General features: G+C 63.8%; 49 protein-coding genes, 1 tRNA gene and 1 riboswitch (2 of these 51 running past the window's edge). Of the genes, 22 read left to right on the forward strand and 28 right to left on the reverse strand.

Annotation, left to right across the window (positions count from 1 at the left end):
• The 5 genes from cobO to AC5WNI_RS03965 form a co-directional block, all read right to left on the reverse strand.
• Positions 1–504: the 5' portion of a cob(I)yrinic acid a,c-diamide adenosyltransferase gene (cobO, locus tag AC5WNI_RS03945; RefSeq protein ID WP_175088282.1), read on the reverse strand. The gene continues 96 nt to the left of window position 1, outside the view; only the first 504 of its 600 coding nucleotides appear in the window; its start codon is at positions 502–504; its stop codon lies beyond the left edge, outside the window.
• A 122-nt stretch (positions 505–626) separates the two neighbouring features.
• Positions 627–2513: a TonB-dependent receptor domain-containing protein gene (locus AC5WNI_RS03950; protein ID WP_495928740.1), complete on the reverse strand. Its 1887-nt coding sequence runs from the start codon at positions 2511–2513 to the stop codon at positions 627–629.
• A 132-nt stretch (positions 2514–2645) separates the two neighbouring features.
• A riboswitch (cobalamin riboswitch) is annotated at positions 2646–2898 on the reverse strand.
• Between the two features lie 285 nt (positions 2899–3183).
• Positions 3184–4425, reverse strand: coding sequence for a NupC/NupG family nucleoside CNT transporter (locus AC5WNI_RS03955; RefSeq protein ID WP_175088280.1), 1242 nt, complete (start codon positions 4423–4425; stop codon positions 3184–3186).
• A gap of 260 nt (positions 4426–4685) precedes the next feature.
• On the reverse strand, positions 4686–6632 hold the full coding sequence (locus AC5WNI_RS03960) for a cation:proton antiporter (RefSeq protein WP_495928742.1): 1947 nt from the start codon (positions 6630–6632) through the stop codon (positions 4686–4688).
• 281 nt (positions 6633–6913) lie between these two features.
• Positions 6914–10159, reverse strand: coding sequence for an FAD-binding and (Fe-S)-binding domain-containing protein (locus AC5WNI_RS03965; RefSeq protein ID WP_495928744.1), 3246 nt, complete (start codon positions 10157–10159; stop codon positions 6914–6916).
• A 357-nt stretch (positions 10160–10516) separates the two neighbouring features.
• On the opposite strand from AC5WNI_RS03965, the gene AC5WNI_RS03970 reads away from it, so the two are divergent.
• From AC5WNI_RS03970 to AC5WNI_RS03990, 5 genes are all read left to right on the forward strand, one after another.
• On the forward strand, positions 10517–11374 hold the full coding sequence (locus AC5WNI_RS03970) for a hypothetical protein (protein WP_175088277.1): 858 nt from the start codon (positions 10517–10519) through the stop codon (positions 11372–11374).
• Between the two features lie 197 nt (positions 11375–11571).
• Entirely contained in the window at positions 11572–11958 is a 387-nt protein-coding gene (gene crcB / locus AC5WNI_RS03975) for a fluoride efflux transporter CrcB (RefSeq protein ID WP_285460136.1), read from the forward strand.
• 132 nt (positions 11959–12090) lie between these two features.
• Entirely contained in the window at positions 12091–13368 is a 1278-nt protein-coding gene (gene serS, locus AC5WNI_RS03980) for a serine--tRNA ligase (protein WP_176676351.1), read from the forward strand.
• Between the two features lie 246 nt (positions 13369–13614).
• Entirely contained in the window at positions 13615–14820 is a 1206-nt protein-coding gene (gene cobA, locus AC5WNI_RS03985) for a uroporphyrinogen-III C-methyltransferase (RefSeq protein ID WP_495928747.1), read from the forward strand.
• Positions 14821–15113: 293 nt separating this feature from the next.
• Complete coding sequence (locus AC5WNI_RS03990; RefSeq protein ID WP_495928749.1) at positions 15114–16943, forward strand: acyl-CoA dehydrogenase C-terminal domain-containing protein; 1830 nt, start codon at positions 15114–15116, stop codon at positions 16941–16943.
• 138 nt (positions 16944–17081) lie between these two features.
• On the opposite strand, the gene AC5WNI_RS03995 is transcribed toward AC5WNI_RS03990, so the two are convergent.
• Positions 17082–17627 (reverse strand): Mpo1 family 2-hydroxy fatty acid dioxygenase, encoded by a 546-nt coding sequence (locus AC5WNI_RS03995; RefSeq protein WP_175088273.1) that lies wholly within the window; start codon positions 17625–17627, stop codon positions 17082–17084.
• Positions 17628–17848: 221 nt separating this feature from the next.
• Complete coding sequence (locus AC5WNI_RS04000) at positions 17849–18301, reverse strand: GreA/GreB family elongation factor (protein WP_175088272.1); 453 nt, start codon at positions 18299–18301, stop codon at positions 17849–17851.
• 171 nt (positions 18302–18472) lie between these two features.
• Here AC5WNI_RS04000 and AC5WNI_RS04005 point away from each other — a divergent pair, with 171 nt between their 5' ends.
• Together AC5WNI_RS04005 and AC5WNI_RS04010 are read left to right on the forward strand one after the other, a co-directional pair.
• Positions 18473–18859 carry a YnfA family protein gene (locus AC5WNI_RS04005; RefSeq protein WP_348994686.1) on the forward strand — a complete coding sequence of 129 codons (387 nt, stop codon included), beginning with the start codon at positions 18473–18475 and terminating at the stop codon, positions 18857–18859.
• Between the two features lie 134 nt (positions 18860–18993).
• On the forward strand, positions 18994–19365 hold the full coding sequence (locus tag AC5WNI_RS04010; RefSeq protein WP_368448396.1) for a hypothetical protein: 372 nt from the start codon (positions 18994–18996) through the stop codon (positions 19363–19365).
• Positions 19366–19635: 270 nt separating this feature from the next.
• Here the strand turns inward: AC5WNI_RS04010 and AC5WNI_RS04015 are convergent.
• From AC5WNI_RS04015 to bioB, 6 genes are all read right to left on the reverse strand, one after another.
• Positions 19636–19720 (reverse strand) — tRNA-Leu (locus tag AC5WNI_RS04015).
• A 99-nt stretch (positions 19721–19819) separates the two neighbouring features.
• On the reverse strand, positions 19820–20608 hold the full coding sequence (gene bioD, locus AC5WNI_RS04020) for a dethiobiotin synthase (RefSeq protein ID WP_175088270.1): 789 nt from the start codon (positions 20606–20608) through the stop codon (positions 19820–19822).
• A 58-nt stretch (positions 20609–20666) separates the two neighbouring features.
• Positions 20667–21533, reverse strand: a complete 867-nt coding sequence (locus AC5WNI_RS04025; protein ID WP_285460138.1) for a methyltransferase domain-containing protein — start codon at positions 21531–21533, stop codon at positions 20667–20669.
• Position 21534: 1 nt separating this feature from the next.
• The gene (locus tag AC5WNI_RS04030) at positions 21535–22338 is read right to left on the reverse strand and encodes an alpha/beta hydrolase family protein (protein ID WP_285460139.1); all 804 of its coding nucleotides are present in this window, start codon (positions 22336–22338) and stop codon (positions 21535–21537) included.
• Positions 22335–23696, reverse strand: a complete 1362-nt coding sequence (gene bioF, locus AC5WNI_RS04035) for an 8-amino-7-oxononanoate synthase (RefSeq protein WP_495928753.1) — start codon at positions 23694–23696, stop codon at positions 22335–22337. Before bioF ends, AC5WNI_RS04030 begins: the two co-directional genes overlap by 4 nt.
• Positions 23697–23702: 6 nt before the next feature.
• Positions 23703–24881: a biotin synthase BioB gene (gene bioB / locus AC5WNI_RS04040; protein ID WP_495928754.1), complete on the reverse strand. Its 1179-nt coding sequence runs from the start codon at positions 24879–24881 to the stop codon at positions 23703–23705.
• A gap of 309 nt (positions 24882–25190) precedes the next feature.
• On the opposite strand from bioB, the gene AC5WNI_RS04045 reads away from it, so the two are divergent.
• The 6 genes from AC5WNI_RS04045 (at position 25191) to AC5WNI_RS04070 (ending at position 30623) form a co-directional block, all read left to right on the forward strand.
• Complete coding sequence (locus AC5WNI_RS04045; protein ID WP_495928756.1) at positions 25191–25913, forward strand: ComF family protein; 723 nt, start codon at positions 25191–25193, stop codon at positions 25911–25913.
• Positions 25914–26119: 206 nt separating this feature from the next.
• Entirely contained in the window at positions 26120–27217 is a 1098-nt protein-coding gene (locus AC5WNI_RS04050; RefSeq protein WP_495928758.1) for a serine/threonine protein kinase, read from the forward strand.
• Between the two features lie 353 nt (positions 27218–27570).
• Positions 27571–28122 carry a GTP cyclohydrolase I FolE gene (gene folE, locus AC5WNI_RS04055; protein ID WP_043332418.1) on the forward strand — a complete coding sequence of 184 codons (552 nt, stop codon included), beginning with the start codon at positions 27571–27573 and terminating at the stop codon, positions 28120–28122.
• 86 nt (positions 28123–28208) lie between these two features.
• Positions 28209–28613: a dihydroneopterin triphosphate 2'-epimerase gene (folX, locus tag AC5WNI_RS04060; RefSeq protein ID WP_175088383.1), complete on the forward strand. Its 405-nt coding sequence runs from the start codon at positions 28209–28211 to the stop codon at positions 28611–28613.
• Positions 28614–28722: 109 nt separating this feature from the next.
• Complete coding sequence (locus AC5WNI_RS04065) at positions 28723–29067, forward strand: hypothetical protein (RefSeq protein WP_175088263.1); 345 nt, start codon at positions 28723–28725, stop codon at positions 29065–29067.
• A gap of 98 nt (positions 29068–29165) precedes the next feature.
• Complete coding sequence (locus AC5WNI_RS04070; protein ID WP_175088262.1) at positions 29166–30623, forward strand: NAD-dependent succinate-semialdehyde dehydrogenase; 1458 nt, start codon at positions 29166–29168, stop codon at positions 30621–30623.
• Between the two features lie 565 nt (positions 30624–31188).
• On the opposite strand, the gene glsB is transcribed toward AC5WNI_RS04070, so the two are convergent.
• Positions 31189–32130, reverse strand: coding sequence for a glutaminase B (glsB, locus tag AC5WNI_RS04075; RefSeq protein ID WP_175088261.1), 942 nt, complete (start codon positions 32128–32130; stop codon positions 31189–31191).
• 332 nt (positions 32131–32462) lie between these two features.
• Here glsB and AC5WNI_RS04080 point away from each other — a divergent pair, with 332 nt between their 5' ends.
• Positions 32463–32702, forward strand: a complete 240-nt coding sequence (locus AC5WNI_RS04080) for a DUF2061 domain-containing protein (RefSeq protein WP_175088260.1) — start codon at positions 32463–32465, stop codon at positions 32700–32702.
• 157 nt (positions 32703–32859) lie between these two features.
• Positions 32860–33873: an amidohydrolase family protein gene (locus AC5WNI_RS04085; RefSeq protein WP_495928761.1), complete on the forward strand. Its 1014-nt coding sequence runs from the start codon at positions 32860–32862 to the stop codon at positions 33871–33873.
• Positions 33874–34010: 137 nt separating this feature from the next.
• Here the strand turns inward: AC5WNI_RS04085 and purH are convergent, their stop codons facing one another.
• The 8 genes from purH to dsbD all read right to left on the reverse strand — a co-directional run bounded on the left by purH (position 34011) and on the right by dsbD (position 42930).
• Positions 34011–35588 (reverse strand): bifunctional phosphoribosylaminoimidazolecarboxamide formyltransferase/IMP cyclohydrolase, encoded by a 1578-nt coding sequence (gene purH, locus AC5WNI_RS04090; RefSeq protein WP_175088258.1) that lies wholly within the window; start codon positions 35586–35588, stop codon positions 34011–34013.
• Positions 35589–35650: 62 nt separating this feature from the next.
• Positions 35651–35947, reverse strand: coding sequence for a DNA-binding transcriptional regulator Fis (gene fis / locus AC5WNI_RS04095; RefSeq protein WP_043331993.1), 297 nt, complete (start codon positions 35945–35947; stop codon positions 35651–35653).
• On the reverse strand, positions 35944–36978 hold the full coding sequence (gene dusB / locus AC5WNI_RS04100; protein WP_175088257.1) for a tRNA dihydrouridine synthase DusB: 1035 nt from the start codon (positions 36976–36978) through the stop codon (positions 35944–35946). Before dusB ends, fis begins: the two co-directional genes overlap by 4 nt.
• 190 nt (positions 36979–37168) lie before the next feature.
• The gene (gene prmA / locus AC5WNI_RS04105; RefSeq protein ID WP_175088256.1) at positions 37169–38083 is read right to left on the reverse strand and encodes a 50S ribosomal protein L11 methyltransferase; all 915 of its coding nucleotides are present in this window, start codon (positions 38081–38083) and stop codon (positions 37169–37171) included.
• 124 nt (positions 38084–38207) lie between these two features.
• Positions 38208–39548 (reverse strand): acetyl-CoA carboxylase biotin carboxylase subunit, encoded by a 1341-nt coding sequence (gene accC / locus AC5WNI_RS04110; protein ID WP_495928764.1) that lies wholly within the window; start codon positions 39546–39548, stop codon positions 38208–38210.
• Between the two features lie 19 nt (positions 39549–39567).
• Positions 39568–40041, reverse strand: coding sequence for an acetyl-CoA carboxylase biotin carboxyl carrier protein (gene accB, locus AC5WNI_RS04115; RefSeq protein WP_175088254.1), 474 nt, complete (start codon positions 40039–40041; stop codon positions 39568–39570).
• Positions 40042–40214: 173 nt separating this feature from the next.
• Positions 40215–40655 carry a type II 3-dehydroquinate dehydratase gene (aroQ, locus tag AC5WNI_RS04120; RefSeq protein WP_043331983.1) on the reverse strand — a complete coding sequence of 147 codons (441 nt, stop codon included), beginning with the start codon at positions 40653–40655 and terminating at the stop codon, positions 40215–40217.
• 256 nt (positions 40656–40911) lie between these two features.
• Positions 40912–42930 carry a protein-disulfide reductase DsbD gene (gene dsbD, locus AC5WNI_RS04125; RefSeq protein ID WP_495928767.1) on the reverse strand — a complete coding sequence of 673 codons (2019 nt, stop codon included), beginning with the start codon at positions 42928–42930 and terminating at the stop codon, positions 40912–40914.
• 518 nt (positions 42931–43448) lie between these two features.
• Here dsbD and AC5WNI_RS04130 point away from each other — a divergent pair.
• Positions 43449–44552 carry a DUF2333 family protein gene (locus AC5WNI_RS04130; RefSeq protein ID WP_175088253.1) on the forward strand — a complete coding sequence of 368 codons (1104 nt, stop codon included), beginning with the start codon at positions 43449–43451 and terminating at the stop codon, positions 44550–44552.
• 134 nt (positions 44553–44686) lie between these two features.
• On the opposite strand, the gene ppa is transcribed toward AC5WNI_RS04130, so the two are convergent.
• Positions 44687–45217, reverse strand: coding sequence for an inorganic diphosphatase (gene ppa / locus AC5WNI_RS04135; protein WP_043331979.1), 531 nt, complete (start codon positions 45215–45217; stop codon positions 44687–44689).
• A 266-nt stretch (positions 45218–45483) separates the two neighbouring features.
• On the opposite strand from ppa, the gene AC5WNI_RS04140 reads away from it, so the two are divergent.
• Both AC5WNI_RS04140 and AC5WNI_RS04145 read left to right on the forward strand, forming a co-directional pair.
• Positions 45484–47211, forward strand: a complete 1728-nt coding sequence (locus AC5WNI_RS04140) for a bifunctional protein-serine/threonine kinase/phosphatase (protein ID WP_175088252.1) — start codon at positions 45484–45486, stop codon at positions 47209–47211.
• A 47-nt stretch (positions 47212–47258) separates the two neighbouring features.
• Entirely contained in the window at positions 47259–47915 is a 657-nt protein-coding gene (locus AC5WNI_RS04145; protein WP_285460148.1) for an NAD(P)H-binding protein, read from the forward strand.
• Positions 47916–48020: 105 nt separating this feature from the next.
• Here AC5WNI_RS04145 and AC5WNI_RS04150 read toward each other — a convergent pair whose 3' ends face one another.
• On the reverse strand, positions 48021–49283 hold the full coding sequence (locus tag AC5WNI_RS04150) for a 6-phosphofructokinase (protein ID WP_495928771.1): 1263 nt from the start codon (positions 49281–49283) through the stop codon (positions 48021–48023).
• 194 nt (positions 49284–49477) lie between these two features.
• On the opposite strand from AC5WNI_RS04150, the gene mpl reads away from it, so the two are divergent.
• The 3 genes from mpl to AC5WNI_RS04165 all read left to right on the forward strand — a co-directional run bounded on the left by mpl (position 49478) and on the right by AC5WNI_RS04165 (position 52285).
• Positions 49478–50920, forward strand: a complete 1443-nt coding sequence (gene mpl / locus AC5WNI_RS04155) for a UDP-N-acetylmuramate:L-alanyl-gamma-D-glutamyl-meso-diaminopimelate ligase (protein ID WP_495928773.1) — start codon at positions 49478–49480, stop codon at positions 50918–50920.
• Complete coding sequence (locus AC5WNI_RS04160) at positions 50917–51570, forward strand: flavin prenyltransferase UbiX (RefSeq protein WP_175088248.1); 654 nt, start codon at positions 50917–50919, stop codon at positions 51568–51570. Before mpl ends, AC5WNI_RS04160 begins: the two co-directional genes overlap by 4 nt.
• An 85-nt stretch (positions 51571–51655) precedes the next feature.
• Positions 51656–52285: a LysE family translocator gene (locus tag AC5WNI_RS04165; RefSeq protein WP_175088247.1), complete on the forward strand. Its 630-nt coding sequence runs from the start codon at positions 51656–51658 to the stop codon at positions 52283–52285.
• Between the two features lie 141 nt (positions 52286–52426).
• Here the strand turns inward: AC5WNI_RS04165 and AC5WNI_RS04170 are convergent, their stop codons facing one another.
• From AC5WNI_RS04170 to AC5WNI_RS04185, 4 genes are all read right to left on the reverse strand, one after another.
• Positions 52427–53305, reverse strand: a complete 879-nt coding sequence (locus AC5WNI_RS04170) for a DMT family transporter (protein ID WP_495928775.1) — start codon at positions 53303–53305, stop codon at positions 52427–52429.
• A gap of 122 nt (positions 53306–53427) precedes the next feature.
• Positions 53428–54900: a bifunctional DedA family/phosphatase PAP2 family protein gene (locus tag AC5WNI_RS04175; protein WP_495928777.1), complete on the reverse strand. Its 1473-nt coding sequence runs from the start codon at positions 54898–54900 to the stop codon at positions 53428–53430.
• Positions 54897–55856, reverse strand: a complete 960-nt coding sequence (locus AC5WNI_RS04180) for a diguanylate cyclase domain-containing protein (protein ID WP_285460150.1) — start codon at positions 55854–55856, stop codon at positions 54897–54899. The genes AC5WNI_RS04175 and AC5WNI_RS04180 overlap by 4 nt, the downstream gene beginning before the upstream one ends.
• Complete coding sequence (locus AC5WNI_RS04185; protein WP_368448406.1) at positions 55856–56872, reverse strand: hypothetical protein; 1017 nt, start codon at positions 56870–56872, stop codon at positions 55856–55858. Before AC5WNI_RS04185 ends, AC5WNI_RS04180 begins: the two co-directional genes overlap by 1 nt.
• 297 nt (positions 56873–57169) lie before the next feature.
• Between AC5WNI_RS04185 and AC5WNI_RS04190 the strand changes: the two genes are divergently transcribed.
• On the forward strand, positions 57170–57671 hold the start of the coding sequence (locus tag AC5WNI_RS04190; RefSeq protein WP_175088243.1) for a glutamate-5-semialdehyde dehydrogenase. It continues 782 nt past the right edge of the window; only the first 502 of its 1284 coding nucleotides appear in the window; its start codon is at positions 57170–57172; its stop codon lies beyond the right edge, outside the window.

The raw sequence follows: 57671 nt of genomic DNA on the forward strand, positions 1-57671 counted from the left end.
ACGATTGGCATTGCGCCCGGTGATGATCACGGTCTGTTCTGCTGGGCGATTCTCGAGTGCCGTCATCACCTCCTCCAGCGGCAGATAGCCGAACTTGACCATGTAGGTCAGCTCGTCGAGCACCACCAGATAGACGCTGTCATCGCGCATCAGGCGCTGCGCTTGCTGCCACACGGCCTGACAGGCAGCGGTATCGGCTTCACGATTCTGGGTATCCCAGGTGAAGCCGGTGGTCATGGCATGCACTTCGAGATTGGCATCCTCGGCGAGCCGTTCGCGCTCGCCGCATTCCCACAGCCCCTTGATGAACTGGATGACCCCGACCTTGTAGCCATAGCCCAGCGCGCGGGTGATGGTGCCCCAGGCGGCGGTCGTCTTGCCCTTGCCGTTGCCGGTGAACACCAGCAGCTGGCCGCGCTCCTCAGTGGCCTGCGCCACCTTGTCATCGACATGCGACTTGAGCTTTTCCATCGCGACCTTGTGGCGGGTATTGCGGTCCGTCATGCGTATGCTCCGTGAGTCAAAGGCACAGCATCGACCCGGGGGCGGTGCCCTGATCGGTGCTGTGCCATGTGTGGCTGGCTATCGTCCGAGGCTCTTCGAAAGAGGTGCCCCGGGAAAGCCGATCAGAAGAAGAAGGTGACGCCGCCTTCCACATAACGGCCCTGGGTGTTGTAGCCATTGACCAGCTGATATTCGCGATCGAAGACGTTATCCAGCTTGGCGCTCAGCTTGACGTTCGGCATCACCTGCCAGCTGGTGCGCAGATCGACCACGCCATAGCCGGCAGTGCGCGTGTCGGTGTAGGTGTCTGCGTCAGTATCGCTGCGGCTGGCGCTGCCACGCAGCGTGGCACCGAAGCTCCAGTCGTCGAGGGCGTAATCGGCGTCCAGACGCGCAAAGCGCTGGGCGCGGCGCTTCAATTGCTCACCGGTATCGCGGTCCTCCGGATCCTGCCAGGTCATGGCAAGGTTCACGCTGAGCGCATCACCTTGCCAGCCACTGCTCAGTTCGATGCCACGGATGCGTGAGCGATCGATATTGATCGGCGTGAAATTGGCACCTTCGTAGCTGATCAGATTGTCGATATCCGTCTGGAAAGCATTGACGCCTACGTGCCACCGCTGCTCCTGCAGACGCCAGAACAGCTCGGCCGTCGTGGAGGTCTCGGCATCGAGATCCGGGTTGCCGGAGCCGTAGGGGCTGTAGAGGTCGATCAGGTTCGGTGCCTTGAATGCGCTGGAATAGCTGGCACCGAGCTGTTGCGCGGCCGTCAGGTCATAGGCGTAGCTGGAGCCGCCCGTCATCTGATGGCCATAACGATTGTCGTCGTCGTAACGCAGGCTGGTCGTGACGTGGTGACGCTGTTGCTGAAGATGCCAGCTGCCGTAGACGCCGGTGGCATAGCGGCTATCGACGCTGTAGCCCTCGGCGGTGAAGTAGGGGCCATCGGCATCCAGGCTTTCCTCGCGATGGTCCACCCCCAGACTGAGCGTGCCGAGGTCGGTGTAGAAGTCGTGGCGCAGGCCGACCTCGTTGCGGGTGCTGGCGACACGCCCGGCATCGCTGCCGGCTTCGGTGTTCTCGTACTCGTCCCGCGTGCGTGCCACGCTGACCGTCATGTCCCAGTTCGGGTTCAGGTGCGTCAGCAGGCTGGCATCCAATACCATCTGGCTGCCTTCGCCGTGGCAGTCTTCCGAGGCACTGAAGCTGCTGTCGTAGCAGTCGTCATAGTCGTAATCGGTCTCGGTGTTGGCGACGCCGAGGCTGAGCGTGGCCTGCTGACCGAAGTCGTGGCCAAGACGCAGTTCGGCGCCCGTGGCCTCGTAGCCATCATCTTCACTGCCGGTATCGCGGGCCGAGAAGCCATCGCTCTCATCATGATGGAGATTGGCCGAGAGGCGCGTGTCGTCTTCCACTGAGCTGAACTGGGCGTTCTGGCGGAAGGTGCCGTCGCTGCCGGCACGCAGGGTGACTTCTGCATGCTGACCGACTTCGCTGCCGCCACGCGTGATCAGGTTGATCACACCGCCGATGGCATCGGCGCCGTAGACGCTGGCGCGCGGGCCACGCACGATCTCGACACGCTCGACGGCAGCGAGTGGCAGGAATTCGAAATGCGCCAGGCCATCGGCACTGTTGGCGACGCGCTGACCATTGACCAGAATCAAGGTGTGGTCGGACTCGGTACCGCGCATGAAGAGGCTGGTCTGGCTGCCCATCGGGCCGCTGCGAGCGACCTCGATGCCATTGCGTGACTGCAGCAGATCGACCAGCGAACTGGCCTGCAGGCGATCGATCTCGTCACGCGTGATGACTTCCGTGCTGGCCAGGACATCATTCTGCAGCTGTGGAATGCGATTGGCGGTGACCTGAACGGTATCCAGGTCCTCGGATGAATCGGTGGTCAGCGTATCAGCAGCGACGGCGGGCGGGGTCAGCAGCAGCAGGCTACCGACGAGAGTGAAGCTGGCCTGCGCGGATGCGCGACCACGAGTGTTGTTGTGTTTCATGAATGATCCTCAGGCGTCAGACGCAATGAGGAGGACAGGCGTGACAGGGTGCGCGAGCACACGCCCCCGCACGCGCCCTGATCAATCAGGCCCGTCGCGGGAGACTTGCCACTGGTGAGGCCCTCCGCATCAACCAGTGTGGAAGCGAGGGCCGGTCTCCGGACTGACGCCTGGTGGACTCCAATGGCAGGAGTCTCACCCCCTCATGCGCCTTCCCACCTCCTTCCCTTGGGGGAGGCCTGCATGACAGGTCCTCCCGGAAGCAGTGGCTGGCCGTGTCGATCTTGTTGATCGTGGTCGACCTGCATGAGCGTTGCGATCACCGTTGCGGGGGCAGTACGGGGTTTTCACCCGTTTCCCGAACACCCTGGCTTCAACGTGAACCATTGTCTGGGGCGGGGGTGAGGGAGTCAATCGGCAAACCGGCGTTGCGCTGGCTGCCACCCAGGGCCGCTCAGTCGCAGCCATGCAGGGTGAGAAGTCAGAGGGCGAGCAGAGAGTAAGCAGAGGCTAAGTCATAGGGTGCCAGATACGACAACGCCCGCACGGGGCGGGCGTTGTCGAGATGCCAGTCTGTCCAGATGGCGGTGTCTGCTCCATGGAAGCTCGCTTGCAAAAGCTTGCTCTACAGTCGCGTGTTCTCTGGCAACTGGCTCACAAGCGATCATCTCTAGAGAGACAGGAACAGACCGGCGAGACTCGCTGACATCAGGTTGGAGAGGGTGCCGGCGAGAATCGCCTTCATGCCCATCTGTGCGATATCACCGCGACGGTTCGGCGCCATCAGCCCCAGGCCGCCCATCAGGATGGCGACGGAGGACAGGTTGGCGAAGCCGCACAGCGCGAAGATGATGATGGCTTCAGAGTGCTCGGACAGCTTGATCTGGTGGCTGGCGAGATCGGCGAAGGCGACGAACTCGTTGAGCACCAGCTTCTGACCGATGAAGCTACCCGCCTGGATGGCTTCGTGCCACGGCACGCCGATGACCCAGGCCACCGGGGCAAAGGCATAGCCCAGCAGCAGCTGCAGCGTGATGTCTTCATAGCCGAACAGGCCGCTGACCCAGCCGACGATGATGTTGCCCAGCGCGATCAACGCGATGAAGGCCAGCAGCATGCCGCCGACATTGATCGCCAGCTGCACGCCGGAGGCCGCGCCGGAGGCGGCGGCATCGATGACGTTGGTCGGGCGATCGATGTCCTTGCCCAGTGCTTCTTCGACGCTCTGGGTCTTGGTTTCGGTCTCCGGGATCAGCATCTTGGCCATCAGCAAGCCACCCGGCGCCGCCATGAAGGAGGCTGCCAGCAGGTACTTGAGGTCGATGCCCAGTGAGGCATAGCCCACCAGTACGGAACCGGCTACCGAGGCCAGGCCACCGGTCATCACGGCGAACAGCTCCGAGCGGGTCATGCCGGCAATGAACGGGCGCACGACCAGCGGGGCTTCGGTCTGGCCGACGAAGATGTTGGCGGCCGCGGACAGGGACTCCGGACGGCTGGTGCCGAGCACCTTCGACAGACCGCCGCCGAGTACGCTGATCACGACGTTCATCACGCGCAGGTGATAGAGCACCGCGATCAGTGACGAGAAGAACACGATGATCGGCAGTACGCGCAGCGCGAACACGAAGCCGCCACCGCCGAAGACTTCGAACATCTTGTCGCTGACCAGGCCGCCGAACAGGAAGTCCATGCCGACGTTGGCACTGGACATTACGGCCTGTACACCTTCGCTGAGCCCAAGCAGCATGCTCTTGCCAGCAGGCACGTAGAGCACGAAGATCCCCAGCATCGCCTGGATGGCAAAGGCACCCAGCACGGTGCGCAGACTGATGGCGCGTCGGTTTTCAGAGAGAAGGAAGGCAATCCCCAGCAGGGCTAAGATGCCCACCAGGCCCATGACGATCTGCATCAAGCAGCTCCTGAATGCGTAGGTGTTACGTTGAGGACAAGGCAATAGCGCTGGCCACAGGACGTATGGCCAAAACTGGCGCGTACTCTACCAGTATTTTTGCCCTCTGTCGGAGTCTGCCACTAACGTTTGACGCATTTTTTGTGAATCGTGCGAGGCGTGCCTGCGTCAACACGCACGAGGCCCGCCATGAGCGAGCCTCGTGCTTTCCCCTTGGTACCGTCGTGATATTCCGACGTGATGCTGAGTCTATCCCCCTGTCAGGTGCTGGCGCCCGGCAGTCGACTGGCCGGCAGAGGGCCAGACCCCGAGTCCGGCGGCGTCCGTGAAGTCTGTGATGACTTGCCGGCCGTGTCCTTGTCGGCCTGGGGAGTCTCCGTATTGTCGGTCCTGGGCTGGGAAGACTTGTTCAGCTCCGGCGAGTCGGCATGGATCAGGCTGATCAGCGTCTCGCCAGCCTTTGGCTCCAGTGCCACGGCCGTGTTGGCGATCCGGATGCGGCCCTGACTGCTGATGCAGAACAGCGGCAGCAGGCGCTCTTCATGAATCCTGCGGTAATCCTCGAGGCTGAAGCTCTCGGTGATGCGGGCGCGTCGGAACTGTGCACCCTGAGACAGCAGGCTCGCCAGCTTGGCATAGGTGATCTTGCCATCGAACAGCAGCGGCAGATGCCCCAGCGCCTGGTCCTGCTGGCGCTTGGCATTCTTGCCATTGTCCTCGGCGAGTCGGAAGACACGCCCGTGGCCCAGGATGTGCTCGAAGTGCAGCGCGGCCAGGCTATTGAGTTCGCGATAGGGCGACAGCGGCATCAAGTGGCCGATACCGGTCAGCTCGAGATGCTGGGCGGCATGTTCAGACAGCGGGTTGCCGTAGTAGACCGGCAGACCCGCCATGCGCGCTTCCTGCACCGCGTCCCAGTTGGTATCGGTCAGGCGCACCGAGAAGCCGGCGTCGACCAGTTCACGGGCGACCTGGCGTGATACCGAGTTGGCGCCCAGGATCAGGAACCCCGAGGGCGGTGGCTCGCCGACGCCCAGCACCTTGACGATGGGGCGCGACAACAGACTCTGGACCACCACCGTGCCGATGATGACCAGGAAGGTCATCGGTACCAGCATCTCGGCGCCCTCGATGCCCTGGGATTCGAGCTTGAGGGCGAAGAGCGAAGCGACCGCTGCCGCGACGATGCCGCGCGGCGAGAGCCAGGCCAGCAGGGCCTTCTCGCGTAGCGTCAGCCCACTGCCCAGGGTACACAGCCAGACCGTCAGGGGGCGTGCGACCCACATCAACACCGCCAGGAAGATCCACGCCGGCCACGACAGCAGGGACAGCTGCTCGACGGTCAGGCGCCCCGCCAGCAGCAGGAACAGTCCCGAGATCAGCAGAACCGTCAGGGTTTCCTTGAACTCGATGATCTGCTGGGTCGGTACACCGCGCATGTTGGCCAGCCACACGCCCATCACGGTGACGGTCAGTAGGCCGGATTCATGGAACAGGGTGTTGGAGATGGCGAACAGCCCCAGCATCACCATCAGGGTGCCGAAGTTGTGCAGCTTCTGCGGCAGCCAGAAATGACGCAGCACCAGCCCCCAGCACCAGCCACCCAGTGCCCCCATGCCGAGCCCAAGGCCCACTGTCTGGGCGAACAGCAACAGGGTGTGCGAGGCCGCATTGCCGGTCATGCCGAGCGCGACGTACTCGTAGACCAGTACCGCCAGCAGCGCGCCGACCGGGTCGATCATGATGCCTTCCCAGCGCAGGATCTGGGTCAGGTTGCCGCGCGCGCGCAGCGTCTGCAGCAGCGGCATCACTACCGTCGGGCCTGTCACCACCAGCAGGGCGCCGAGCACGGCGGCCATCTCCCAGCGCATGTCGAGCAGATAGTGGGCGGCCACGGTGCCGATCACGCCGGTGATCACCACGCCGGTGGTGACCAGTCGTCTGACGATATGGCCATGGCCGCGCAGGTCCTTGAAGTCCAGCGTCAGGCTGCCCTCGAACAGGATGACCGCCACCGCCAGCGAGACCAGCGGGAACAGAAGGTCGCCGAGCAGCTCATCCGGCTTCAGCCAGCCCGTGACGGGGCCAGCGAGGATGCCGACGATCAACAGCGGCAGGATGGCGGGCAGACGCATGCGCCAGGCCAGCCACTGGCAGCCGAGGGCCATCAGACCGATCAGGGTCAGGGCCAGAGCAGGTTCGGTCATCGAGTGTCTTCCTTGGAGTCAGCGAAAATGAGCGGTGCCACTGTTGCGGTCACCGCTCATCGTTTCGTTGTGTCTCAGCCGTCTGTCAGTGGCCCTTGCTTCTGCTTGTCTGCACAGGCTTGAAGCAGGGGCCAGGCGCCACTCAGGTGCCGCGTGGCAGGCCGAAAGGGCGCAGCCTAGCGATTGATTCCGTGGTATGCAACGTCGCGTTGCCTTATCGCGCTCTCCTCATTTCCTTCCTCTATCGTACCCACGTTATGGCATCGGGCAGATGCCATCACTCATTGGGCGCGACGCAGCAGCGGCAGCAATGCCTGCAGCGGATGCGGCAACTGGCTGCCCGAGAAACGCTTGCTCTGACTGCGGCACGAATAGCCACTGGCGACCAGCTTGCCCTGATTGGCGTCGTCTTCGACCACGGACTTCCACGACAGGTCATAGATGGCACGCGAGGTCTCGAGATTGCGCGCTTCGTGGCCGTAGGTGCCGGACATGCCGCAGCAGCCGGTGGCGATGGTCTCGAGCTTGAGGCCGAAGGCTGAGTAGACCTGCTGCCAGGCCTTGGCCGAGCCCGGAGCATTGGTGCTCTCGGTACAGTGGCTCAGAAGCTTCAGGCCCGGGTCCATCTTGCCCAGCACCGTCTTGGTGACGCCGACCGGCAGCAGCTTGCGCAGGCTGATCAGCCATTCCTGCAGCAGCAGGACGTCGGGCACGGCGTCCGGGCCGAGGGTCTTCACGTACTCCTGACGGTAGGTCAGGGTCATCGCCGGGTCGATGCCGACCAGCGGCACGCCGAAGTCGGCTATCGCCTTGAGACGCTCGGCCTGGGCACGCGCGGTACGCTGGAAGGCGCCGGTGAAGCCCTGTACCTGCAGCGGCTTGCCGTTGGGGGCAAAGGGAGCGACGAAGACATGGATGTCGAGTCGCGACAGCAGCTCGATGATGTCGATCACCAGCTGGGCCTCGAAGTGGCTGGTGAAGGCATCCTGCACCAGGATCACGCTTCTGGCCTTCTGAGATTCGGTCAGACGGCCCAGCTGGGTAGGTGTCGCCTCGGACACACCCCAGCTCTTGAGCTGTCTGCGCAGGCTGGCGCGTGACAGGCGCGGCGCATCGACCATACCGATCGGGCCTTCCAGCAGACGACTGACCAGGCGATTGGACAGCAGGCCGTTATACAGCGGTGTGACGCGCTCGGCCCACGGCAGCACGAATTCGAGGCTGCCGATCAGGTAATCGCGCAGTGGGCGCTGATAACGATGGTGATAGACCTCAAGGAAGCGACTGCGGAAATCGGGCACGTTGACCTTGATCGGGCACTGGCCCGCGCAGGACTTGCACGCCAGGCAGCCGGACATCGCGTCGTAGACCTGCTGATCGAAGTTGGCGTCAGACTGACCCTCAGCCTGTGCGGTGCCGGTACGCCGCGCCTTGAGCGAGGCGCTGAGGCGCGCCGGCAGACGTGCCAGCCACATGCCGGTGCCCTTGAAGCCTGGCGTACGCGCAGCCTGGGCCTCGGCGATCACGTCGCGTCCGGCGTTGCCTTCCAGGCGCAGCCACTCACGCATCAGGCTGGCTCGTCCCTTGGGTGAGTGGATGCGCTGGCGGGTCGCCTTCCACGACGGGCACATGGCGTCATTGGGGTCGTAGTTATAGCAGGCGCCGTTGCCGTTGCAGTAGACGGCGCTGGCGTATTCCTGCCACACGCGCTCATCGATCTGGCGGTCGAGATCGCCGCGCATGGTCACGTCATCGATACGCATCAAGCGGGGGTCGAAGGCCTCGACGGCGCTGTCAGCGTGATCACGCTTGTCGCTCTCACTGCTCTCTTCGCTGCTCCCTTCGCTGGCCCCAGCGTCACGCTTGCCAGCGTCGTCGACCAGCGCCACTGGCAGGCGCGGGGAGGCGATCTTGCCCGGGTTGAGCTGATTGTGCGGGTCAAAGGCCGCCTTCACATCCTGCAGCGCACCGTAGAGGCTGCCGAAGAAGCGTGGCGAGTACTCTGAGCGCACACCCTTGCCGTGCTCGCCCCACAGCAGGCCACCGTACTTGTGGGTGAGGGCGGCGACCTCATCGGAGATCTCGCGGATCATCGCCTGCTGGGCGGGGTCCTTCATGTCCAGCGCCGGGCGCACGTGCAGCACGCCGGCATCGACATGCCCGAACATGCCATAGCGCAGGCCACGGGCATCCAGCGCGGCGCGGAATTCGGCGATGTAATCGGCCAGATGCTCCGGCGGAACGGCGGTGTCCTCGACGAAGGGCAGCGGGCGGGCTTCGCCGTCGACATTGCCCAGCAGGCCCACCGAGCGCTTGCGCATGCCATAGACACGACCGATCTGCGCGCGACCGCGGGCTTCGGTGAAGCCGAGACGCTCGACGCTGGTATCGCTGGCCAGGTGCTCGCTGAAGGCGCGGACCTTGGCATCCAGTACCTCTTCGCTGTCGGCATTGAATTCGATCAGGTTGATGCCGCCGATGGCCGGTGTGCCCTCGGCGCTGGCCGGGAAGAATTCCTCGACGCTGTCCCACACGAAGTCCTGCATGGCGAGGTTGAGCACGGTGTCATCCACCGTCTCGATGGAAGTCGGGCGATTGCCCTCGACCGCCATCAGCGCCTTAGCGTCGCGCAGTGCGTCCATGAAGCTTGCATAGCGCAGGTTGATCAGCGTCGAGCAGGGCGCGATGGGCAGCGCATTCAGCTCGGCCTCGACCACGAAGCCCAGCGTGCCCTCGGCGCCGCACAGCAGGCTGTTGAGGTTGAAGCGACCATCGGCCTCGCGCAGGTGGGCGAGGTCGTAGCCCGTCAGGCAGCGGTTGAGCGGCGGGAAGATGTCGGCGATTTCCTCGGCGCGCTCGTCGGCGATGGCACGTGCGGTGCGGTAGACCTCACCGACGCGATCCTCACGCGCGCACAGTGTCTCGAGCTCGGCGCCGTCGATGGCATGGCTCGTCAGTCGTGTCCCGTCGAGCAGGACGCTGTCGAGCGCCAGCACGTGGTCACGCGTCTTGCCGTATTCGCAGCTGCCCTGGCCGGAGGCATCGGTATTGATCATGCCGCCAATGGTGGCGCGGTTGGAGGTCGAGAGTTCCGGCGCGAAGAACAGGCCATGCGGCTTGAGCGCGGCATTCAGCTGGTCCTTCACCACGCCGGCCTCGACGCGCACGCGACGGTTCTCGACATCGATCTCGAGAATGCGGTTCATGTGCCGCGAGACATCCACCAGCACGCCGTCATTGAGTGACTGGCCATTGGTACCGGTACCGCCGCCGCGTGGCGCGAGGGTGACGCCCGAAAAGCGTGGCTCGTGGGAGAGGCGCGCGATGCGCTGGACATCCTCGGCATGGCGCGGGTAGACCACGGCCTGAGGCAGCACCTGATAGAGCGAGTTGTCGGTCGACAACACGGTGCGGTTGGCGTAGTCCGGACTGATGTCACCGGCAAAGCCTGCATCTCGCAGGGCGGCCAGGAAGTCCAGATAGAGGGAATCGACGGGGGCGGGCATATCCAGCAGGCGTTCGGTCATGATCTCGCTCGGGCAGTGAGTCGCGTCAGGCAGGCATCCAGGGCCAATGGGCCTAAGCTTACCTGAGCTGGGCGTGTGGCCCCAGCCCAGCGCGGCATTGCATCACTCGCGAGACGGGGATTCAGGTGAAAGGAGTGAGGAATGACTACGCTGTGAGGAGTCATAAAATCAAGGTGTGTGCGTCAGAATCCAATCAACAAGGGGGGCGATGTGCACATGCTGCGGGCGATTGTCAGGCGTCAGTCGCCGCTTCAGTGGTACCGTTGGCATCGCAAGGCAGACTGTCACGCCACATCCCCTCTGCTTCTTTCCTTGAAGCTGTCTTCCCCCTTCCGCTGAGTCATCAGGAGTTAGCTCATGACATCGTCCACCTATTCCTCGACCTCCACCTGTCATCGCGAGTCTCGCCAGCCGCCCACGCGATTGGGAGTGCTGGGGGTGGGGGAGTTGGCGGAGTCATTGCTGGTCGCGTTGGCGCGCGGTTGTCAGCGTGAAGGACGTTCGCGGCATGAACTGGAATTTCATCTCTCGCCACGCAATGACGTGCGCAGTCACCGACTGGGCTGGCGCTTCGGTGCCATCCGGCACGTAAGCAATGTTGCGGTGTGCGAAGCCAGCCTGTGCGTGCTGGTCGGCGTGCGGCCGCAGCAACTGGAAGCGCTGGCCATGGAACTGCGTGAAAATCGCGCTCTGAGCAAGGATCATCACCTGATGGTGATGGCGGCCGGAGTTTCACTAACTGACCTGCAGCGTTGGTTTGCACCGGCCAGAGTCGTACGGGTGATGACGGGGCTGGCAGTGTCCGAGGGGCAGAGTGCTCTCACGTTGTACCCGGAAGACTCACTCACGCGAGATCTGCTCGGTCCGGCAGTCCGGCAAGCGGTTGCCTTCAATGAAGAGGCCGCCTTCGAGGCTAGCATGCTGGCAGTCTGCATGAATGCCTGGCAGCTGGCCCAACAGCAGGCGTTGCTTGATTGGTTCCAGACTGTCCCGGGCATCACCGGGCCTCAGGCCCGCCAGTTGTTGATGACCCAGATGCGTGATGCCCTTGCGCTGATGGAAGCCCACCCCGATACCCCGCCGGGTGAGCTTGCCTCGCGCATCGGCACACCTGGCACCTGGACGGCACGCGGACTTGAGCAACTAGGGGGCAAGGAAGGTGCTCATCGTCAATGGCAGCAGGTGCTGGAGGGGCTGAGAAGCGAATTGAACTGATTCCAGCGCTGTCGATCATCTCGGGCAGCGAGTCATGTTTTGTTGAACTCGCCTTTCCCATGTCCCGAGTTCCCCGCATGCCGTGATTTTCTTACACTGGCAGTTCATGACATGCCTCGGATATGGCGGTGTGCCTGAGGCATGATCTTTTATATGGACAGCTAGATGAGCCGTTGGCGGCTCATGACATGAGGCAGATGCGAAACATGGGAACCTGGTTGGCAGTAGCAGCGGGCGGTGCCATCGGGGCGCTGGGCCGGTATCTTGTCAGTGGCTGGATCGTCGGCGCCGCCGGGCGTGGTTTCCCGTGGGGGACCCTTGGTGTCAATCTGATCGGCAGCTGCCTGATGGGTTTCCTGTTCATCTGGGTGACCCAGGAACTCAAGCTGGCCCCCGTCTGGCAGGCGATCATGGTGGCCGGCTTCACCGGTGCCTTCACCACCTTCTCCACCTTTGCCCTCGAGGCGCTCAATCTGATGATGAGTGGACGCATGCTGGCGGGGCTGGTCTATGTCGCCGTCAGTGTGGTGGCGTGTCTGGGCATGGTCGCGCTGGGCATGAAGATCGCACGCGTCCTGCTGTGATTCCCGTCGCTGCGCGCGCCAATCCTGTCGCCTGGGCGGCTGCGAAGCAGGGCCTGGCTGAGGTAGACTATTGCGCATAACCTTTCCGCGCCGCGATGCGGCCTGAGTGATCCGACGAGAGAGCCTTCCCACATGCTGGACCCGAAACTTCTGCGCGCTGATCTTGAAGCGACTGCCGAGCGCCTCGCACGTCGTGGCTATCAGCTGGATACCGAAGCCTTTGCCGCGCTGGAAGCGCGCCGCCGTGACCTGCAGGTCGAGACGGAATCCCTGCAGAACGAGCGCAACACCCGCTCCAAGTCCATCGGTAATGCCAAGGCACGCGGCGAAGACATCGCGCCGCTGCTGGCAGAAGTCAGTGATCTGGGCGAGCGTCTCGACGCCGCCAAGTCCGAGCTCAATGAGCTGCAGGCCAAGGCCGACGCCATGGCGGCCAGCCTGCCGAACCTGCCGGACGCCGAAGTGCCGGAAGGCGCTGATGAAAGCGACAACGTCGAGCTGCACCGCTGGGGCACGCCGCGTGAATTCGACTTCGACGTGCGCGATCACGTCGACCTCGGTGAGCTCAAGGGCCAGCTGGACTTCGAGCTGGCGGTCAAGATCACCGGTTCACGCTTCGCCGTGATGCATGGCTCCATCGCGCGCCTGCACCGTGCGCTGGTGCAGTTCATGCTCGACAAGCAGACGCTGGAGCATGGCTACGAAGAATATTACGTACCCTATATCGTCAACCGCGACTCCCTGATGGGCACCAGCCAGCTGCCCAAGTTCGAGGAAGACCTGTTCAAGCTCAACGACGATCGTGATTTCTTCCTGATCCCGACCGCCGAAGTGCCGCTGACCAACATGGTGCGTGACGAGATCATCGACGCCGGCAGTCTGCCGCTCAAGTTCACCGCCCATACCCCGTGCTTCCGCAGTGAAGCCGGTGCCTATGGCCGTGATACCCGCGGCATGATTCGCCAGCACCAGTTCGACAAGGTCGAGATGGTACAGGTCGTCGCGGCGGAGAAGAGCGACGAAGCTCTCGAAGAGATGCGTGGCCACGCCGAAGCTATCTTGCAGGCGCTGGAACTGCCGTACCGTGCCGTGACCCTGTGCACCGGCGACATGGGCTTTGCCGCCGCCAAGACCTACGACCTGGAAGTCTGGCTGCCGAGCCAGGCGACCTACCGCGAGATCTCCTCCATCTCCAACTGCCGTGACTTCCAGGCGCGCCGCATGCAGGCGCGTGTGCGTGTCGAAGGGCAGAAGAAGCCGCAGCTGGTGCATACCCTGAATGGGTCCGGCCTGGCCGTGGGCCGTTGCCTGGTGGCCGTGCTGGAGAACCATCAGAACGCCGATGGCTCCATCAGCGTGCCGCAGGCGCTGCGTGGCTACATGGGTGGAGTGGAAACCATCAACGTCTGAGGTGCGTGAATCGCCGTGGTGGATTCTCGCGACAAGGCCCCCGCTTTCCCATGAAAGCGGGGGCCTTCGTTTATCGCGGAGATAGCGTCCTTGCCCGATCACACCACTCATTGCCCCTCTGCGTGACTACAACGTAGCATCAGGGTTGTTATTCTTATTGGTTATTTTAGAGAGTGGTTCTTATGCTCTAAAATGCGACTTATCGAAGGCTGCTCCCCAGCCTCGCCGCGTTTGTGGATGTGCCCCATGGAATTTCTCAATCTCTCCTGTGACCCCTCACGACTCCAGTTGTGCCTGATCGGTGGCGGCCAGGAGGCTGTCGCGCTGGCTGAGCGTTTCGCCGGCCTCGGTGCAGATCTGTGTGTCTACGGCGATGCCCGCATGCCGATGCTGGAGACCCTGTGTGGTCGTGAAGGTTGGGAGGTTGCCGATACCCTGTTGCCCGTGCCGGCCCCCGGCCAGCTATGGCTGGTCGCCACCGGCAGCGAAGGGCGCGATCGCGGCATCCTGCGTCATGCGCGCGAGCAGCACGTGATGGTGTTCGCGCCTAGCCACCCCCGGGACTCCAGCGTTCGCCTGCCGCCGCGCCTGGTGGCAGGCGAGGCGGTGTTGCCCGTGAAGGAGGAGGACCGCTTCACGGGCACGCATGGCCAGGTGGCGTTGGTCAGCGCGGGGCCGGGCGATCCAGAGCTGCTGACGCTCAAGGCGCTGCGCCATCTGCAGCAGGCCGATGTCATCATTCACGATCGCCTGGTCAGTCATGAGATTCTGGCGCTGGCCAAGCCACAGGCGCGTCGCCTGTACGTCGGTAAGGCGCGCAGCGATCACAGCGTGCCCCAGGAAGGCATCAATCAGGCGCTGGTGGATTACGCCCGCGCCGGGCATCGCGTGGTGCGCTTGAAGGGCGGTGACGCCTTCATCTTCGGACGCGGCGGGGAAGAGCTCGAGACCCTGGCCGGCGCCGGCATCAGCTTCGAGGTGGTACCGGGTATCACGGCGGCTTCCGGTTGCGCGGCTTACGCGGGTATCCCGCTGACCCATCGCGACCACGCCCAGTCGGTGCGCTTCGTCACCGGCCACTTGAAGGATGGCAGCTGTGACCTGGATTGGGAGGCGCTGTCGCGTCCGGCCCAGACGCTGGTCTTCTACATGGGGCTCGGCAGCCTGGGTCTGATCTGCGAGCAGTTGATCGCCAATGGTCTGGCGGCGTCCACGCCGATCGCGCTGGTCGAGCAGGGCACTACCGCGCGTCAGCGTGTGCATGTGGCAACGCTGGCCGACATGCCGGCGCAGATCGCCGGTCAGGGCCTCAAGCCGCCGACGCTGATCATCGTCGGGGATGTGGTCAAGCTGCACGATTCGCTCAAGTGGTTCTCGCCGAATGCCAACAGCAGCCTGGGATGGGAAGATGGCAAGCACCCGACGCCGCTGGCCAATGTGGTATCGATCTAGAGCGACCGTAGCGAAAGCGCTGAAAGCAGCGACATGAGCAGTGACCAGACGCCGCCTCGGTAACCCCGGGGCGGCGTCTTGCGTTGTTGGGCTGGTGATCGCGGGTCTGATCATCGTGCTGGCGCATGGCCGGGCGGCTCTTGGGCCAAGGTCGAGATGACGTGGCATCTGATTGCGCCTATTGTTTCAAGCAATCGTTTGAATTCTGCTGAGCGAAGCCCGTCGTTCATCACGGGGTGAGAGGCAAGTCTTTCGCGAAAGCCCTAAGCACATGAGTCAGTGAGGACAGTGATATGGCCAAGTATCAGGCGCCACTCAAGGATGCACGCTTCATTCTCGATGAGGTGTTCGCCGCCGAGCGGGAATGGGCGAGCATGGCAGCCACCGAAGAGGTGAATGTCGAGCTGGCCGAGGCGATTCTCGAGGAAGGTGCGCGCGTGACCCAGGCCGAGCTGCTGCCGCTCAACCTGAGCGGTGATGCCGAGGGCGCGCGCTTCGAGAACGGCCACGTCACGACACCCAAGGGCTTCAAGGAGGCCTATCGGGTGCTCGCCGAAGGCGGCTGGATGGGGCTGGGCGGCAATCCTGAATACGGTGGTCAGGGCATGCCCAAGATGCTCACCGTGGCCTTTGAAGAGATGCTCTACGCCACCAATACCAGTTTCGCGCTCTATCCGGCGCTCAATGCCGGTGCCTGTCTGGCGGTGGACAGTCACGCCCCGGAGACCGTCAAGCAGGTGTTTCTGCCGCGCATGTATGCCGGCGACTGGCTGGGCACCATGTGTCTGACCGAGCCGCATTGCGGCACGGATCTCGGCCTGATTCGCACCCGTGCCGAACCTCTCGAGGGCGATGACCCGCTGCTGGGGCTGCCGCGCTATCGTCTCACCGGCACCAAGATCTGGATCACCGGCGGCGAGCACGACATGGTCGACAACATCGTGCATCTGGTGCTGGCCAAGTTGCCGGATGCGCCGCCGGGCACGCGTGGCATCTCGTTGTTTCTGGTCTCCAAGCACCTGCTTGATGCCGACGGCCAGCCGGCGACACCGAATGCGCTCAGCTGTGGTTCCATCGAGCACAAGATGGGCATCAAGGGCAGCGCGACCTGCGTGATGAACTTCGACGGCGCCGAAGGCGTACTGATCGGCGAGCCGCATCAGGGGCTGGCGGCGATGTTCACCATGATGAACTACGAGCGCCTCTCCATCGGTCTGCAGGGGCTGGGGCTGGGCGAGGTAGCCTATCAGAGCGCGATGGACTTCGCCGCCGAGCGCTTGCAGAGCCGGGCACCGACAGGCGCCAAGGCGCCCGACAAGCCGGCCGACCCGATTCTGGTGCATCCTGACGTGCGCCGCATGGCGCTTGAGGTGCGCGTCTGGAACGAGACCGGGCGCGCCTTTGCCGTCTTCGTGGGCCAGCAGCTGGACCGCGTCAAATATCACGCCGATGGCGCGGTGAAGGCCGACGCGGATGCGCTGGTGCAATTCATGACGCCGATCGCCAAGGCGCTGCTGACCGACCGTGGCTTCGATGCCACCGTCATGGCGCAGCAGCTCTATGGTGGCAATGGCTACTGCGTGGAGTGGGGCGCCGAGCAGTACGTGCGCGATGCACGCATCGCGATGATCTACGAAGGCACCAACGGCATTCAGGCGATGGATCTGGTCGGGCGCAAGCTCTACCGCAATCGTGGCGGTCATGTGGCGAGCTTTGCCGCCCTGGTGCGAGCCGAGCTTGATCAGCAGGCCGACGATGCCCGGACCCGCCCGTTCGCCGAGGCCTGCGAGACGGAGCTTGCGCGTCTGGAGCGAGTATCCGAGCAGTTGCTGGCCCGCGCCGATGACAATCCGGAAGAGCTGGGCGCGGCGGCCTGTGACTTCCTCAATCTGGCGGGGCTGTGTGTCTACAGCTACCTGTGGTTACGCATGGCGCGTGCTGCGGCGCGTGGACTGGCGCAAGCGGGGGCCAGTGGTGAGGGCTTCTATCGCCGCAAGCTGGCGCTCGGGGAGTACTTCGTGGCCCGCGTGCTCCCGCGCGCCGTCGCCCTGGAAGCCCAGATCAATGCTGGCGCCGCGCCATTGATGTCCTTCAGCCTCGAGGATTTCGCGCCGGAGCAATGACGCAAGCCACAAGTCACCGTGACCGTCAGTAGCGTCATATGAAAAGCCCAGCGACCGTGTCAGGTCGCTGGGCTTTTTGTATTCTCGGAATCCCTGTCCATCGGGCCGTGTCGGCAAGCTTGCATGCCCACTGGCCGCTCATGACCGCTCGGTGGGCTCATCCTGCTTCAGCAGCCAGTCACGCATGGCGGGGAACAGCTCGACCAGCACGAACAGCGGGCCGATCAGCAGCTGACGCAGGTCATCGAGGAAGGCCGGTTTGCGGCCCTCGATACGATGGCCGACGACCTGACCGATCCAGGCGACCACGAAGGCTGCCAGCATCATGGGTGTCACCGGCCAGTTGAGCCCGAGCATCACGAACATCAGCGCCAGGCTTGCCAGAGTCCAGGCGACCATCACGCCAAGCACCCTGAGAGAGAAGCGCGCATAGACGGCCAGGACCGCCAGAGTGACCACGCCACCGGGCAGTATCCATAGACCCAGCCCCGGTTCGCTCGATAGCCCCTGCCCCCCGAGCAGTCTCCACAGCAGAATCAAGCTGGCAGTGAAGATGACAGGCACGCAGACAAGGTGCATACGGATGTTTTCACGATGCTGATGGCTGGCCGCGTAGTGCTCGAGTGCTTCATGCAGACGCCGGTGAGCGGCTGTCTTGACATGAGGGTGCGATAATATACTCATGAGGCATTCTCCAGACAGACATTGAAAATGCCCGCATGCGCAAGTGCGCAGCGGGAACGATGGCGTGTTATGTCAAGGAGCAATGGCGTGAGCCAGCAGGGTCCGGCAACCCTGCTGACTCCTGTCAGCGTAGCGTATTGCCAAGCTGCCAGCCTGTGTCAACACGGAGCTGACTATCGAGTCCGGCGTTTTTCAGGCGTGAAACAAGTGGCCCTGGCCCTTCAGAGGTGAAACTGACCGCAGGCTTCCGGCTGATGCAGGATGGCTTCCAGGCGGATGACGTCACTCTGGCCATCTTCCCGGGGTAGCGTGATCTGCTCGCCAACCGCCATTCCCAGCAGCGCGATGCCCAGCGGCGACATGATGCACAGTGCCAGTGAGGTCTCTTGCTCTTCAGGTTGTGGCAGGTGGCTGCGCAGGGGCATGCACTCACCATCCTCCGGGGTCGGATAGTGCAGTGTCAGCTCGCTATCGCCGGAGCGTGACCCCTTGAGACGCAGGCGGCTACGCATGCTGACGCGGTCTTCGGGGAAGTCATCGGGGGGCACGATCTCTGCCTGGATCAGGCGGCTTTCGAGGCGAAGGGACAGCTCATCATCGTGTTGCTGAGCGTCGATCAGGCGCTGGAGGCGGTCAGCGTCCAGGCGGTTGATGATCAGTCGTTGCCGAGTCATCGTGGGGTTCCTTGTTATCGAGTCACTGCGCGATATCATGCGCAGCAAGACGGCGCCAATCCTGGCTTGGTCAATATGGAGAGACGGACAGGAAATCCATCGGCCGTGATTGTCCATGGATTGTCCGCTAATTAATCCTAGCGGCTTTTGACGGGGTGCGGGAGTCGTCTGATGCCGACAACTTTCATGGCGCTGTCACCCAAGGCTGCCACTCTCACACGAGACTCATCGATGTCGATTCTCTGGATATATCCGCTGGCGGCGCTCGCCGAGATCGCTGGCTGCTTCAGTTTCTGGGCCTGGTGGAAACTGGAACGCAGCCCCGCCTGGCTGATTCCCGGCATGCTCAGCCTGGCGCTGTTCGCCTGGCTGCTTTCACTGGTCGACGTCAGTCACGCCGGGCGCGCCTTTGCCGTCTATGGCGGTGTCTATATCGCCGCGTCCGTGGCGTGGTTGTGGCTGGTCGAGCAGCAATTGCCCAGTCGCTGGGACCTGCTGGGAACACTGGTCTGCCTGGCGGGCAGCGCCATCATCGTGCTGGGCGCCCGTGCGCAATGAGCGTAGATGTCTTTTTTATTAGGATTTTATTAAATAAGTCGGTCGTTGAGCATGAGAGCGCTCATTGTTGGGTATACTGCGCCAGGATGAGGCAATGACCCTCGGGATTCGATCTGACGCAGTGAGGCACCAGCATGCAGTGGGAATGGTTATGGGGGCTGGGCGGCCTTGGCATCGGCGGTTTCATCGGCTTCTGGCTCGGTCGCTGGCGGCCGCGCAGAGAGGAATGGAATCAGGCCGTGCAACCACTGCTATCGGCATTGGTGGAGGCGGAGCCAGACGTTGCGCGTGGTGAGTGGTTGGCGCTTGATCCCTCGCTGCTCGATGCTTTTCGCCAGGTGGCCTCGCGTCGCGAGTTCTATCGCGTCACCAGCGGGATCGAATACGTGAACCTGCAACTCGCCGCGGCGCATGCCGCGCATCATGACCGTGAAGAGCGCCAGCTGTTGATGGATCAGGCGCGTGTCAGTCTGGCCAACCTGCAGGACAGCCTAAGACGACGCTGAGGTTCGTCGAAACGCACGAATGCCGCACCGCGGATTGTCCGGAGGGCGCAAGGCAGAGGACGCAAAGCAGGAGAGAGTAGAGCAGGTTGTGTGCAAGGCAGACTGACGCAGAGCGCGGGCGCGAAGCGGATATGGCAACCGACGGGAAGGTACTGACAAGGATTATGGGTGCAGAAGGCATCAGATGACACGACGCATGCACAATAGACAAAAGCGGGAGAACTTGCTGACTGCGCGAGGCAGCTGGGGAACATCAGCAGAGTATGCTGATGGTGCGGAAGGGGGGACTCGAACCCCCACACCTTGCGGCACCAGAACCTAAATCTGGCGTGTCTACCAATTCCACCACTTCCGCGAGAAGCAGGCCTGCATTTTACCCGTGATGCCTTTCAAGTCAATCGCTTGTATCGATTATCACCGGAATTTTCCCGTCTTGCGCCGCGCCTTCAGCGCTTCACTTCGCCATAACATGCTCGCTACGTGATTCCAGCCCGCAGGGCAGTTGCAGATAGCTGGCGGCGCGCTCGGCGGCGTGGCGTGTATTGGAGAGGTCTTCATCGCACATCCACGGCACGACCCCCAGGCAGGGAGCCCGCAGCGTGCGTGACAAGGTTGCCATGTTGTCTTCGCTGACCTCGATATCCGCTTCCAGATGGTTGATGACGTAGCCGGCGATCTCCAGCCCATCGCGCTCGATGGCTTCAAGTGTCAGGCGCGCATGATTGATGCAGCCCAGGCGTAGGCCGACGACCAGAATCACCGGCAAGCCCAGTTCGATGGCCAGGTCCGAGAAATCCTCATCATCGTTCAGCGGTACCCGCCAGCCGCCAGCACCTTCCACCAGCAACAGGTCGCGCGGTGCACTCGTCCGCTGGCCTCGCACATGCGCCGCGATTTTCGCCACCTCGAGCTTGATGCCCACCTGACGCGCGGCGATATGCGGCGCGATGGCTGGCGCGAAGCGCCAGGGGTTGATGCTTTCATAATCGGCTTCCGGTTCGCACTGTGCCTGCAATGACAGGGCATCGGCGTTGACCAGGCCGTCGTGATTCTCGAAGCAGTCAGAGGCCACGGGCTTGAGGCCCAGCGTGGTCAGGCCGCGCAGGCGAGCACGTGCCAGCAGGGCGCTGGCGATGAAGGTCTTGCCGATTTCGGTATCGGTGCCGGTCACGAAGGCGGCGATGCCATGTTCGCCTCGTGCAGGCAAAGCAGTGTCCCGTGTCGAGCTGTCCGCGGTTTTCATATCAGTTTTCATTGTATCCGAGCGAGGCAGGTAATTGCCTTCAAGCAAAGTATCAGTGTTATCCGCACGCAATTCTGAGCGGTTTTTCGAGCACAAGTTCAATGACTTGATAGCTTACAGGCAACCCCTTTGCGGTACGTAGCGTTTCATGTCGCGCCTTGGCCTGCTGCACCTCGGCACGTGTCAGGCGCCGGCCAGTGGCGGTCTGCGCCCCGATGCCCTTGATCGAGGCCATGACCGCGGCGACATCGGGATAGTGAAATACCCGCGGGCGTAACTGCCAGTGGCAGCGCAACCCGGCGGCTTGGGCATGGCGTGCAAGGTGGGCGGCGCTGGGGAAGTGACGCACGGATTCATCTGCGCGCTGCCAGGCGTGGCGTACTTCCTTGAGAGTGCCGGGCCCCAAGGTGTTGATGTGCGCTCGAGCGCCGGGTTTCAAGGTACGTGACAGTTCGACGAGCCATTGCCGAGGGCTATCGCACCATTGCACGGCCAGGCTCGAGAACACCAGGTCCAGACTCGCATCGGCCAGTGGCAGGCGCTCGGCATCTGCGCGCAGCCAGTGCAGACGTTCAGGGCTGCCACTCGCAAGCTCGCTTGTCTGGCGTACGGCTTCACGCAGCATCTCAAGCGAAAGATCCAGTCCCATACAGCAAGCCTCAGAGTAGCGCTGCGCCAGTTCGAGGGTCCAATGCCCGGGCCCACAACCGAGGTCGAGCACACGGGCGGCGGGCGGCAGCTGCTCAGGGAGCGACGCGAACAGGGTGGCCGCCATGGCGTGCTGCGCCTGCGCCAGAGTGAGGTAGTCGGCAGCGCCGCGGTCAAAGGCGCGGGCAATCTGCTGGCGGCTCGGGGTAGGCGCAAGTGCAGGCGTGAGCGGGGGCGTTGCAGGTTCAGTAGGCGGCACGCTGACGGCTATCGACATCTCAGGCCTCCTCGCTGATGTGCGTGGCGTGTGTGGCGAGGCCCATGCGCGCGAGCAGGGCATCGGCAAGTGCCTCGGTCGCGCTCAATGGCAGGCAGTGGCCCCCCTCGAATTCGGCAACCACCTGGCCCTGCGCGCGCAGCGCTGCACTCAGGCCCGGCGCCAGTAGCGGGTCCTGCTTGCCGAGCCAGAACTCGAGCGGTAACTCTGATGGAGGCGCCAGCGACATCTGGCGACTGGCCAGTTCCGATAGTCCTGCCGCCAGCACTGCTTCGCAACTGACGGGGTGGCGTCCGATCAGTTCGCGCAACTGTCTGAGGCAGTCACGTGCAGAGGTCTCACCACTGGCCTGCCAGCGCAGAAAGTGTTGCCAGCTGGCCGCGGGGTTGCGCGCGTAGGCTTTACGGAAGTCCTCCAGCACCTCTGGTGCCAGGGCGGGAATCATCTGCTCAGCTGCGGCCTGATCGATGAAGCTTGGCCCCATGGACAGCGAGACAAGGGCGGCCGGCGCCTGCTCCTTCGCCAGCGCCTCGGCCCGCAGGGCGCCAAGCGACCAGCCCAGCCACAGGGTGTCGGCGCCGCCCAGTGAGGCGTGCGAGGCGGACGGTTCTGCGCCTGCCCGTGACTCGGCTTGCGGGCCTTCTTCTGGCCAATCCGGCGCGATGATTTCCAGCGGGTGCCTTTCAGCTTCATCATCCGTCTCAGTGACGTGAGCGAGGCGTGCATGCAGGCAGGTGATCAAGGGCTGCCAGATGCGTGCATCAATGCCCCAGCCGCTGAACAGCACCAGACGAGTCAGCGTCATGGCGTGACTCCTTCTGAGCTGATGGTTGGGGAAACCGAGCGGGGCTGGGCCTTTTCCGTTGCCAGTACCGCTTCGAGAGCCTCAAGCAGTGCCGCGATATCCTCGGCAGTGTGCTCGGCGGAGAAGGTAAAGCGAAGGCGCGAGCTGCCTGAGGGCACCGTGGGCGGGCGGATGGCCGAGACCAGCACGCCGCGCTTGCGCAGCGCCGTGCTCCAGGCCAATGCCCGTGTTTCGCTGCCCAGAATCAGTGGCTGAATCGGGGTCAGCGGGGCGGAGGATGAAATGTTCGTGTCGGCTGGCGTCAGCCCGAGCGCGAGCCCACTGCCCGCCAGCAGATGCGTACAACCCTCACGGAACTGCTGCACGCGAGCCTGCAACTGCTCACGGCGCTGCGGCTCGCGCGCGACGATTTCCAGCGCCGCCAGGGTAGCGGCGGCGACATGCGGCGGTTGCGCGGTCGTGTAGATGTAGGGGCGTGCCAGCTGAATCAGACTTTCGATCAGCGCATCGCTGCCGGCGACGAAGGCGCCGCTGCTGCCGAGCGCCTTGCCCAGGGTGCCGACCAATATCGGTACGTCAGCCAGCGGGGTAGCGCGCCCGACCAGGCCTTCGCCATGCTCGCCCAGCACGCCCAGTCCGTGGGCATCGTCGATCATCAGCCAGGCGCCGTGTCGGGCGCAGGCCTGGCTCAGGCCCGCGATATCGGCGCAGTCGCCATCCATGCTGAACACGCCATCGCTGATCACCAGCTTGTCGTTGGAGCGGGAGCGCGCCAGCTGACGCTCGAGGTCTTCAAGATCGCGATGGTGGAAGCGACGCGAGCGTACGGCAGTGGTGCCGGAGGACGCCAGGCGCGCGCCGTCGAGGAGGCTGGCGTGATTGAGGCGATCATGGAAGATCTCGAGGCTGCGACCGGCCTCGCGCGAAGCACTCGCCAGCGCATCGATCACGCCCAGATTGGCCATGAAGCCGGTAGAGAACAGCAGCGCGCGCGGCCGCCCGGTCAGCTCGGCCAGGCGAGCCTCCAGCTGGTGGTGAGCGCTCTGGTGGCCATTGACCAGGTGAGCGCTGCCGCTGCCGACACCGAATTCACGCGCCGCGCGACAGCCGGCTTCGACCAGTGCCGGGTGGTTGGCCAGCCCCAGATAGTCGTTGGCGGTAAAGTTGAGCAGCCGGCGCGCCTCTGCATCGGCTACCTGCCCGGCGAGGCTGACGTGGGGCCCTTGTGGGGAGTCCAGCGTCAGGCGCCGGCGATAGCGGCCGACCCGCTCACGCTGAGTGAGCAGGTCCTCCAGATGCGTGAAGCTGGCGCTGGACTGAGGGCTGAAGCGCGCGCTGGCGGGCGTGTCGGTGGCCACGAGCGATCAGACCACCAGGCCGCAGGGCTTGCGTCCGCGAACCTGGCCTTCGCTGCTGGCGGGCGTTGCCTCGCGCGTGGCGTCATAGAACAGGCTGCCCTCGACATTGGCGCGTGCCTTTTCTTCCATGGCGGCCTTCAGGGCGGCCTCGCGCACTTCGTCACTGGCGACTTCCTGGCGGGTCTCCGGGTGCAGGCCGAGGCGCTCGAACAGCTCGCGGTCACGGTTGGCCTGCGGGTTGCCGGTGGTCAGCAGACGCTCGCCATAGAAGATGGAGTTGGCACCGGCGAGGAAGGCCAGTGCCTGGGTGGAATCGTCCATCTGCTCGCGGCCGGCGGACAGGCGCACATGACTCTTCGGCATCATGATGCGTGCCACGGCGATGGCGCGGATGAACTCGATGGGATCGAGGTCATCGACATTCTCCAACGGCGTGCCCGCCACCTTGACCAGCATGTTGATCGGCACCGATTCCGGCTGCGGCTCCAGATTGGCCAGCTGACGCAGCAGGCCGGCACGGTCGGTGGTGGTCTCACCCATGCCGAGAATGCCGCCGGAGCACACCTTCATGCCGGCTTCGCGCACGCTGGCCAAGGTGTCCAGGCGCTCGCTGTAGCTGCGCGTGGTGATGATCTCGCCGTAATACTCCGGTGAGGTGTCCAGATTGTGGTTGTAGTAGTCGAGGCCGGCATCCGCGAGCTTCTTGGCCTGATCGGTATCGACCATCCCCAGCGTCATGCAGGTCTCGAGTCCCAGCGATTTCACCTGACGCACCATCTCGGTGACCACCTCGAGGTCGCGCTCACGTGGGCTCTTCCAGGCTGCGCCCATGCAGAAGCGGCTGGCGCCGGCGTCCTTGGCGGCACGCGCCTGCTCGACCACCTTCTCGATCTCCATCAGCTTTTCCTTGCCGAGGCCGGTGTTGTAGTGGCCGGACTGCGGGCAGTACTTGCAGTCTTCCGGGCAGGCGCCGGTCTTGATCGACAGCAGGGTGGAGGCCTGCACCGCATTCGGGTCGAAGTGCTGGCGGTGCACCTGCTGGGCACGGAACAGCAGGTCATTGAAGGGCAGGGCGAACAGCGCCTCGATTTCCGCGACACACCAGTCATGGCGTACCACGCTGTCATCGACAGGCGCAGGGATATTCGTGGCTTGTGTGGTCACGCGGGAGGCTTCTACGGTCATGAGCTTGAGGTCCTTCATCAGGCGGGCAGAGCGAGAGCGCGCTGAGCCGCTCATCCGTGAGTGAGTCCGGGAGTCGGCAGCCGAGCTGGCAAGTGGCCAGTCAACGCATCGAATAAAGTCAGGTTAACTGAGATGATAGAGTTTCCGCGGATGCTGTCAACGATGGGGAGTCTGCTGGTTGACCACTGGCAGTTGTCGCGACCCTGTGCCTTCTGTCAGCGTCAGCTGACGACAGCCATGCCTAGCGTGACCGAACGACAGAGCGCTTCAGCTTCACCTCCCCGTTCATTGCCTTTGTCACCGACTCACTTGCGTCATGAGAGAGAGCTGCCATCGCGCCGCGAGTGGTGTGATGCCTGCGAGGCGAGAATCGCGCGCAATCAGCATGCCTGCCCGCGCTGTGCTGAGCCTGTCGCCTCACTGGCCTTGAGTCAGCAGGCCTGTGCGCGTTGCCTGTCATCACCGCCCGCCTTTGCACGCTGCTTTGCACCGCTGCGTTATGAGGGGTTGCTGGCGGGGCTGTTCCAGCGCTACAAGGACCAGCATCAGCGCCGCGCCGGGCGACTGCTGCGCCAACTCATGCAGCGGGAGCTTGCGCACTTCTGCCGCGAGTGGCGCCAGGCGCATCCTCACGGCGCAGTGCTGCTGGTACCGGCAGATGCCTATCGTCGTCGCCAGCGCGGCCATGATGCGCTGGCGGAACTGTGTCGCGGGCTGAGCCCCGCCATTGCTGGCTATCCGCGGGATAGAGCGCGGGTGCGAGACAGACGCATGCCGCAAGAGGCGTCAGTCGCGGAGGCCAGGGCAGCGCCGGATCAGCGCCTGCGGGACCGGCGCGGGCGTCTGAAGGCCCAGCGTGGGCGTTATGACATCGAGGGCCTATTGCCCGAGCACGTTCTGCTGATCGATGACGTCATGACCAGCGGCGCGACGCTCGACAGTCTTGCTCAGGCCTGTCTGCGAGCCGGTGCCCGTGAGGTCGATGCCTGCGTGCTGGCGCGGACTCCCCTGGCCCTGCGCGGTGCGCAGTGACCCGCAATCGCGACACGCAGGGTCCCTCCTGCCGAGCCTTGCGACCGAGCCGCCCGACACATGCCGACAGGGCTCAGCCGCGAAACGGGCGTTGAACTCAGCGGGCAGGCGGGGTCAGTCAGGGAGAAGACTGGCGTGCAGAGGGTCTAATCTCATAGCATGCAAGGTCCGGCAGCCGTTTGCTGGTCCACGCCCGAGGAATTGCCATGCCTATTGATCCTGTTTCCCCCGATGACACGCAATCTTCCGGCACTTCGCGCGAGTTGGATGTGCGCTCCAATGGCAACACCTGGTCGACGACATCTGCGTCAGAGGGCCATGGAGACACGCGTTTTCATCCCTTCGATGCTCTCGCGCCGGACCGTGTCGTGGCCGCTGTCGAATCGCTGGGCTTCTGGTTGCCCGGCGAGCCGTTCGCGCTGAACAGTTACGAGAATCGTGTCTACCATCTCGCCGATGATGACCGCCGCCGCTGGGTGGCCAAGTTCTATCGCCCCGAGCGCTGGAGCCGTGCCCAGATTCTCGAGGAGCACGCCTTCCTGGCCGAGCTGGATGAGGCCGGTGTTCCGGGCGCCCCTGCGTGGGCGAACGAGGCCGGCGAGACGCTGCATCGATTCGAGGGCTTCGACTTCGCGCTCTTCCCGCATGTGGTGGGGCGCGCGCCAGAGCTTGAATCTGCCGAGCACCTCTATCAGCTGGGCGAGCTGATCGGCCGCGTGCATGCGGTGGGGCGCAAGAGCGCGTTTCGCGAGCGGGAGACGCTCTCGCCGCTGCGAATTCTGGAAGAAAGCTGCGCCAGCGTGCTGGCCTCCGACTGGCTGAGTGAGCGCCAGCGCGACAGCTACCAGCGTGTCATCGAGGCACTGCGCCCGTTGGTCGCGGAGCAGAGCTGGCCGGAAAGCGCCTTGATCCGCACCCATGGCGATTGCCACATCGGCAACATGCTGGGGCGTGATGACAGCTTCGCGTTGGTCGACTTCGATGACTGCCTGAGCGCCCCGGCGGTGCAGGACCTGTGGATGCTGTTGACCGGTCAGAGTGACCCGGAGCTGCACATGCAGCTGTCCGAGGTGCTGGAGGGCTACGAGCAGCATTGTGAGTTCAATCGCAGCGAGCTCAAGTGGATCGAGACTCTGCGTACCCTGCGCATGGTGCGTCACAGTGCCTGGGTGGTGCGGCGCTGGTCGGATCCCGCCTTCCCGCAGGCCTTCTCCCACGTGGCGAGCCTAGGCTACTGGGACGACCACATTCGCAGCCTGGAACAGCAGCGCGTCGCGCTGTCTGCGCCGCGTTGGCTGGCCTAGCGATCGCGGCATAGCCTGGCAGTCGTGACATGAGCTGGTAGTCGCGGCACAGCCTGGCAGTCGTGACATGAGCTGAAGGCCGTCGCGAGGCTTGAGTCGCTTTGGCGAAGTGAGTGATATCACCTCTTCATGCGCCCCCATCGGTTACCGATGGGGGCGCATGTGTTGCACGGATACGACAATCGCGTGAACAGACCTGCGTTGACGGCATGCCTGAGGTAGAATCTGGCCCTGACATTGAACACGAAGTTATACGATTTATTGCCATCTGATCGCTTGTGTATGACTTTTGTGCTTTACCCCTGCTATGCGTGCGCTAGTGCGCGCCCCTGACCGATACCATAGGCAGACGGATGACCGAAGAGATTGCCAACCACTACCGCCAGATCATCACCGCGTTGGGTGAGGATCCAGAGCGTGAGGGCCTGCTGGATACGCCCAAGCGCGCGGCCAAGGCCATGCAGTACCTGACTCATGGCTATCAACAGTCGTTGGAGGAGATCGTCAACGGCGCTGTCTTCACCTCCGATACGGACGAGATGGTACTGGTCAAGGACATCGAGCTTTATTCGATGTGCGAGCATCACCTGCTGCCGTTCATCGGCAAGTGCCACATCGCCTATCTGCCGTCCGGCAAGGTGCTTGGTCTGTCCAAGTTCGCGCGTATCGTCGACATGTATTCGCGTCGCATGCAGATCCAGGAAAACCTCACCAAGCAGATCGCCGAGGCCGTTCAGCAGGTCACCGGTGCACGTGGTGTGGCCGTCGTGGTCGAAGCGCGCCACATGTGCATGATGATGCGTGGGGTGGAAAAGCAGAATTCCAGCATGAAGACGTCCGTGATGCTGGGCGCCTTCCGCGACAATCAGCCGACCCGTCAGGAATTCCTGACGCTGATCAGCTGACAGCAGAGTGAAGACGCCGCCTTTCGAGGCGGCGTTCTTGTCTGGGAGTCATCTCGCGCGTTTCCCTTGATCAGGAGTCCCTGCCGATGCCGATGCATGCCTTGCACGATGAACATCTCGATCACGACCTCGCCACCATTCGCATCAAGAATCTGCGTCTGAGAACCTATATCGGGATCAACGAAGACGAGATCCAGAATCGCCAGGATGTCGTGATCAACGTGGTGATCCGCTATCGCGCGGCACGCGCCGTGCAGTTCAACCACATCAGTGAAGCGCTCAATTACCGCACCATCACCAAGCAGTTGATCCGTCATGTCGAGGAAGGACGCTTCGCGCTGCTCGAGCGCATGACCCGTGAGGTGCTGGATATCGTGATGGCGCACGAACAGGTGCTGACGGCGCAGGTCGAGATCGACAAGCCGCATGCCTTGCGCTTCTCGGACTCGGTGTCCGTCACCCTGTCGGACAGTCGCGAAGCGCATGACTAGTCGGCCGGGGCAGGCGTTGAGAAGCTCAGATATCGAGAAGCTCACATATCGAGAAGCTCAGATGTCGAGAAGATCAGGCGCAGAAGCCTGAAGAGTCGGGAGACATGATGTGATCGGGGAAATCATCCATTTCGATGATGCAGAACAGCAGGGCACCATTCGGGACGAGAAGGGCGGTGAGCACGTCTTCGATCTGGTCGGCTGGCGCGGGCGTGGCTTGCCGGGGCCGGGGCTGGCGGTGGACTTCGAGCTTCGCGACGGGCGTGCAGTGCAGGTCTTCAATGCGCGAATCAAGCAGCAGAAGGCAAGGCGAGTCGTCTCGATGCCGCCCGAGAGCGAGGTCGGCGAGGCCCCCGGGGGCAAGGCTGACGCCGCCAGGCTGGCAATGCGCAAGCGCTGGTGGCTCGCCGGGCTGGCCATCGTGGTACTAGTACTGGCAGGGTTGTGGATCTAGCGCCACGCCCGCATTTAGGCTATATCAGGTTAGTCTTGAGTAGTCTCGGTTAGCCGGGAATCACTGCCTTGACCCACAAGCACGCCTCGGGAGTCTTCATGGAACATCTCAACGATACCAGTCTGTTTCGTCCATTTGCCTATATCGACGGTGGCTGGGTAGCCGCGGATTCCGGCGAGCAGATCGAGGTCGACAATCCTGCCACCGGCGAAATCATCGGCCGCGTGCCTCGGCTGGGTTACGCCGAGACCGAACGGGCCATCGAGGCTGCGCAGCACTCCTTCGCGGACTGGAAGGAGACGCCGGCGCTGGAGCGCGCTGACATCCTGATGAAGTGGTACGCCTTGATGCTGGAGCACAAGGATGACCTGGCGCAGATCATGACCTTGGAGCAGGGCAAGCCTCTCGCTGAAGCCGCCGGTGAAATCCAGTACGCGGCCAGCTTCCTGCGCTGGTTCGCCGAGGAAGGTCAGCGCGTGTATGGCGATACCATTCCGGCCGCCAAGCGTGACCAGCGTATCCTGGTGCTCAAGCAGCCGGTCGGGGTGGTGGGGGCGATCACGCCGTGGAACTTCCCGGCCTCGATGATTACCCGCAAGGCGGGTGCCGCGCTGGCCGCAGGCTGCCCGATCGTGGTCAAGCCGGCCAGCCAGACGCCGTTCTCTGCGTTGGCGCTGGCGGTGCTGGCGGAACGCGCTGGCGTGCCGCGCGGCGTTTTCAACGTCGTGCCGGGCTCGGCCAGGGACATCGCCAAGGCGATGACCGATTCCAGCATCGTGCGCAAGGTGACTTTCACCGGCTCCACGGAAGTCGGGCGTGGCCTGATGGCAAATGCCGCCCAGCATATCCAGAAGATCTCGCTGGAGCTTGGCGGCAACGCGCCCTTCCTGGTGTTCGAAGACGCCGATCTCGATGCGGCGGTGGAAGGCGCGATGGCAGCCAAGTTCCGCAATGCCGGTCAGACCTGCGTCTGCACCAATCGCTTCCTGGTGCAGTCCAGCGTGGTCAACGCCTTCAGCGAGAAGCTGGCTGCCGCGATGAACACCGAGCTGACCGTGGGCAATGGCCTGGAAGAGGGTGTCAAGGTCGGCCCGTTGATCGATGGCGACGCCGTCGAGAAGGTCACCGAGCACGTGCAGGATGCCCTCGACAAGGGCGCCGAACTGCTGCTGGGCGGCCATCCGCATCCGCTGGGGGGCAGCTTCTTCACGCCGACCCTGATCTCGCAGGTGACGCCAGAGATGAAGGTCGCCCGTGAGGAAACCTTCGGTCCGCTGGCAGCGATCTTCCCCTTCGAGAGCGAGGAAGAGGCCATCGAGATGGCCAACGACACCGAGTTCGGTCTGGCCAGCTATTTCTACAGCACGGATCTCAAGCGTGTCTGGCGCGTCTCGGAAGGTCTGGATTACGGCATGGTCGGCATCAATACCGGGCTGATCTCCAACGCCGCGGCGCCCTTCGGTGGCACCAAGGCATCGGGGCTGGGCCGTGAAGGCTCCAAGTATGGCCTCGAGGAATACATGGAAACCAAGTATCTGTGTCTCTCGCTTGGCTGATCTATCGCCAATGGATCTGCGCTGTCGATCCCTGCATGAGCCTTGCATCTTTGAGCTTTGCATCGCTGATTGATGGCCAGCTCTCAAGGCAATGATCGGATACGCCATCAGCTGGCAAAAAGCCCGCTCGGGAAACCGGGCGGGCTTTTTCATGCCATGCATTTATCCCACCTGTCTGCGCCGAGTGCGCCTGCAACTTGCCCGTGGAATCTTCTCTGCTGATGAGAGCGACCTTTCGCTGCTGATGAAAGAGCGGCATGGGCGAGAGGAGGGCAATCTCGCGTCAAGAGGCGCATGAGCCATTGGTCGTAGAGATGGAGTGTCTCGCGCTGCGCGTGTCAGACCAAAGCGGTATATCGCGGCCTTTTCGCGCAGATCAGGGCCAAAGACAGCTGTGCTTTGTCGGCATTCTCTTACTTGTGGATATGCTTATTTACGCTACAGTCAAAGAGCGGGACCTGTGGTGATAGTCTTCAAGGATTGAAGACAGGGCGAGTGGCGTGGCGGACGCGACTCGCCCTTTTTTATGGCCGGAGCTCGGCTATCGTGCCTCAACCCTCACGTCTCACCCCAATGGCGAAAGCCCCATCCCCGCCACCAGGCCTTCCAGTGCATGTCGCCCGGCAATCGAATTGCCATAGCCGTCCAGGCGGGGTGACCAGACGCAGATGCTCATCTGTCCCGGCAGGATGGCGATGATGCCACCGCCGACGCCACTCTTGCCCGGCAGGCCCACCCGCCAGGCGAAGTCACCCGCCGCATCGTAAAGCCCGCAGGTCAGCAACAACGCATTGAGCTGGCGTGTCTCCAGCGGCGAGACCACTTCCTTGCCATCCAGTGGGTTGATGCCGCGATTGGCAAGGAAGGCGAAGCTGCGCGCCAGTTCCACGCAGTTCATCGACACCGAGCAGCTGTGGAAGTAGGTGTCCAGCAGGTCATCCACATCGGAATGCACATTGCCGTAGGCCTGCATCAGGTAGGCGAGCGAGGCATTGCGTGCCTTGTGGTCCATTTCCGAGCGCGCGACCTTCTCATCGAAGCCGATATCGTCGCTGCCGGATAGGCGCCTGAGCTGCTCACGCAGGGTGTTCTGGATCGAGACGATGCGCGACACCAGCAGGTCGGTGATCAGCAAGGCACCGGCATTGATGAAGGGATTGCGCGGAATACCGTTCTCGACCTCCAGCTGCATGATCGAATTGAAGGCCTGGCCGGAGGGTTCACGGCCGACGCGCGTCCAGATCTCGTCGCTCTCCAGGCGCTGCATCGCCAGTACCAGCGCATGCACCTTGGAGATCGACTGGATCGAGAAGCGGGTATGCGCGCTGCCGGCGTACTGGACACGTCCATCGACATGGCAGACGGCGATGCCGAACTGGTCAGGGTCGACCTGCGCCAGTGCCGGGATATAGTCCGCGACCTTGCCCTCGTTGAAGCAGCGGCTGGCATCATCGGACAGGCGTTCGAGCAGTGTCTGGAGAGCATCGGGGTCGAGTGGCGGCGTCATGGCAACCTTGAAGCAGCGGTAGAGGGAAAAGGGCGTGAAGCTGGCCGGGCCATCGTGACAACGGCGCCATCGGGTGACAGGCCGATAATGGCGCCAGGGACCGGCAGAGCATTCTAGCGGATATGACCGCAGCTGGCGCGCCCGATGCCCCTGGCAGTTCCTGCCCTCAGGCCGGCTCAATCGCGTGATAGTTGACGCTTATCAGCCAGGTAGTGCAAAGTGATTTCTATATGCAGTTGAGAATCGTTATTATTGGTTCATCAAGGCAGCACGCAGCTGCCTGACCCCATGACATGCGACGCGCTGAGTAGACCGCCCGGAGGGCAGCCAACATGATCAAGACATTGACCTTTGCCAGCATGCACTTCTCCATCGCCTTCGGTGTCACCTACCTGCTGACCGGCGATATCGTGGTCGGCGGCCTGGTCGCCATCGTCGAGCCGGCGGTCAACACCGTCGCCTTCTTCTTCCACGAGAAGGTCTGGAACCGCGTCACCGCGCGCCGCCAGCAGGCTGCTGAGCGCGAGGCAAACTCGCGAAACTCCATGAGCGGGGCGGCGCTGGCGGGCTGAGGCCGCTTGCGCGTGGCGAGGATGCGCCGCAGAATCGAGCGACCTTTTCCCGGAGCTCCCCATGCTGAAGCTTGCCCCTCGCACCGCCCGTTCCTCTCTTCCTGCCCAGCCATCTTGTCCTGCCCGCGCCCGCCAACGTCCTCTCGTCCAGGGGGCGTTGGCGTTGCTGCTGGGGCTTGCCGGCAGCCTGACTGCTCTCGAGGCCGTGTCAGCCGACGAGACGCGCGATTATCACTACAGTGACGCCCATCTGCACTTCGTGGACTTCTTCCAGCAGGGCGACGGTCTGGGGGCCTTGCTGGATGCCATGGACCAGGCGCAGGTCGATCACGCCCTGGTCACGGGCATCGGCGTTGCCAAGAAATGGCAGCAGGACGCACCCAAGAAGCCACGTTACTACATGGGCGATGATGCGCCGGTCTACTGGTATTCCGGTACCGATTACATCCTGGCCGAGGCGCTGACTCGCGCGCCCGAGCCGGTACAGGCGCGTTTCTCGCCGTTCATCACCGGCTTCAACCCCACCGACCTGAATGCCGCCGACGAGATTCGTCAGCTGTTGGCGATCTATCCCGGCTTCTGGAAGGGCATCGGGGAGGTCTTCACGCGCCATGATGATCTGACGCGTCTGACCGAAGGCGAGACGCCGCGCGCCAATCATCCGGCCTTGATGAAGGTCTATGCGCTGGCGGCAGAGAAAGGCCTGCCGGTGATGATCCATTCCAATATCACCAGCAAACGGGAAGGGCACGAGGGCCTGTACCTCGAGGAATTCGAGAGTGCGGTGCGCGATAATCCGAACACGGCCTTCATCTGGGCGCACGCCGGGACCAGTGCCGAGCTCAATCGCCGTCTGGGGCGCATGACCTGGCTACACGGCGAGATCGAGCGCATGCTGGAAACCTATCCCAACCTGAATATCGACCTGTCCTGGTCAGTGCTGGAACCCTACCTGCTGGACGATGAGGGGCAGCCGCGCTCGCGCTGGGTCAAGCTGGTCGAGCGCTTCCCACAGCGCTTCGTGCTCGGCAGTGATGTGGTCGGGCGCTTCGGCTCGGTGGGCGATATCCTCGCCAGCTATACGCCCTTCCTCGATGCGCTGTCGCCACAGGCGGCGCGCAATATTGCGCGCGACAACTTCCTGCGCTGGGTCAATCTGCCGGTCGAATGACCTCGTTCCTTGCCGTCTGCGCATGAAAAAGCCCCCGCCAGCGATTATTCGCTGACGGGGGCTTTTGCGTGAGCGCTAGTCTATACGCTCGTGCAAGTCACCGTGCTCGTGCATGCCACTGAAGTACTGACATCTGATCAGTGACGGAAGTGACGCATGCCGGTGAAGACCATGGCGATGCCGGCTTCGTTGGCCGCATCGATGACTTCCTGATCGCGCATGGAGCCACCCGGCTGGATGACGGCAGTGATGCCGGCTGCCGCGGCGGCGTCGATACCGTCGCGGAACGGGAAGAAGGCATCGGAGGCCATCACGGAGCCCGGCACTTCCAGACCTTCATCGGCGGCCTTGATGCCGGCGATCTTGGCGGAGTACACACGGCTCATCTGGCCGGCGCCCACACCGATGGTCTGGCCATCCTTGATGTAGACGATGGCGTTGGACTTGACGAACTTGGCCACTTTCCAGGCGAAGGTCAGGTCGTTGAGTTCCTGCTCGCTCGGCGCACGCTCGGTGACGACCTTGAGCTCATCACGGCCGACCATGCCCTGGTCGCGGTCCTGGACCAGCAGGCCACCGGTGACACGCTTGAAGTCATGGCCGCCGGTACGCTCGGCGGCCCAGGCATCCGCGACGTCGAGCAGGCGCACATTGGCCTTGGTGGCGACGATGGCCGCCGCCTCTTCACTGATGCCCGGGGCGATGATCACCTCGACGAACTGACGCGAGACGATCGCCTGCGCGGTCTCGGCATCCAGCGGCACGTTGAAGGCGATGATGCCACCGAAGGCGCTGGTCGGGTCGGTCTGATAGGCGCGCTCGTAGGCGGCCAGGGCAGACTCGCCGATGGCGACGCCACACGGGTTGGCGTGCTTGACGATGACACAGGCGGTTTCGTCGAAGGCCTTGACGCACTCGAAGGCGGCATCGGTATCGGCGACGTTGTTGTAGGACAACGCCTTGCCCTGCACCTGCACGGCCGTGGCGACGCTGGCCTCGGTGGCACCGTCCTCGACGTAGAAGGCCGCCTTCTGGTGCGGGTTCTCGCCGTAACGCATGTCCTGCTTCTTGCTCAGGCTGACGTTGTACTGACGCGGCAGACCTTCGCTGCCGCCTTCGACGCGCTGGCCCAGCCAGTTGGCGATGGCGCCATCGTAGGCCGCGGTGTGCTCGAAGGCGGCCACGGCGAGGTCGAAGCGCGCGCCATCGCTGACGGCGTTGTCATTGGCATCCATCTCGGCGATCACGCGGTCATAATCCGAGGCGTTGACGACGATGGTGGTGTGGGCGTGGTTCTTGGCGCAGGAGCGTACCATGGTCGGGCCGCCGATATCGATGTTCTCGATGGCGTCTTCCAGCGAGCAATCCGGGTTGGCCACGGTAGCGGCGAACGGATACAGATTGACGATGACCATGTCGATGGGGTCGATGCCGTGCTCGGCCATCACCGCATCATCCTGGCCGCGACGACCGAGGATGCCGCCGTGGATCTTCGGGTGCAGGGTCTTGACCCGGCCATCCATCATTTCCGGGAAACCGGTGTGCTCGGACACTTCCGTCACGGCAAGGCCGTTGTCCTTGAGCAGGCGGAAGGTACCGCCAGTGGACAGCAGGGCGACGCCGCGGGCGTCCAGGGCACGAGCGAATTCGACGATTCCGGTCTTGTCGGAAACACTCAGGAGGGCGCGACGGATGGCTTGGGGCTTGGCTTGCATGATGCTCCACTCGTGGATCAACAAAAAGACGCCGGGGCACCTGTAAAGGTGCCCCGGCGGGGTCAGATCAGATCAAATTGCTTGAGCTTCTTGCGCAGTGTGCCTCGGTTGAGGCCCAGCATGTCGGCGGCGCGGGTCTGGTTGCCCTGTGCGTGGGCCATCACCGCCTCCAGCAGCGGCGCCTCGACCTCGGCCATCACCATGGCATGCAGGTCGGTGACCTGCTCGCCATCCAGGTGGGCGAAGTAGCGCGCCATGGAGTGCTCGACCGCCTCGCGCAGGGTCTGATGGTGCCGCACGGGCGTCATCAGGGTGGCCTGGCTTGCGTCGTCGGGTGAAAGAGGGTGCCTGCTGGTCATGCTGCGTGACTTCCTTGCGTCTCGGTGCGGGCGATGCTTTCCGGCTCGCCGAACAGGCGGGTCAGGAACTGGCGCTGTTCTTCCGGCTCCTCGAGGGGATTGAAGTGGCGCTTGAGCTCACTGCCATCCTCCCGTGTTGCCAGGTACCAGCCCACATGCTTGCGCGCGATGCGCGTTCCCATGTAGTCACCGTAGAATTCGTACAGGGCCTCGAGGTGGGCGCGCATCACGAGGGCGCGCTCCGCATCGCTCGGGCCACAGGCTACCTGGCCGGTGGCCAGATAGTGATTGATCTCGCGGAAGATCCAGGGGTTTCCCTGGGCGGCACGGCCGATCATCACGGCGTCGGCGCCCGTATAGTCAAGCACATGTCGCGCCTTCTCGCCGCTGTCGATATCGCCATTGGCGAAGACCGGAATCGACACCGCGGCCTTCACGGCGGCGATGGTGTCGTATTCGGCTTCACCGGTATATTTCTGCTGGCGAGTGCGACCATGCACGGACAGCGCCTGGATGCCGGCACTCTCGGCCATGCGCGCGATGGTGATGGCGTTGCGTGTCTCTTCGCACCAGCCGGTGCGCATCTTGAGCGTGACTGGCACGTCTACTGCGCGCACCACGGCATCGAGAATCTCGCCGACGAGCTTCTCGTCGCGCATCAGGGCAGAGCCGGCGGCCTTGTTGCAGACCTTCTTGGCCGGGCAGCCCATGTTGATGTCGATGATCTCGGCGCCCATCTCGGCGTTGAGCGCCGCGGCCTCGGCCAGCATGGCGGCATCACCGCCGGCGATCTGCACGGCACGCGGTCCGGGTTCGCCGGCATGGTTCATGCGCGTGCGTGACTTGACGGTATTCCACAGCCGCTTGTCACTGGTCACCATCTCCGATACCACCAGCCCGGCGCCCAGCTCACGACATTGCTGTCGGAACGGGCGATCGGTGACACCGGCCATCGGGGCCAGAATCACGCGATTGGGAAGCTGATGTACGCCGATGCGGGGCAGGTCGGCGAGAAGCGGGGTATCGGTCATGGGTCTCGTGTCATGCGAGTGGTGTCAGGCGCGCGAGCCGCTGTCGTGTCAGGGATTCGCGGGGGCGTCATGATACCTAGAGCGCCGCAGGGTTTGAAGGGCTATTTCATCCACGATGCGTCCTGGATGCGTTCTCCCTGCGCGGCTGCGGCGCTCATGGTGTGGCTCATGGCGTGTCTTATGCCGAGGTTCAGCCCATCAGCGGACGCTGACCATTGAGGCGTACCCAGCCATCGCGCTCGGTGGGCTCTTCCATGATCAGGCCAGCCTCACGATAGGCGTCGAGCACCTCTCCCGCCTGGGGCGCGAGAATGCCGGAGAGCGCCAGCAGGCCGCCCGGGGCGACACTGGCAGCGATCTGCGGAGCCAGTTCGACCAGCGGGCCGGCCAGGATGTTGGCGACCACGATCTGATAGCCTGCGTCCGGCAGGCGGTCCGGGTAGCACAGGGTCAGCTGGTCACTGACCTCATTGCGCTGGGCGTTCTCACGCGAGGCCTGCAGTGCCTGCGGATCGATATCGGTACCCAGCGCATCCACCGCGCCAAGCTTGAGCGCGGCGATGGCGAGAATGCCGGAGCCGCAACCGAAGTCGAGCACGCTATGCTGGGCGAGCTTGCCATCGACGGCCAGCCCATCGAGCCATTCCAGGCACAGGGCGGTGGTCGGATGGGTGCCGGTGCCGAAGGCCAGGCCCGGGTCGAGCATCAGGTTGACGGCGTCCTGCTCCGGCGCATCGTGCCAGCTGGGCACGATCCACAGGCGCTGGCCCATCTTGAGCGGCTCGAAGCCATCCATCCATTCACGAGCCCAGTCACGGTCCTCGAGGATCTCGACCTCGATTTCCGGGCAGGGCTCGTCGGGAATCAGCGCCGCCCAGCCGGCCTTGACCCGCTCGCGCATGGCCTCGATGCCTTCGGTGCCATCCCACAGGCCGGTGAGGACTGTCTCGCTCCACAGCGGTGTGCTGCCGAGGTCCGGTTCGAACAGCGGTTGGTCTTCAGCATCCTGCAGCGTGATGGCGCAGGCGCCTTCTTCCATCAGCAGATGCTCGAGAATCTCGGCGTGGTCGGGGGCGATACGCGCCTTGAGTTGCAGCCAGGACATGATGACTCCTGTCGATGGGCGATAAGAAAGGGGAGGAGGGCACAGACGACAGAAGGGCAGCCGAGGCCACCCTTCTGTCGTGCGTCCATCGGCAACACGCGTTACCGATCTCAAGCGGAGCGTCTTACAGGCCCAGCTTCTTCTCCAGATAATGGATGTTGACGCCACCTTCCTGGAAGCCGGCATCACGCACCAGATCCTTCTGCAGGTCAGTGTTGGTCTTGATACCTTCCACCAGCAGCTCATCGAGAGCATTGCGCATGCGCGTCAGTGCGATCTCGCGGCTCTCGCCCCAAGTGATCAGCTTGCCGATCAGGGAGTCGTAATGCGGCGGAACGGTGTAGCCGGAATACAGGTGCGAGTCCATGCGCACGCCCAGACCGCCCGGTGCGTGATAGAGCTCGACCTTGCCCGGAGACGGCATGAAGGTGCGCGAATCCTCGGCATTGATACGGCACTCGAAGGCGTGACCGCGCAGCTCGATATCTTCCTGCTTCACGGACAGCGGCAGGCCGGAGGCGATGCGCAGCTGCTCCTTGACGATATCGATGCCAGTGACCATCTCGGTCACCGGGTGCTCGACCTGAACACGAGTGTTCATCTCGATGAAGTAGAAGCCGCCGTTCTCGTACAGGAACTCGAAGGTGCCGGCGCCACGGTAGCCGATCTCGATGCAGGCATCGGTGCACGCCTTGAGTACCTTGGCACGCGCTTCTTCGTCCAGCTGCGGCGCCGGTGCTTCTTCCAGCACCTTCTGGTGACGACGCTGCAGGGAACAGTCGCGGTCATACAGATGGATGGCGTTGCCCTGGCCATCGGCCAGTACCTGGACTTCGACGTGACGCGGGTTCTGGAGGAATTTCTCCATGTACACCGTGCCGTCGCCGAAGGCCGCGGCCGCTTCACCCTGAGTGATGCTCACCGAGGACAGCAGGCTGGCCTTGGAGTGCACCACGCGCATGCCGCGACCACCGCCGCCAGCGGCAGCCTTGATGATCACCGGATAGCCGATCCGCTCGGCGATGGCGTGCATCTCGTCTTCGTCTTCCGGCACGGGGCCGTCGGAACCCGGCACGGTCGGAACGCCGGCCAGCTTCATCGCCTCGATGGCCGCGACCTTGTCACCCATCATGCGGATGGTGTCAGCGCGCGGACCGATGAAGGCGAAGCCGGAACGTTCGACCTGTTCGGCGAAGTTGGCATTTTCCGACAGGAAGCCGTAGCCCGGGTGGATGGCGTCGGCATCTGTCACCTCGGCAGCTGCGATCAGTGCCGGGATGTGAAGATAGGATTTGGCAGAGGAGGCCGGGCCGATACACACAGCTTCATCCGCCAGGCGGACGTGCATCAGGTCGCGGTCGGCCTTGGAGTGCACCGCTACCGTCTTGATGCCCAGTTCCTTGCAGGCGCGAAGGATGCGAAGGGCGATCTCGCCGCGGTTGGCAATCAGTACCTTGTCGAGCATGGTGACGTGTCCGTTGGGATCAGGAAATGACGATCATGGGCTGGTCGAATTCAACCGGCTCGCCGTCTTCGATCAGAATGGCTTCGACGACGCCATCCTTGTCGGCTTCGATCTGGTTCATCATCTTCATGGCCTCGACGATGCAGACGGTATCACCTTTCTTGACGCTCTGGCCGACTTCGATGAAGGCCTTGGAGCCCGGCGCCGGAGAACGGTAGAAGGAGCCGACCATCGGAGAGTTGATGGTGTGACCCTGCGGTGCAGCCGGTGCTGCCGGAGCGGCCGGTGCTTCAGCGGCGCCAGCGGCTGCCGGAGCGGACTGCTGCATCGGCTGCTGCTGCATCATCATCGGGGCCTGCATCATCGGCTGCTGGGCGAAGCCCTGCGGATGGCGGCTGATGCGAACGGACTCTTCGCCTTCCTGGATCTCGATTTCGCTGATGTTGGACTCTTCGAGCAGCTCGATCAGCTTCTTGACCTTGCGGATATCCATGAAATTAATCCCGATGTAAATGTGGCTGGAAATGGGGGTGTGCAGCCGTGATAGCGGCGGCTACGGGCGACAGCCCCGACGGCTGTCCCGACCATGGCGATGGCCGGTGAATCCTGGTATCAGGCGGTGATGGCGCCTGATGGCGGTGCGTGAACACCGCTCTGGGCGAGCCCCTACTGCGCGAGATCGTCCAGGGCGGCGTCAAGCGCCATGTCATAGCTTCGAGCGCCAAAGCCCATGATCACGCCGCGCGCCACATCGGAAAGATACGAATGGTGGCGGAACGGCTCGCGGGCATGGGTGTTGGAAAGGTGTAACTCGATGAACGGAAGTGCGACGCCGAGTAGCGCATCGCGCAGCGCAACGCTGGTATGGGTAAAGGCCGCCGGATTGATCAGGATGATGGCGGTGCCATCTTCACGGGCAAGGTGGATACGCTCGATCAGCACATGCTCGGCGTTGGACTGCAGCCAGTCCAGCTGATGGCCGGCCGCGCTGGCGCGCTGGACCAGACGCTGGTGGATATCCTCCAGCGTGGTGGTGCCATACACCTCGGGTTCACGGGTCCCCAGCAGATTGAGATTAGGGCCGTTGAGTACCAGGATGCGCGCCATGAAAGTCCCTTGTGTCAGCCGTGCTCGAGCACCAGGCTCATTGAGCTGTTAACCCATGAAGAAAATGCAAAGATACCGTCACTATCCACGACGTTTACCTATTGAGCGTAGGCTGTTGCCGTAGTGACGCGGATTCTGCCGAAATTCTCGAACGCTGTCCAGTTTGGCACTGAACCGAAGATTTTGCCGCATTCTTCGCCCTCACATGCATCTCGGCAGCAGCTGCGCTGCGACGGGCGTGTGGCAAACACGCTTTTCAGTTGGCGCGCCGTGACGGGCCGCGCAGCTGATCCAGTACTGATGTCAGGTGCTGGCCGAGCTGGCTGGCATCGACTTCCCCCTGGATACGCGCCTCCTTGAGTTCGCGTTCATCGGCGAAGAACAGCAGGCTGGGGGGACCGAACAGGCCGAATTGCTTGAGCAGCGCCTGGGTCGCGGCCCCGGTACTGGTGACGTCGGCGCGAATCAGGTGGAACTGGCGCAACTGGCTGGCGACCTCGGGGAAGACCTCGCGCTCCATCACCTTGCACGAGATGCACCAGTCGGCGTAGTAGTCGACGAAGACCGGCTGGCCGCGGCTGGCGGCTAGTGCCAGTTCTCGCTCGAGCTCGCTCATGTCGCTGACGGTGATGAAGTCCAGTGATGTCTCGGCGGCCTGCCCGGGTGATGTGCCGCCAGTGAAGGGGGCCAGCGGGCGCAGCGGGTCGCTTGCGCCGCCTGCCACGCCCAGCAGGCTGATCATGCCCCAGCCCAGCGCGACCAGCCCCAGTGCCTGACGGGCACGCGCCCAGCCTCGGCTCTGTGCGCTGAGCGCCCCCAGCGCCACGCCGGTACCGATGGCCAGAATGGCCCAGCCCAGCACTGCTAGCGAGGCCGGCAGCAAGCGCTCTACCAGCCACAGCGCCACCCCCAGCAGCAGGATACCGAAGGCCTGCTTGATGCCCTCCATCCAGCCGCCGGCCCTGGGCAGCAGGCTGGCGCCGAAGGTGCCGACCAGAATCAACGGCACGCCCATGCCCAGCCCCAAAGCGAAGAGCGCCAGCCCGCCGGTCATGGCATCGCCACTGGCGGAAAGATAGACCAGCGCACCGGCCAGAGGTGCCGAGACGCAGGGCGATACCACGAGTACCGATAACGCGCCCGCCAGCGCCAGTCCGCCGGGGCCGGCGTTCAGCAGGCGCCCTTGCAGTGTGTCGAGCCGTGAGTGCATGCCGCTTGGCAGTCGCAGAGTGAAGGCGCCGAACATGGCCAGCGCGAACAGCACGAACAAGGCAGCGAAGGGAATCAGTACGGCCGGCGTCTGCAGATGCGCCTGCAGGTTGAGCCCCGCGCCGAACAGGCCCATCAAGGTGCCGGCTGCGGCGTAGGTCAGGGCCATGCCCAGGGCGTAACTCGTGGACAGCAGCAAGGCGCGCGGGCGGCTGGGGCGCTGGCCGACGATGATCGAGCTCAGGATCGGAATCATCGGCAGCACGCAGGGCGTGAAGGTCAGGCCGAGTCCGGCGAGGAAGAACAGCCCCAGAGCCGTCAGCAGACTGACATCCGCGAACAGTTCGCTGAAGCCGGCATCGGTGCCGCTGATCGGGGCTTTAGTGGTGCGGCTTGCTGTCGACGCCGCAGTCTCGCTCGACTGGCCGGCGGTCGGCATCAGCTGCGAGAAGGGGGCAGGGGCACTCTGCTCACCGGCCTGTAGAGTGACGGTCTCCGGCGGATAGCAGAGCCCGGCATCGGCGCAGCCCTGGAAGGTGATGGAGAGTGGGACCGGGCCGCTGGCCGGTGTGTCGTCACGCACTGCCTTGCTCGAGGAGGCGCTGGTCAGCGGAATGCGAATGACCAGCGTATCGTGGAAGACATGCACCTCGCCCATGTAGGGGTCGTTCTTCAGCTCTCCCGGCGGCAGGTCGGCATCGCCCAGCACGACCTGGTCGCTGGTGGTCGAGAAGCTGAATTGGTGACGATAGAGGTAATAGCCTTCCGCGCTGGTGAAGCCGACATACAGGGTGTCGCCCTCGCGCCAGCTGCGCGGCTGGAAGGCTTCACTGACCGGCAGGAAATCGCCCTGATTGCCGCCGCCGAACAGGCTGGACGCCGCACTGCTGCTGGAGCCGCTGCCGGCGTTTGAATTTGAGCCTGAGCTGAACAGACCGGCATTGGCGGGCAGCGCCGTCATCGCCTGCGCGACAACCAGAGCGATTGCCAGCAGGGTTGCCAGAAATGCAGGGCCCAGCAGGCGCGAGAACGCGGAGGGGCGTGCGCGGCCCGTTGGCAGCGCCATGCGGATTTTCAAGAACGAACGAAGCACGAAAGCATCCTTATACAGTGCCGAAAGAACATCCTGCAGGCCTCAAGGCTCCGCAGTGTCGCGCCGCCATCATCCTGCTCGGGGGCGAGTGCCGGATCGTGAGCAAGCCCATCATCGCCGCGCACGACTTGCACGCGGATGAATGTGCCACCATGTAGCAGACATCCCCGTTCGTGTGAGGGCATGTGAAAGCGCACCGGGATCGAGTAATGAAGCCGCCTGTGCGGGCGGCAGTCCGATCCTCGCCCCGTAACGCGGCTCGGTCCACGACCAGGCCCGTGGCCCGGCCCGCAATCCGGAGCGCATCGCACCTTGCCACAGAACCGGCACTTCACCGAGTGCGACTGGCACGTGCAGGGGCGCATGATAGGATAGGACGTACGTCATGAGTACCGGCGCTGGATGCATCGGCGCGGCTCACATCCGTTCAGGCAGGTCTGACTCGTCTCTCACACGGCTTTTTCTACAAGGCTTCATACAAGGAAGAACGCATGGCCCTATTCGGTAAAGGCAGCAAGCGCGGCGCCAATCGCGATGTGCTGGAAACGCCTCAGTATGGCTGGATCTGGAAACCACTGATCGGGCTGTTCGTCATTTACCTGCTGGTCTGCGTTGGCCTTGGGATCTACTGGAGCAGTGAACCGGACGAGTTCAACATCGATCAGGCCACGCGCACCGAACTGGCTCGCGTGCATGGTCTGGCCGCACCGGTGGCCAAGGTCGAGGGCGAAGAGCCGGCACCGGCTTTCGAGACCCTGCCGACAGGCACCGCGACCGTCGCCACCCTGATGACACTCAACGACACCCTGCTGCACAAGCCGGGCGGTTATCTCAAGAATGATGTGGCGCCGCCGGGCCTGATGCTCGACAACATGCCCAACTGGGAATATGGCGTGCTGGTGCAGGTGCGTGACATGACGCGTGAGCTGCGCAAGGAATTCAGCCGCTCGCAGTCCCAGTCCAGCGATGACAAGGCGCTGGGCAAGGCCGAATCCCTGCTGTTCATCGATGCCAATGCCTGGATGCTGCCGGAAGCCGAGCACGAATATGCTGACGCCAACCGTGAGCTGGGCGACTACCTCAAGCGTCTGAGCGATGACACCCAGAATAACGGCCAGTTCTACGCGCGTGCCGACAACCTGGTAGCCTGGCTGTCGGATGTCGAGAATCGCCTCGGTTCCCTGTCCCAGCGCCTGTCGGCCAGTGTCGGCAAGTCGCAGCTCAACCTGAGCCTGGCCGGCGACAAGAGCGCCACCTCGGCCAAGAGTACCCAGGCGGAAGAAGAGATCAAGACGCCGTGGCTCGAGATCGACGATGTCTTCTATCAGGCACGCGGCACCTCCTGGGCGCTGATCCATCTGCTCAAGGCAGTGCGCCATGACTTCCAGGGCGTGCTGGAAGACAAGAACGCGCTGACCTCCATCGACCAGATCATCCGTGAGCTGGAAGCGACCCAGACCGACATCGGCAGCCCGATCATCCTCAATGGCTCCGGCTTCGGCTTCTTCGCCAACCATTCGCTGGTGATGGCCAACTACGTCGCGCGTGCCAACTCCGCGATCAGTGACCTGCGCAGTCTGCTCGAGAAGGGCTGATCCCGTGACGTCCGATGCCGGCTGACGGTTCTCCTCACCGGTGTCGGGCGTGAGCCGGAAACGAAAAAGCCCCCGTCAATGACGGGGGCTTTTTTGCATCGTGATGCCTGAATCGCGCATCACTTCGAAAGGACTCAGTCCTTCTGGTAGGCAGCGGCTGCCTTCTCGATCGCGGCACGGGCGGCATCAGCACCGTCCCAGGAATCGATCTTGACCCACTTGCCTTTCTCGAGATCCTTGTAGTTCTCGAAGAAGTGCGCGATCTGCTGACGCAGCAGTTCCGGCAGATCAGTGACTTCCTGGACGTCGTCGTACAGGGAGGTCAGCTTCTGGTGCGGGACGCAGACCAGCTTGGCGTCTTCACCGGCTTCGTCGCTCATGTTGAGCACGCCGACCGGACGCGCACGGATGACGCTGCCCGGTGCGACCGGATACGGGGTCACGACCAGCGCGTCGAGGGCATCGCCATCGTCGGCCAGGGTGTTCGGGATGTAGCCGTAGTTGGCCGGGTAGAACATCGGGGTGGCCATGAAACGATCCACCATGAGCGCATCGATGTCCTTGTCGATCTCGTACTTGATCGGCGCGTGATTGGCCGGAATCTCGATCGCTACGTAGACGTCGTTCGGCAATTCCTTGCCAGCGGGGATCTTGTCGAAACTCATTGTCGAGTCCTTGGGTTTGCGGGTTGAAGGCCTGCGGGTCAAAATTCCGCTGAATTATACGAACTGGCAGACCGTTTTGCCATTATGCCACGCTCGATCGCCTTGCGTTGCACCAACGAGTGGTGGCACTGCAGGCTGACTCGGGTAACACTTGGGGCCGTCCAGCGCGGCGCAACGGCGATTGCACGTATCAGCGTCGGGCTGACGCTGCGTCACCACCGCATGCATGAAACGTAACGGCAGGATCGAGACGCAAGGAGACCGCCTTGGCGGATGCAGAGCTTTCACTCAGTTACGGTCAGGCCTTCGTGGCTCCCGACCGCAAGCGTCATCGCAGCTCGATGTCGCTGGAGATACCGCTGGAGCGCGGCCCGCTGGCGGCCAAGGGTGGCTGCGCGCTGATCGCCGACACCACCAGCAAGAACGCGATTGCCAAGCAGGCCGGCGACCTTGCCGTGCGTGGCTTTCTGGCCGACTACTTCGCCACGCCTGACAACTGGAGCGTCAAGTATTCCGCGACCCGCGTGCTGCGGGCATTGAACAGCTGGTGTTACAGCCAGAGTCGCTTCGTGCGGGGCGGCAGTTACGTGACCTCGATTTCCGCGGTCGTCTTCCGGGGCCAATCGGCGCATCTGTTCCATGCCGGTGACACGGTGGTCTTCCGGCTGCGTGGCGGCGAATTCGAGCAGATCTCGCGTGATCATGTCACCGATCTCGGTGGCTATCGTTATCCGTCGCGGGCGCTGGGCATGGATGTCAGCCTCGACATCGACTACATCGAGCTGCCGCTCAAGCAGGGCGATATCTTCCTGTTCACCACCCAGGCGGTGCGCGGCACTCTGCTGCCTTCCGATTTCGTGTCACTGATCCGTGATGACGTCTCGGATCTCGACGCCGCCAGTGAGCGCCTGGCCCATGCCGCGGCGGACCGCGCCGATGAGCGTGGCTACACGGCTGACCAGTTCTGCTTCCAGCTGGTGCGCATTGACCGCCTGGCGACTGCCTCTGACGATACGCCGGGGCGTGTCTATGGCGACCTTCCGGTGCCGCGTGAGCTGGAGCCGGGCGACCGCATCGATGGTCTGGAAGTGCTGGAAGTCATGTCGCGCAGCGCGCGGGTACGCGTCTACAAGGTGCGTGACCTCAAGAGCCGGCGCGTGATGGTGATGAAGGCGCCCAGCCCGGAACTGTCGCTCAAGAACGCCTATCTCGAGCACTTCCTGCTCCAGCAGTGGGTGGTGGACCGCGTCAGCTCGCCCTTCGTGGTCAAGGTGGTGGAGCCGTCACGCCCGCGTGATCACCTCTACTACCTGCTCGAGCACCTTGAGGCGCAGACATTGACCGAATGGGCACGCATGCATCCACAGGCCAATCTCGAGCAGCGTCTCGACATCGCGCGTCAGCTTGGCAAGGCCGTGCATGCCCTCAATCGTCGTGAGGTGCTGCACCAGCTGATTCACCCCGACAACGTGATGATCGACCGGCATGGCAAGGTGGTGCTGGTCGATTTCGGCGCCTGCCATCTGCGTGAGGGGGATGGCCATGAGAGCGCCGGTCCGCTGGCGCGCCAGGTCGGCCTGACCGAGCACAGCGCGCCGGAATATGCCCTTGGCGCCGATGTCAGTCGGCGCAGCGATCAATACGGCCTGGCTTCGGTGATCTACTGGTTGCTGACCGGCATGCAGCCCTACGCCCAGTCGATGGAGCAGCTGCGCACCCATACCGACCTCGAACTGCTGGAATATCAGCCAGCCCGCATGCGCAATCCCCAGGTGCCACAGATACTGGACGATGCCCTCAGGCGCGCCCTGGATCCGCAACGCACCCTGCGCTATCGCCGTCTGTCTGAGCTGCTCTACGCGCTGCGGCTGCCGCAGCAGGACCCCGGCAAGGCGCTGACGCCCTCGGAGGCGATACGTGAACCGGCCAATTTCTGGCAGGGCGTCGCCGGCATCCTGTTGTTGCTGCTGGTGCTGTCCTGGTTGCTCAAGTGAGCGCGGAGTCCGATGGGGGGCAAGGCCATGGCGGGAGGAATAGGTGCATGGGCCAGACCGCGATCGTGATAGGGGCGACCGGCGTGGTCGGGCACGAGGTGGTGACTGAACTCATCGCGTGCGAGGCCATCGCCAGAGTCGTCACGCTGACGCGCCGGCCGGCGCCTTGCGACTCTGACAAGGTCGAGAACCATGTGGTCGACTTCGCGCGACTGGAAGACTGGGCCCACTGTTTCCAGGCGGATCTGCTGTTCTCGTGCCTGGGCACCACGCTCAAGCAGGCGGGGTCGCTCGAGGCGCAGCGGCGTGTCGACATCGATCATCAACTGAGTGCCGCTCGGCTGGCGGCCGCCCAGGGAGTGGCGCACTACCTGCTGGTCTCCTCCAGCGGCGCCAATCACGCGAGCCGCAATGGCTATCTCAGGATGAAGGGCGAGCTGGAAGTGGCCATCAAGGCGCTGCCCTTTGCGCGTATCAGTGTCTTCCAGCCGTCATTGCTGGTGGGGGAGCGCAGCGAGTTCCGTCTGGGCGAGACGCTGGCGCGCCATCTGTTGCCGGCGCTTACCCGCTTGCCGGGCTTGCAGCGCTACCGGCCGATCCGTGGCGCTCAGGTAGCGGCGCGTATGGTCGAGGTCAGCCAGCGTCAGCAGCAGGCGCATGCGGTGTACCGGCTGGAGGAGGTGTTCCCCCGTTCCCCCGCATGACAACTGACAGTCATCAAAAAGCCCCGCACAGTCGCCTGTGCGGGGCTTTTTTACACTCGCTTCACTGTCAGCGACGGATCGCTCAGACGCGTCAACGCCAGGCGATCAGACCGTGAACGGTGTCAGCTTCTTCTCGACCTTGGCCAGCGTGAGCTTGGCGACCGCCGGCAGGCCATTGATGAACGGCGGGAAGTCCTCGCCCTGGATCAGCGGCGACAGATATTCGCGGCAGGCGTCGGTGATGTAGAAGCCATCTTCGCTGATGAACTCCAGCGGCATGAACTTCTCATGGTTGGCGATCTTCTCCAGCGGCGCCTCGATGATATCCCAGGCGTAGTCAGCGCCATCGCCGAGGCGACGGATCGTCGGCATCACGGCGTTCTTGCCGGCCAGGGCCATCTCGACGGCGGCACGACCCGTGGCGTAGGCCTGCTCGACGTCGGTCTTCGAGGCGATGTGACGCGCAGCGCGCTGCAGGTAATCGGCCACCGCCCAGTGGTACTTGTAGCCCAGGTCCTGCTTGACCATGCCGGCCAGTGTCGGCGCGACGCCGCCCAGCTGGCGGTGGCCGAAGGCGTCGGTGTTGCCGGCATCGGCCAGGAAGGTGCCATCTTCGTAACGCGCACCTTCGGAGACCACCACCACGCAATAGCCGTGTTCCTTGACGCAGGCATCGACGCGCGCCATGAATTCCTTGCGGTGGAAGGCGACTTCCGGGAAGACGACGATGTGCGGCGGCTGGGTGGCATCTTCACCGGCCAGGGCGCCGGCAGCGGCGATCCAGCCGGCGTGACGGCCCATGACTTCCAGAATGAACACCTTGGTGGAGGTGGCGCACATGGAGGCGATGTCGAGGCCGGCCTCGCGGGTGGAGGTGGCGATGTACTTGGCCACGCTGCCGAAGCCCGGCGAGTTGTCGGTGATCGGCAGGTCGTTGTCCACGGTCTTCGGCACGTGGATGGCCTGGATCGGGTAGCCCATGGTCTCGGCCAGCTGGGAGACCTTCAGGCAGGTATCGGCGCTGTCGCCGCCACCGTTGTAGAAGAAGTAACGGATGTCGTGGGCCTTGAACACCTCGATCAGACGCTCGTACTGGGTACGGTGGTCCTCGATGCTCTTGAGCTTGTAGCGGCAGGAGCCGAAGGCACCGCCCGGCGTGTGGCGCAGCGCGGCGATGTTCTCGTCGCTTTCCTGGCTGACGTCGATCAGGTCTTCGGTCAGGGCACCGATGATGCCGTTGTGACCGGCATACAGCTTGCCGATTTGGTCGCCGTTTTCACGAGCGGCTTCAATGACGCCACAGGCACTGGCGTTGATGACGGCGGTAACGCCACCGGACTGGGCGTAGAAGGCATTGTGCTGGGGCATGGGCTTCTCGTCTCTGCTTCCTTGTCATGGTCTTGAACGGGCTGGCGCTTACCCGCCGCATCATATCCGAAAGACATGACCCCTGCACGACGCCCGAATGCCACCGGGGGTGTCGTCCATCCCTGACAGGTCGCGTGCTACTCGCCGCCTGACGGGCATGCTAGGCTGCTCGGGCTTCCGGATTGGAGAAACAGATGCACCTTCACGTCATCGGTATTTGCGGTACCTTCATGGGCTCTCTGGCGCTTCTGGCGCGCGCGCGCGGTCATCGCGTCACGGGGAGCGATGCCAACGTCTATCCGCCCATGAGCACACAGCTGGCCGAGGCCGGTATCACCCTGATGGAAGGCTATGCGGCCGACAATCTCGTCCCCGCGCCTGACCTCACGGTGGTCGGCAATGCCGTCTCGCGCGGCAACCCCGAAGTCGAGGCGCTGCTCGAGCGCGGGCTGGCCTATACCTCCGGCCCGCAATGGCTGTGTGACGAGGTGCTGACCGGCCGCCCGGTGATCGCCATCGCCGGCACCCACGGCAAGACCACCACCGCGACCATGACCGCCTGGATTCTCGAATGTGCGGGCCTCGCACCGGGCTATCTGATCGGTGGCGTGCCGCCACAGTTGGGCGATTCCGCGCGTATCGGCGATCCTCAAGCGCCCTTTGTGGTCGAGGCCGATGAATACGACACGGCCTTCTTCGACAAGCGTTCCAAGTTCGTGCATTACCGGCCGCGCATTGCCGTGCTCAACAATCTCGAGTTCGATCACGCCGACATCTTCCCGGATCTCGCCGCCATCGAGCGCCAGTTCCACCACCTGGTGCGCACCGTGCCGGCTGGCGGCAAGCTGGTGGTCGCGGCGGACGCCGTCGCCGGTGCCCAGGCACTGGAGCGCGTGCTGGATCAAGGCTGCTGGACGCCGGTGACGCGCTTCGGCGCTGAGAGCGGTATCGAGAATGCCGGTGGCGACTGGCGCTATCGCCTGATCAGTGCCGACGGTAGCCACTTCGCGCTGGCACCGCCGTCTGGTGACGCAGGCGAGGCGGACCGCTTCGTCGAGTGCCAGTGGGCGATGCGCGGACGCCACAACGTGGCCAATGCCTGCGCCGCCGTGGCCGCGGCCGTCGAATGCGGCGTGAGTCTTGCGGTGACACTGGAGGCGCTCGCGCGTTTCGCGCCGCCCAGGCGTCGGCAGGAGCTGCGCGGTGAGGTGGCAGGCGTCAAGGTCATCGATGACTTTGCGCACCATCCGACCGCCATCGCCACCACGCTCGAGGGCCTGGCGCCCGGCGTTGCGGCCGAAGGGCAGGGCGGTCGCCTGTGGGCGGTGATCGAACCGCGCTCCAACACCATGAAGCTCGGCACCATGAAGGCGCGTCTGCCGGCTTCAGTGACCTCGGCAGATCGCGTCAGCTGGTTCGCGGGCCCCAGCCTCGGCTGGTCGTTGAAGGAGACGGTCAGCGAGTGCCGTGCGCTCGGCGTGGAGGCGGAGGTCGAGCAGGACCTCGACGCCCTGATCGCGAAGATCGCCAATCAATCCCGCGCCGGCGATTGGGTGGTCGTGATGTCCAATGGCGGCTTCGGCGGTATCCACGAGCGCCTTCTTGCGGCGCTGGCAGCACGCGAAGGTGAAGCATGAAAGCGCAAGCGACAGCCCCGGAGGGCGAGTTCAAGTCGGCGGTCACCGTCGCGCTGACCGGGGCCTCCGGCGCCCAGTACGGCCTGCGCCTGATCGAGTGCCTGGTCGCGGCCGGTCATGAAGTGATGGTGATGGTCTCCAAGGCGGCGCACATGGTGATCGCCACCGAGACCGATGAGGAGCTGCCGGCGCGTCCGGCGCGTCTCACCGAGGTGCTCACGCAGCGCTACGCCGCCAGGCCCGGCCAGATTCGCTGCTTCGGGCGCGAGGACTGGATGGCCCCGGTGGCCTCCGGTTCCGGCGCGCCGAGCGCCATGGTGGTGTGCCCGTGTTCCACGGGCTCACTGTCCGCGATCGCGACCGGGGCCAGCAACAACCTGATCGAACGCGCGGCCGACGTGGCCCTCAAGGAACGCCGCACGCTGATTCTGGTGCCGCGCGAGACGCCGTTCTCGGCCATCCATCTCGAACACATGCTGAGTCTGACGCGCATGGGCGCTGTCATCCTGCCCGCCGCACCCGGCTTCTATCATCGCCCGCAGACCCTCGATGACATGATCGATTTCATCGTCGCACGCATTCTCAACCAGCTGGGGATCTCGCATGCGCTGATACCGCGCTGGGGCGAGGGGCATGTCAGCGGCGATTGAGGGGCGGTCAATCGATCCGTCCGAGTGAGAGCTTGTCAGAGGCATCCCTCTGGCACTGCATCAGACTGAGCAAGGAGAGCAGGGAATGCTGAATTGGTCATTGTTGTCGGTGTTCGTGCCGACGTTCTTTCTGGTCTCGCTGACGCCGGGCATGTGCATGACGCTGGCGATGACCCTGGGAATGACCCAGGGCGTCAAGCGCACGCTGTGGATGATGATGGGCGAGCTGCTGGGTGTCGGGTTGGTGGCGGTGTCGGCGGTGATCGGCGTCGCGACCATCATGCTGCGCTATCCGATGGTGTTCTCGGCCTTCAAGCTGGCGGGTGGTGCTTACCTGGCCTGGCTGGGGATCCAGATGTGGCGCTCGCGTGGCCGCCTGGCCCTGGGGGTAGCTGGGGAGGGTGCGGAGGCACCGCGCGCCTCGCGCCGCGCGCTGGCGGCACAGGGCTTCGTCACCGCGATCGCCAATCCCAAGGGATGGGCGTTCTTCATTGCGCTGTTGCCGCCGTTTCTGGATGCCAGCCTGCCGCTGGCGCCGCAGCTGATCGCGCTGGTCGGCATCATCCTGACGCTGGAATTCACCTGCCTGCTGCTCTATGCCGGCGGTGGCAGCAGCCTGGCGCGTTGGCTGGGGCGTGGCTCGCGTGTGCGCCTGATGAACCGCGTGGCGGGCACGCTGATGATCGGCGTGGGAGTCTGGCTCGCGACCGGTTGATGTCGGCATGACCGAGCGAAGAATTTCATCTTGTGAACACACCAAGGCCCGCCAATGGCGGGCCTTGGTGTGTCCAGGGGCGCCGTTGATTCAGCAGCCACTTCGAGTCAGCTGTGACTTCGGTTCAGCTGCGACGCTGATTCAGCTGCGACGCAGGGGCTCAAGTGCTGCCGCCGCCACGATGAAGCTGCCGCCGACCAGTGTCAGCCAAGTGGGCACCTCGCCAAGAATCAACCACGCAAGCAATACGCCGTAGACGGGTTGCAGGCAGCCGATCATGCCGACGGTCTTGGCCTTGAGTCCACCGAGGGCGAAGGTCATCAGCGCATGCGGCGCAGCCGTGAAGACGATGGCCAGCACCAGCATGGCGATCCCCGTCGAGGGGCTGGCATCCATGATCTCACTGGAGACGAACGGCAGTGTCAGCACCACGACCCCCAGCGCCTGCAGGCTCATCGACAGTACCGGATTGAGATGGCTGAGACGGTAGCGCACCAGTAGATTGCGTGCCGCGAACAACAGGCCCGAGAACACGCCCCATGACACTCCCGCCAGGCTGTCGCCCTGCGCGCTGCTGTCGCCGCCGGGAACGAGCAGCCAGACGCCGATACAGACCAGCCCCGCTGCCGCCAGGTCCTTCGCTTTCAGGCGCGTGCCTTCCACCCAGGGTTCCAGCAGCACGATGAAGATGGGATAGGTGAACAGCGCCAGCATGCCGGTGGCCACGGAAGATGCCTGCATCGAGTGAAAGTAGCTCACCCAGTGCGCGGCCATCAGCGCGGCGGCGATGCCCAGCAAGGCCCAGTCGCGCCCGCTCAGACGCAGCGAGACATGCCACTTGAGGCGCGCCAGCCACAGCAGGAACAGCCCCGCCAGCAGGCTGCGCCAGGTGGTGATATCGAGCGCCGAGAGAGGCACGCCTTTCGAGAACAGCGCCGTACCGCCGAGCAGTGCGATGCCGAGATGAATCGACATCAGTGCCTGGGGCTGGTTGGCGGGAGGGGCAGCAGGGCCGGGCATGTGGTTCCTCGTCATCAGGGGGTAGTGATAAAGCCGCCATCGCAGGCAGCTCATCGGTTTACATCGTTATTACGGCAACGTTATCGCGACGGCCTGAGCGGCAGCAGTCTGATCACGACAGCCTAGAGCGGCAGCCAGACGAAGCGTGCCGCCAACAGCAACAGGCTCGCCATGCTCAACCACAGCAGCGGGGCCGGCGAGTCGAGGGGGGCAGAGGTCTGGCGCACGAAGGCGGGGTAGCTGATGCGCACCAGCGCACAGACCAGCAGACCCAGGCAGGCGCCGCCCAGCACATCGCTGACGTAATGGACGCCAAGCGTGATGCGCGACAGGCCGACCAGCGTACAGGCGGCGATGGCTGCCCAGTAGATCCAGCGACGTCGCGAGGAGGGCTGGCGCTCGGCGATGAAGGCGGCGGCCAATCCGAATACTGCCACGCTGCCGGCGGCGTGGGCGCTTGGGAATGACATCGACCCTTCCAGGAAGGCGGGGGTGTCCGGACGCGGGCGCTGGATCAGGTGCTTGAGCACGGTATTGGCGCTGGCGATGCCCAGCCAGGCCGCCGTCAGATGCAACCATACCGCGTGGCGACCCTTGAGCAGCAGCCATACCAGCCACGGAGCCACGAGCGCCGCCAGACCGGTGCCATCTGCGAGGCGAGACAGCCCGAGGCTTGCCTCGCGCAGCCAGTCCTGGGGCAACAGTGAGGAGAGGCTAGCGGCCAGTGAGTCTGCCACGCGGTCGATCCACCACGGCTCGGGATGGGCCAGCACCGCCAGACTCATGGCGGGCACGCTGATCACCGCGAAGATCAGCAGTGCCATCGAGGCGAGCGGGAATTCGCCCTCGGGGTCGGGATGACGCAGCTGCCACCACAGACGCCGCCCGGAAGGGCTGCGACGCATGCGACGCGCCAGCCAATGATAGAGGCGGCCCTCACGGCCCAGCTGGCGGCGCAGGAAGGAGAAGGCGAAGGCACAGGCGATCAGTCCGCTGGCCAGGCCGACCAGCAGGCCATCGGCCCCTTCCGGCAAGGTGAACAGTGACTGCCAGGTCTGGCCCAGCAGATAGCCCGGCAGCAGGTAGGCCGGTGCCCAGGCCAGTGCCGAGAGGCCATTGACCAGGAAGAAGCGCGCCGGCGGCATGTCGAGCATGCCGGCGACCAGCGGGATGATCGGGCGCACCGGGCCGACGAAGCGTCCGAAGGCGATCGACCAGCTGCCGTGTCGATGAAAGAACTGCTGACCATGCTCGATCCACTCGGGATGGCGCGAGAAGGGCCAGCGGCCGGGCAGTTGATCGCGATAGCGGATGCCCAGCCAGAAGCTCACGCCATCGCCGATGATGGCGCCCAGCGCACCGACAGCCAGCAATATCGGTAGCGAGAGTTCGAGGTGGCCGGCCAGTGAGGCGCCAGCGGTGAGAATGACCACGCCCGGCACCAGCAGGCCGATGATGGCGAGAGATTCAAGCAGTGAGACCAGGCCGATGACGGCGACAAGGGCTGCCGGGTGATCGCTCAGCGTGGTCATCAGGATATCGATCATCACACTGGGGTTCAGCCAATGCAGCAGTGACGCAAGGGTGTCGCTCATTCATTGAGATCCATCAGGGCAAGCTGGCTGGCCAGCAGGCGTTGCTCGAGTTTCTGGGTGGTGTCATCGGCCTTGTACGTCACCAGGCGCGCGCGGGCAATGATGGAGCCGGTTTCCGGCTGTGTGGCCGCTGCCAGCGCCGCGGTCAGGCGCTCGCGCATGATCAGTGCTCCCGCCTCGCCGGTATTGGGCAGCATCAGCCAGAAGGAGGACTTGTCGCTGCGGCACAGCAGGTCGCCCTGGCGCGAGACCTCCTGCATCACGTCGCAGGCCATCGCCAGGCATTCGACGCGCCTGTCTTCGCCGAACTGCTCGCCGAGCATGTCCAGTTGCGGCAGATAGACGACCAGAATGCTGAGCGGTTGGTCCAGCGCCCGCGCACGTGCCGCCTCACTGATCAGTCGCTGCTGGCCGGTGCGGGCATTGAAGGCATTGCACTCGGTTTCCTCGCTGGCGGTCAGGCTCATGACACCCGCCTGCAGGCTGTTGATGACGAACGGCTGGCTGGCCACCAGCAGCAGACACAGGTAGCGCAGTATCTCGCCGAAGTTGTCTTCCTGCTGGCCCAATAGCCATAGCCACAGCGGTGCCAGCACCAGATTGAGCAACATTGCCGGCGCCAGGGGCAATAGCAGCAATGTCAGCACGCTGGGTAGCCCCAGCCACAGTGACATGCCCGGATAGGTGCCCGGCGCCTCGAGTGCCAGCATCAGATAGCTGGCGATCAGCGTCAGATAGGAAGGCAGCGGCTGCTCATCATCGAGGTGATTGAGGCCGGCGGCAATCGCCATCAGCATGGTGGCCAGCACCGGCGTCAGGATATGCTCGAAATCGCCCACCAGGTAGCGCCACAGGGCGTAGGTGGCGATCACCGCGGCGGCCAGCAGCATGATCAGTGTCTTGCGATTGGCGAGTTCCCGACGCTCGCTATGCGCCAGACTGTGTAGAGGAGACATCAGTGATCATTCCCCCGCGATGGTGCTACGGCGACCTTGTCTGCCGCGCTGGCCTGTTTCAGGGTGTCTCGTCCATCGTCTGACCGGGCTTCGTCTGAAAAAGCATCAGCATCGGCAGGCTTGCGAGGCAGAGGCGGCAGCAGGGTGATCGGCTGCGGTTCATCGCTCAAGTGGGCACTGAGGCGCTTGAGGTCCAGCGCGCCGGGATCACTGTCGTTGAGAGGCTGTACACGGGCGCGGACCGGCATCGCGAGATGCTCGATCAACTGGCGACGGCGCAGACTGGCCATGCGCTCGCCGCGGGTGACCAGCAAGACGGCCAGTGCCCCATCATCGAGCTGGTAGCGGGTTTCATGCGGCAATGCGGCGCTGTCGAGGGTATTCATCAGGCGACGGTTGGCCAGGCGGCCGGTCTTGACCGGTGCGAGCAGGATCAATTCGATATGGATTTCCTCGCGATCGGCACGGGCAATTTCCCGCGGCAGGTCTCGCATCAGCTGGTACTGTGACCAGATCGCGCGGCTGGAATCACGCCGACCACGACGCTCCAGCTGCATCCAGACCTGCTGCTGGCGTCGCCCACCGATGGCACCGAGCGCCATCAGGGTCGCGGTGATACCGATGCCCAGGCTCAGCCAGTCGCTGCCCAGCTGGCTGAGCGCCAGCCAGGTGGTGACCAGCCCGATCAGTGCGCAGGCCGGTGCCAGCCAGCGTGGGCGCGGATAAAGCAGCAGGACGGCAAAGCCCCACAGCCACATCAGGTGCTGTTGCGGGGCCAGCAGCACCAGTGCACTCATGATCAGCGCGACGCTGAGCATCACCAGCGTACGGAACCAGCGCAGGGTGAACAGCTCGTGGGCGAGAGAGACCACCAGCAACATCGTGCCGCCCACCGCCAGCAACAGGGCAGTGAGCGTCAGGCCGATACTGATCTGTCGTGCCGCTTCCAGCAGCAGCAATACAGAGCCGAGCAGACAGACGAACTGACTGAGACGGACTTTGAACTTGATCTCCATGGTGACTTATATTGGCACCTTTGCCGTGGATGGCGCGAAATCGGCCGAATTCCCTGGCCGAACGGTCTATGACGTGGGCATTGCCTGCACGTTTGCAGGATGCGACGGTGCTCCGATCATGCAACGTCGTCTGCAATAATGGCAGCATACCCCAAACGGCGAGTGACAAAAGTGTCTACGCCTCTCAGGCTTTCACATCAGGTCTTCATGTCAGGGCTTCTCAGGGGAATGCCCTCGCGGGGCCCGGGCGATGATGGAATGAGTACGTGGACACTGACAACCAGCGAGATTAGGCACATGAGTGAGCAGGGCAAGCACGACACCACGGACGTCGTGGCGTACATGAATCGTCTGGGGCACGCAGCGCGCGCGGCAAGCGTCGTGATGCGTCGCGTCGACAGCGGCATCAAGAATCGTGCTCTGCAGACCATGGCGCGTCTGATCGATGAGCGTCGCGAGGCACTGGCAGAGGCCAATGCCGAGGACCTGACGCGTGCACGCGCCAATGGGCTCTCGGAGGCGATGGTCGATCGTCTTGCGCTGACGCCTGCGCGTATCGACGGCATGATCGAAGGGCTCGAGCAGGTCGCGGCGCTGCCGGACCCGGTCGGCGAGGTCGATGGCCTGCGCTCGCGTCCGAGCGGCATTCAGGTCGGTCACATGCGCGTGCCGCTGGGCGTTATCGGCATCATCTTCGAGTCACGCCCCAATGTGACCATCGAGGCAGCCAGCCTGTGCCTGAAGTCCGGCAATGCCTGCATTCTGCGCGGTGGCTCCGAGGCCGCGTCCAGCAACCGTG

It is taken from the genome of Cobetia sp. PDI-12MA (genome assembly GCF_059507695.1).

Coding starts and splice junctions, on each gene's coding strand:
- AC5WNI_RS03950 (WP_495928740.1), bottom strand. CDS start 2,513: ATGAAACACAACAACACTCGTGGTCGCGCATCCGCGCAGGCCAGCTTC.
- AC5WNI_RS03955 (WP_175088280.1), bottom strand. CDS start 4,425: ATGCAGATCGTCATGGGCCTGGTGGGCATCTTAGCCCTGCTGGGGATT.
- AC5WNI_RS03960 (WP_495928742.1), bottom strand. CDS start 6,632: ATGACCGAACCTGCTCTGGCCCTGACCCTGATCGGTCTGATGGCCCTC.
- AC5WNI_RS03965 (WP_495928744.1), bottom strand. CDS start 10,159: ATGACCGAACGCCTGCTGGATATGCCCGCCCCCGTCGATTCCCTCTAT.
- AC5WNI_RS03970 (WP_175088277.1), top strand. CDS start 10,517: ATGACATCGTCCACCTATTCCTCGACCTCCACCTGTCATCGCGAGTCT.
- crcB (WP_285460136.1), top strand. CDS start 11,572: ATGCGAAACATGGGAACCTGGTTGGCAGTAGCAGCGGGCGGTGCCATC.
- serS (WP_176676351.1), top strand. CDS start 12,091: ATGCTGGACCCGAAACTTCTGCGCGCTGATCTTGAAGCGACTGCCGAG.
- cobA (WP_495928747.1), top strand. CDS start 13,615: ATGGAATTTCTCAATCTCTCCTGTGACCCCTCACGACTCCAGTTGTGC.
- AC5WNI_RS03990 (WP_495928749.1), top strand. CDS start 15,114: ATGGCCAAGTATCAGGCGCCACTCAAGGATGCACGCTTCATTCTCGAT.
- AC5WNI_RS03995 (WP_175088273.1), bottom strand. CDS start 17,627: ATGAGTATATTATCGCACCCTCATGTCAAGACAGCCGCTCACCGGCGT.
- AC5WNI_RS04000 (WP_175088272.1), bottom strand. CDS start 18,301: ATGACTCGGCAACGACTGATCATCAACCGCCTGGACGCTGACCGCCTC.
- AC5WNI_RS04005 (WP_348994686.1), top strand. CDS start 18,473: ATGCCGACAACTTTCATGGCGCTGTCACCCAAGGCTGCCACTCTCACA.
- AC5WNI_RS04010 (WP_368448396.1), top strand. CDS start 18,994: ATGCAGTGGGAATGGTTATGGGGGCTGGGCGGCCTTGGCATCGGCGGT.
- bioD (WP_175088270.1), bottom strand. CDS start 20,608: ATGAAAACCGCGGACAGCTCGACACGGGACACTGCTTTGCCTGCACGA.
- AC5WNI_RS04025 (WP_285460138.1), bottom strand. CDS start 21,533: ATGTCGATAGCCGTCAGCGTGCCGCCTACTGAACCTGCAACGCCCCCG.
- AC5WNI_RS04030 (WP_285460139.1), bottom strand. CDS start 22,338: ATGACGCTGACTCGTCTGGTGCTGTTCAGCGGCTGGGGCATTGATGCA.
- bioB (WP_495928754.1), bottom strand. CDS start 24,881: ATGACCGTAGAAGCCTCCCGCGTGACCACACAAGCCACGAATATCCCT.
- AC5WNI_RS04050 (WP_495928758.1), top strand. CDS start 26,120: ATGCCTATTGATCCTGTTTCCCCCGATGACACGCAATCTTCCGGCACT.
- folE (WP_043332418.1), top strand. CDS start 27,571: ATGACCGAAGAGATTGCCAACCACTACCGCCAGATCATCACCGCGTTG.
- folX (WP_175088383.1), top strand. CDS start 28,209: ATGCCGATGCATGCCTTGCACGATGAACATCTCGATCACGACCTCGCC.
- AC5WNI_RS04070 (WP_175088262.1), top strand. CDS start 29,166: ATGGAACATCTCAACGATACCAGTCTGTTTCGTCCATTTGCCTATATC.
- glsB (WP_175088261.1), bottom strand. CDS start 32,130: ATGACGCCGCCACTCGACCCCGATGCTCTCCAGACACTGCTCGAACGC.
- AC5WNI_RS04080 (WP_175088260.1), top strand. CDS start 32,463: ATGATCAAGACATTGACCTTTGCCAGCATGCACTTCTCCATCGCCTTC.
- purH (WP_175088258.1), bottom strand. CDS start 35,588: ATGCAAGCCAAGCCCCAAGCCATCCGTCGCGCCCTCCTGAGTGTTTCC.
- fis (WP_043331993.1), bottom strand. CDS start 35,947: ATGACCAGCAGGCACCCTCTTTCACCCGACGACGCAAGCCAGGCCACC.
- dusB (WP_175088257.1), bottom strand. CDS start 36,978: ATGACCGATACCCCGCTTCTCGCCGACCTGCCCCGCATCGGCGTACAT.
- prmA (WP_175088256.1), bottom strand. CDS start 38,083: ATGTCCTGGCTGCAACTCAAGGCGCGTATCGCCCCCGACCACGCCGAG.
- accC (WP_495928764.1), bottom strand. CDS start 39,548: ATGCTCGACAAGGTACTGATTGCCAACCGCGGCGAGATCGCCCTTCGC.
- accB (WP_175088254.1), bottom strand. CDS start 40,041: ATGGATATCCGCAAGGTCAAGAAGCTGATCGAGCTGCTCGAAGAGTCC.
- aroQ (WP_043331983.1), bottom strand. CDS start 40,655: ATGGCGCGCATCCTGGTACTCAACGGCCCTAATCTCAATCTGCTGGGG.
- dsbD (WP_495928767.1), bottom strand. CDS start 42,930: ATGGCGCTGCCAACGGGCCGCGCACGCCCCTCCGCGTTCTCGCGCCTG.
- AC5WNI_RS04130 (WP_175088253.1), top strand. CDS start 43,449: ATGGCCCTATTCGGTAAAGGCAGCAAGCGCGGCGCCAATCGCGATGTG.
- ppa (WP_043331979.1), bottom strand. CDS start 45,217: ATGAGTTTCGACAAGATCCCCGCTGGCAAGGAATTGCCGAACGACGTC.
- AC5WNI_RS04145 (WP_285460148.1), top strand. CDS start 47,259: ATGGGCCAGACCGCGATCGTGATAGGGGCGACCGGCGTGGTCGGGCAC.
- AC5WNI_RS04150 (WP_495928771.1), bottom strand. CDS start 49,283: ATGCCCCAGCACAATGCCTTCTACGCCCAGTCCGGTGGCGTTACCGCC.
- mpl (WP_495928773.1), top strand. CDS start 49,478: ATGCACCTTCACGTCATCGGTATTTGCGGTACCTTCATGGGCTCTCTG.
- AC5WNI_RS04160 (WP_175088248.1), top strand. CDS start 50,917: ATGAAAGCGCAAGCGACAGCCCCGGAGGGCGAGTTCAAGTCGGCGGTC.
- AC5WNI_RS04165 (WP_175088247.1), top strand. CDS start 51,656: ATGCTGAATTGGTCATTGTTGTCGGTGTTCGTGCCGACGTTCTTTCTG.
- AC5WNI_RS04170 (WP_495928775.1), bottom strand. CDS start 53,305: ATGCCCGGCCCTGCTGCCCCTCCCGCCAACCAGCCCCAGGCACTGATG.
- AC5WNI_RS04175 (WP_495928777.1), bottom strand. CDS start 54,900: ATGAGCGACACCCTTGCGTCACTGCTGCATTGGCTGAACCCCAGTGTG.
- AC5WNI_RS04180 (WP_285460150.1), bottom strand. CDS start 55,856: ATGTCTCCTCTACACAGTCTGGCGCATAGCGAGCGTCGGGAACTCGCC.
- AC5WNI_RS04185 (WP_368448406.1), bottom strand. CDS start 56,872: ATGGAGATCAAGTTCAAAGTCCGTCTCAGTCAGTTCGTCTGTCTGCTC.